This is a genomic window from Pseudomonas putida (assembly GCF_026625125.1).
Taxonomy (GTDB): domain Bacteria; phylum Pseudomonadota; class Gammaproteobacteria; order Pseudomonadales; family Pseudomonadaceae; genus Aquipseudomonas; species Aquipseudomonas putida_X.
The window spans coordinates 3,308,655-3,366,325 of record NZ_CP113097.1; the positions used below are offsets into that span (position 1 = coordinate 3,308,655).

Annotated in this window: 41 protein-coding genes (2 of these 41 cut by a window edge); 20 read left to right on the forward strand and 21 right to left on the reverse strand. The window is 62.7% G+C overall.

Annotation, left to right across the window (positions count from 1 at the left end; all coding sequences use genetic code 11):
• The 3 genes in view from OSW16_RS15225 to OSW16_RS15235 are tightly spaced (at most 26 nt apart) and all read left to right on the forward strand, a layout consistent with a single transcriptional unit that may run on beyond the window.
• Positions 1-2,687: the 3' portion of a phage receptor gene (locus tag OSW16_RS15225; protein WP_267816428.1), read on the forward strand. It extends 316 nt beyond the left edge of the window; only the last 2,687 of its 3,003 coding nucleotides appear in the window; its start codon lies beyond the left edge, outside the window; its stop codon occupies positions 2,685-2,687.
• The gene (locus OSW16_RS15230) at positions 2,687-3,526 is read left to right on the forward strand and encodes a DUF4434 family protein (RefSeq protein ID WP_267816430.1); all 840 of its coding nucleotides are present in this window, start codon (positions 2,687-2,689) and stop codon (positions 3,524-3,526) included. The genes OSW16_RS15225 and OSW16_RS15230 overlap by 1 nt, the downstream gene beginning before the upstream one ends.
• A gap of 26 nt (positions 3,527-3,552) precedes the next feature.
• Positions 3,553-4,665 carry a sensor domain-containing diguanylate cyclase gene (locus OSW16_RS15235; RefSeq protein WP_267816432.1) on the forward strand — a complete coding sequence of 371 codons (1,113 nt, stop codon included), beginning with the start codon at positions 3,553-3,555 and terminating at the stop codon, positions 4,663-4,665.
• Between the two features lie 21 nt (positions 4,666-4,686).
• Here the strand turns inward: OSW16_RS15235 and OSW16_RS15240 are convergent, their stop codons facing one another.
• The 3 genes from OSW16_RS15240 to OSW16_RS15250 form a co-directional block, all read right to left on the reverse strand.
• Entirely contained in the window at positions 4,687-5,934 is a 1,248-nt protein-coding gene (locus OSW16_RS15240) for a delta-60 repeat domain-containing protein (protein ID WP_267816433.1), read from the reverse strand.
• A gap of 197 nt (positions 5,935-6,131) precedes the next feature.
• Positions 6,132-7,433, reverse strand: a complete 1,302-nt coding sequence (locus tag OSW16_RS15245) for an ATP-binding protein (protein WP_267816435.1) — start codon at positions 7,431-7,433, stop codon at positions 6,132-6,134.
• 6 nt (positions 7,434-7,439) lie between these two features.
• A complete protein-coding gene (locus tag OSW16_RS15250) occupies positions 7,440-8,141 on the reverse strand; it encodes a response regulator transcription factor (protein ID WP_267816437.1) in 702 nt (233 codons plus the stop codon).
• Between the two features lie 171 nt (positions 8,142-8,312).
• Here OSW16_RS15250 and OSW16_RS15255 point away from each other — a divergent pair, with 171 nt between their 5' ends.
• Together OSW16_RS15255 and OSW16_RS15260 are read left to right on the forward strand one after the other, a co-directional pair.
• Entirely contained in the window at positions 8,313-9,488 is a 1,176-nt protein-coding gene (locus OSW16_RS15255; RefSeq protein ID WP_267816439.1) for an efflux RND transporter periplasmic adaptor subunit, read from the forward strand.
• Between the two features lie 11 nt (positions 9,489-9,499).
• Positions 9,500-12,628: an efflux RND transporter permease subunit gene (locus OSW16_RS15260; RefSeq protein WP_267816441.1), complete on the forward strand. Its 3,129-nt coding sequence runs from the start codon at positions 9,500-9,502 to the stop codon at positions 12,626-12,628.
• An 81-nt stretch (positions 12,629-12,709) separates the two neighbouring features.
• On the opposite strand, the gene OSW16_RS15265 is transcribed toward OSW16_RS15260, so the two are convergent.
• On the reverse strand, positions 12,710-12,982 hold the full coding sequence (locus OSW16_RS15265) for an HU family DNA-binding protein (protein WP_372490311.1): 273 nt from the start codon (positions 12,980-12,982) through the stop codon (positions 12,710-12,712).
• Between the two features lie 179 nt (positions 12,983-13,161).
• On the opposite strand from OSW16_RS15265, the gene mobA reads away from it, so the two are divergent.
• The 7 genes from mobA to OSW16_RS15300 all read left to right on the forward strand — a co-directional run bounded on the left by mobA (position 13,162) and on the right by OSW16_RS15300 (position 23,649).
• The gene (mobA, locus tag OSW16_RS15270; protein WP_267816443.1) at positions 13,162-13,737 is read left to right on the forward strand and encodes a molybdenum cofactor guanylyltransferase MobA; all 576 of its coding nucleotides are present in this window, start codon (positions 13,162-13,164) and stop codon (positions 13,735-13,737) included.
• Positions 13,738-14,021: 284 nt separating this feature from the next.
• Positions 14,022-15,350 carry a hypothetical protein gene (locus OSW16_RS15275; RefSeq protein ID WP_267816445.1) on the forward strand — a complete coding sequence of 443 codons (1,329 nt, stop codon included), beginning with the start codon at positions 14,022-14,024 and terminating at the stop codon, positions 15,348-15,350.
• 32 nt (positions 15,351-15,382) lie between these two features.
• Positions 15,383-17,614: an Ig-like domain-containing protein gene (locus OSW16_RS15280; protein ID WP_267816447.1), complete on the forward strand. Its 2,232-nt coding sequence runs from the start codon at positions 15,383-15,385 to the stop codon at positions 17,612-17,614.
• A 15-nt stretch (positions 17,615-17,629) separates the two neighbouring features.
• Positions 17,630-18,106, forward strand: coding sequence for a curlin (locus tag OSW16_RS15285; protein ID WP_267816449.1), 477 nt, complete (start codon positions 17,630-17,632; stop codon positions 18,104-18,106).
• Between the two features lie 16 nt (positions 18,107-18,122).
• On the forward strand, positions 18,123-19,568 hold the full coding sequence (locus OSW16_RS15290) for a curlin (protein WP_267816451.1): 1,446 nt from the start codon (positions 18,123-18,125) through the stop codon (positions 19,566-19,568).
• A gap of 283 nt (positions 19,569-19,851) precedes the next feature.
• Positions 19,852-22,269, forward strand: coding sequence for a glucose/quinate/shikimate family membrane-bound PQQ-dependent dehydrogenase (locus tag OSW16_RS15295; protein WP_267816453.1), 2,418 nt, complete (start codon positions 19,852-19,854; stop codon positions 22,267-22,269).
• A 111-nt stretch (positions 22,270-22,380) separates the two neighbouring features.
• The gene (locus OSW16_RS15300; protein WP_267816455.1) at positions 22,381-23,649 is read left to right on the forward strand and encodes a carbohydrate porin; all 1,269 of its coding nucleotides are present in this window, start codon (positions 22,381-22,383) and stop codon (positions 23,647-23,649) included.
• A 31-nt stretch (positions 23,650-23,680) separates the two neighbouring features.
• On the opposite strand, the gene argE is transcribed toward OSW16_RS15300, so the two are convergent.
• Entirely contained in the window at positions 23,681-24,841 is a 1,161-nt protein-coding gene (gene argE / locus OSW16_RS15305; protein ID WP_267816457.1) for an acetylornithine deacetylase, read from the reverse strand.
• Complete coding sequence (locus OSW16_RS15310) at positions 24,834-25,511, reverse strand: DUF1028 domain-containing protein (protein ID WP_267816458.1); 678 nt, start codon at positions 25,509-25,511, stop codon at positions 24,834-24,836. The genes argE and OSW16_RS15310 overlap by 8 nt, the downstream gene beginning before the upstream one ends.
• 303 nt (positions 25,512-25,814) lie before the next feature.
• On the opposite strand from OSW16_RS15310, the gene OSW16_RS15315 reads away from it, so the two are divergent.
• Positions 25,815-27,134 (forward strand): flavin-containing monooxygenase, encoded by a 1,320-nt coding sequence (locus OSW16_RS15315; protein WP_267816460.1) that lies wholly within the window; start codon positions 25,815-25,817, stop codon positions 27,132-27,134.
• Entirely contained in the window at positions 27,134-27,550 is a 417-nt protein-coding gene (locus tag OSW16_RS15320) for a RidA family protein (protein WP_241803728.1), read from the forward strand. The genes OSW16_RS15315 and OSW16_RS15320 overlap by 1 nt, the downstream gene beginning before the upstream one ends.
• Positions 27,551-27,588: 38 nt before the next feature.
• Here OSW16_RS15320 and OSW16_RS15325 read toward each other — a convergent pair whose 3' ends face one another.
• The gene (locus OSW16_RS15325) at positions 27,589-28,494 is read right to left on the reverse strand and encodes a LysR family transcriptional regulator (protein ID WP_267816463.1); all 906 of its coding nucleotides are present in this window, start codon (positions 28,492-28,494) and stop codon (positions 27,589-27,591) included.
• 186 nt (positions 28,495-28,680) lie between these two features.
• On the opposite strand from OSW16_RS15325, the gene OSW16_RS15330 reads away from it, so the two are divergent.
• Positions 28,681-29,067 carry a VOC family protein gene (locus OSW16_RS15330; RefSeq protein ID WP_267816465.1) on the forward strand — a complete coding sequence of 129 codons (387 nt, stop codon included), beginning with the start codon at positions 28,681-28,683 and terminating at the stop codon, positions 29,065-29,067.
• 76 nt (positions 29,068-29,143) lie between these two features.
• Positions 29,144-29,713, forward strand: coding sequence for a hypothetical protein (locus OSW16_RS15335; protein ID WP_267816467.1), 570 nt, complete (start codon positions 29,144-29,146; stop codon positions 29,711-29,713).
• Between the two features lie 65 nt (positions 29,714-29,778).
• On the opposite strand, the gene OSW16_RS15340 is transcribed toward OSW16_RS15335, so the two are convergent.
• The 3 genes from OSW16_RS15340 to OSW16_RS15350 all read right to left on the reverse strand — a co-directional run bounded on the left by OSW16_RS15340 (position 29,779) and on the right by OSW16_RS15350 (position 33,059).
• A complete protein-coding gene (locus OSW16_RS15340) occupies positions 29,779-31,452 on the reverse strand; it encodes an MFS transporter (RefSeq protein ID WP_267816469.1) in 1,674 nt (557 codons plus the stop codon).
• Positions 31,453-31,647: 195 nt separating this feature from the next.
• Complete coding sequence (locus OSW16_RS15345) at positions 31,648-32,067, reverse strand: VOC family protein (RefSeq protein WP_267816470.1); 420 nt, start codon at positions 32,065-32,067, stop codon at positions 31,648-31,650.
• A gap of 65 nt (positions 32,068-32,132) precedes the next feature.
• Positions 32,133-33,059, reverse strand: coding sequence for an alpha/beta fold hydrolase (locus OSW16_RS15350; protein WP_241803734.1), 927 nt, complete (start codon positions 33,057-33,059; stop codon positions 32,133-32,135).
• A gap of 184 nt (positions 33,060-33,243) precedes the next feature.
• Between OSW16_RS15350 and OSW16_RS15355 the strand changes: the two genes are divergently transcribed.
• Complete coding sequence (locus tag OSW16_RS15355) at positions 33,244-38,121, forward strand: NEL-type E3 ubiquitin ligase domain-containing protein (RefSeq protein WP_267816473.1); 4,878 nt, start codon at positions 33,244-33,246, stop codon at positions 38,119-38,121.
• Positions 38,122-38,128: 7 nt separating this feature from the next.
• Here the strand turns inward: OSW16_RS15355 and OSW16_RS15360 are convergent, their stop codons facing one another.
• The gene (locus OSW16_RS15360) at positions 38,129-40,642 is read right to left on the reverse strand and encodes a UvrD-helicase domain-containing protein (RefSeq protein ID WP_267816475.1); all 2,514 of its coding nucleotides are present in this window, start codon (positions 40,640-40,642) and stop codon (positions 38,129-38,131) included.
• Positions 40,643-40,828: 186 nt separating this feature from the next.
• On the opposite strand from OSW16_RS15360, the gene OSW16_RS15365 reads away from it, so the two are divergent.
• Positions 40,829-41,527, forward strand: coding sequence for a pirin family protein (locus tag OSW16_RS15365; RefSeq protein WP_267816477.1), 699 nt, complete (start codon positions 40,829-40,831; stop codon positions 41,525-41,527).
• A 39-nt stretch (positions 41,528-41,566) separates the two neighbouring features.
• Here OSW16_RS15365 and pgm read toward each other — a convergent pair whose 3' ends face one another.
• The 6 genes from pgm to OSW16_RS15395 all read right to left on the reverse strand — a co-directional run bounded on the left by pgm (position 41,567) and on the right by OSW16_RS15395 (position 50,580).
• Complete coding sequence (gene pgm, locus OSW16_RS15370; RefSeq protein ID WP_267816480.1) at positions 41,567-43,204, reverse strand: phosphoglucomutase (alpha-D-glucose-1,6-bisphosphate-dependent); 1,638 nt, start codon at positions 43,202-43,204, stop codon at positions 41,567-41,569.
• 86 nt (positions 43,205-43,290) lie between these two features.
• Positions 43,291-45,552, reverse strand: a complete 2,262-nt coding sequence (locus OSW16_RS15375; RefSeq protein WP_267816482.1) for an ATP-dependent DNA helicase — start codon at positions 45,550-45,552, stop codon at positions 43,291-43,293.
• Complete coding sequence (locus tag OSW16_RS15380; RefSeq protein WP_267816484.1) at positions 45,549-47,198, reverse strand: VRR-NUC domain-containing protein; 1,650 nt, start codon at positions 47,196-47,198, stop codon at positions 45,549-45,551. The genes OSW16_RS15375 and OSW16_RS15380 overlap by 4 nt, the downstream gene beginning before the upstream one ends.
• Before the next feature lie 112 nt (positions 47,199-47,310).
• Positions 47,311-47,802, reverse strand: coding sequence for a GNAT family N-acetyltransferase (locus OSW16_RS15385; RefSeq protein ID WP_267816486.1), 492 nt, complete (start codon positions 47,800-47,802; stop codon positions 47,311-47,313).
• Positions 47,803-47,864: 62 nt separating this feature from the next.
• Positions 47,865-49,211 (reverse strand): aminotransferase class I/II-fold pyridoxal phosphate-dependent enzyme, encoded by a 1,347-nt coding sequence (locus OSW16_RS15390; RefSeq protein ID WP_267816488.1) that lies wholly within the window; start codon positions 49,209-49,211, stop codon positions 47,865-47,867.
• A complete protein-coding gene (locus OSW16_RS15395) occupies positions 49,201-50,580 on the reverse strand; it encodes a hypothetical protein (RefSeq protein ID WP_267816490.1) in 1,380 nt (459 codons plus the stop codon). Before OSW16_RS15395 ends, OSW16_RS15390 begins: the two co-directional genes overlap by 11 nt.
• Positions 50,581-50,633: 53 nt before the next feature.
• On the opposite strand from OSW16_RS15395, the gene OSW16_RS15400 reads away from it, so the two are divergent.
• Positions 50,634-50,849, forward strand: a complete 216-nt coding sequence (locus OSW16_RS15400) for a hypothetical protein (protein WP_267816493.1) — start codon at positions 50,634-50,636, stop codon at positions 50,847-50,849.
• Between the two features lie 331 nt (positions 50,850-51,180).
• On the opposite strand, the gene OSW16_RS15405 is transcribed toward OSW16_RS15400, so the two are convergent.
• The gene (locus tag OSW16_RS15405) at positions 51,181-52,203 is read right to left on the reverse strand and encodes a zinc-dependent alcohol dehydrogenase family protein (protein WP_241803742.1); all 1,023 of its coding nucleotides are present in this window, start codon (positions 52,201-52,203) and stop codon (positions 51,181-51,183) included.
• Between the two features lie 206 nt (positions 52,204-52,409).
• Between OSW16_RS15405 and OSW16_RS15410 the strand changes: the two genes are divergently transcribed.
• Positions 52,410-53,324 carry a LysR family transcriptional regulator gene (locus tag OSW16_RS15410; RefSeq protein ID WP_115274576.1) on the forward strand — a complete coding sequence of 305 codons (915 nt, stop codon included), beginning with the start codon at positions 52,410-52,412 and terminating at the stop codon, positions 53,322-53,324.
• Positions 53,325-53,743: 419 nt separating this feature from the next.
• Here OSW16_RS15410 and OSW16_RS15415 read toward each other — a convergent pair whose 3' ends face one another.
• The 3 genes in view from OSW16_RS15415 to OSW16_RS15425 are tightly spaced (each overlapping or abutting the next) and all read right to left on the reverse strand, a layout consistent with a single transcriptional unit that may run on beyond the window.
• Positions 53,744-56,563, reverse strand: coding sequence for an AAA family ATPase (locus OSW16_RS15415; protein WP_267816497.1), 2,820 nt, complete (start codon positions 56,561-56,563; stop codon positions 53,744-53,746).
• On the reverse strand, positions 56,556-57,122 hold the full coding sequence (locus OSW16_RS15420) for a hypothetical protein (RefSeq protein ID WP_267816499.1): 567 nt from the start codon (positions 57,120-57,122) through the stop codon (positions 56,556-56,558). Before OSW16_RS15420 ends, OSW16_RS15415 begins: the two co-directional genes overlap by 8 nt.
• Positions 57,112-57,671: the 3' end of an ABC-three component system protein gene (locus tag OSW16_RS15425; RefSeq protein ID WP_267816501.1), read on the reverse strand. The gene runs 1,825 nt beyond the window's last position; 560 of the gene's 2,385 nt are visible here — the last part of the coding sequence; its start codon lies beyond the right edge, outside the window; its stop codon occupies positions 57,112-57,114. Before OSW16_RS15425 ends, OSW16_RS15420 begins: the two co-directional genes overlap by 11 nt.

Here is a 57,671-nt window from a genome sequence, read left to right on the forward strand (position 1 = left end):
AACTGCGCCTGACCTGGATCGAACAGGACCCACCGCCCGCCAGCCAGGTGGAAAGCTGGCTGGCCACGGCCGACAGCATGCAGCGGGTACGCCTGTGGCAGGCCTACAGCCTGAGCCTGGCCAAGTTCGGAGGCGCCGGCCGGGCCCTGGACTGGCTCAACCAACTGCCGCCGCGCGACGACGGCCAGGTGCTGCGCCTTGCCCGGGCCAACTTCGCCGAGCAACTGCGCAACTGGAAGCAGACCATCGAACAGCTGCAACCCTTGGCCGACCACGGCCAGTTGCCGGCAGAGGACTGGCAGCGGCTGGCCAATGCGTACGTTCAACAACTCGATGAAAAGGGCCTGAGCAAGCTCCTGCAAAGCGCTCCCTCGCCCGGGATCGCCGACCAGACCCGGCTGGCGATGGCCAGCCGGGCCATTGCCGTGGGCCATAACGAGCAGGCCCAGCGCTGGTTGCAAAGCCTGCCCGCCGAGCAACTGCAGGACCCGGCACTGCGCCAGCAGCTTTGGGAATTGGCCCGTGAAGGCGACGATGCGCCCTTGGTCCGGCGCTTGAGCAACGAACTGCAGCGCCCGTGCCTGGACACCGTCGATTGGCTGTCACGCCACGACCCGGATGTCGCCCGCGCGCAGTTCAAGGGCTGCCAGATCAGCGCGGATCCCCGCGCCTATGCGGTGCTCAAGCAGCGCCTCTATGGCGACCCTGCGCCAGCGCCGCAACCACGTACTGCAGCCGAATGGGAGCAGCGTTACCGTCAAAGCGGTGACCTGGCGGCACTCGAACAGGCCACGTTCCTGCTGTTGCAGCAAGGCCATGGCGACCGAGCCCGAGGCCTGCTGGAGCAGGCCTACGACCGCCGGCAAGGCCGTCTGACGCCTTCGCTGCTGCAGCGCCTGGGCAATCTGTATGCACGCAACGACGGCCCGCTGGACACCCGGCGGATGCTCAGCCTGATGCCCAGGGTCGATGCCAGCACCCGCGCCCAGTTACTCGGCCGCCTGGCCGAGGCCGGCCAGTGCGACACCGTGCGCCAGGCCATTGCTGCCCCCCCCACCGAAGCCGGGCAGTACCGCGCCTTGGGTCGCTGCGCGATGCCTGAGCAACCCGGTGAAGCAGTGGTCTATTACCAGGCTGCCGAAGGATTGGGCGACAGGGGTAGTCGCCTACCGCTGGCCTACGCCCTGGAAGCTGCTGGCGACTCCGAAGCCGCCCTGCCCATCTGGCGCAGCCTGCCGGACAGCGCCTGGACTGACAACGCCCGTCTGACCGCCGCCGCCGGGGCCTTGAACGCCGGCGACATCCAGGCTGCCCGCCGTTACTGGGATGGCGCTGCACACGACAGCGCCGACAACTGGGCGCTCGGCGCCGCGATCGCCCAACGCCAGGGCGAGCTGCAGACGGCGTTGGGTTTCCAGCGCCAAGCGCTGGCGCACAACCCAAGCGCTGAGCACTTCTACGCGGCTGCCAGCACCGCACAGCTGGCAGGCGACCCCGCCCAAAGCACCGCCTGGCTTGCCGAAGCGGTGCGTCTGGCCCCCGACCAGCCACGCTACCGCGCGGACTACGGCATGCGCCTGGCCAGTTCGCCCGACAAAACCCTGCGCCGCCAGTCGATCCCATACCTGGAGCAGGCTACCCGCGACTTCCCTGAGGATTACCGCATTGGCGAAACCCTCGCCCTGCGTTATGACGAAGCCCAAGACAGCGCTTCGGCCCGCCGCGAACTGCGCCGGATCCTCGATGTGGAGCAGCATCTGGTCGATGCCGACGATGAGTTCGGCAGCCTCGAAGCGCGCAAATACCGCCAGCGTCGCGCCCACGAAACCTTGTCGCGCCGTGACAGTGTCTCCCTGGCCAGCACCTGGTCGCCCGCCGGCACCTCGACCAACGACAAATTCCTCGAAAACGGCGAGCGCAGCGGCACTTCCCGCCGGGCGCAATCGCAGAATGTGCAAATGGCCATGTGGGACCACGCCCTGGGCGAAGAACCCAGCCGCGACGGCAGCACCTTGTCGGTGTACGGCCGGGTGCTGTTCGGTGGCCAAAGCCGCACCGATTACGCGCAAAGTATGGGCACCGGGGTTGGCCTGCGCTACAAACCGCTCGGCCAGGCCAACCTCAACCTGTATGCCGAGCTGTACCACCAGCGGCAGATCGACACCGAGCACTACAGCGGCCTGAGCCTGGGCGAGCTGCTGAGCCCGAGCAAGGTCGGCGGCAACTGGAGCGACTTGCGCAACCATGCCGAGTCGAGCAATGACCTGCTATTGCGCGCGACGGCGTCGTTCCTCGACCAGGGCACCTGGCGCAACGACTGGCGGGTCGACGAAGACGACTGGAACGAACGTTTCCTCTACCTGGACGCTGCCTGGTGGACCCGTGCCGGCGACCATGCCTGGCTATCGCGCTACCAACAGGGCCATGCCTGGAAGTTGCCTGGCAGCTCGCCGCAGACCTTGATGCCATACGGATTCGTCGAATTTTCCAGCCAGGACCCGAGCAACGACTGGCGCCAGGATGCCCGCGCCGGTGTCGGCCTGCGCTGGCAGTGGTGGTTCGACGACGATCGCTACAACGCTTACCGCGGCACGCTGAAAGTGCGTGCCGAATATCAGCAGTCGCTGGGAGGCAACCTCTACCAGCGGGCTGACGGTGTGCTGGTTGGCGCGGAGATGACCTTCTGATGCGTACCTTTCTGGCAATCTGCATGCTCGCCCTCTGCCTGCCGGCCCTGGCAGACCAACGCCTGTTCTATCAGCCGCTGAACCGCGATGCCGACATCAGCCCGGCCCAGTGGCAGCGACTGTGGCAGGCCACGGCGGCGCAGGGTGGCAAGAGCCTGATCGTGCAATGGAGCGCCTATGGCGACAGTGATTTTGGCGGCGCCCAGGGCTGGCTGGCCAACAGCCTGCGCCAAGCACGCGCCCAAGGCCTGGAGCTGGTGCTCGGGCTTTACATGGACCCGGATTATTACAAGCGCATCGAGCAGTCCGACAGCGAGGGGCTGAGCAGCTACTGGAAGGCTCAGTTGGGACGCTCCTTGAGTCACTATCAGCAGCTACGCCAGGACTGGAGCCTCGATGTGGTGGGGTGGTACCTGCCGATGGAACTGGACGACCTGCACTTTCATGACGCCCAGCGCCGTGAGGCGCTGTACAGCCAGCTGCAGGCATTTAACCGGCAGCTGGACAAACCGCTGCACCTCAGTGCCTTCAGTGCCGGCAGGCTGGCGCCGCGGGTCAACGCCGCATGGCTGGATCAACTGGCGCAGCTGGGCTTGACTGTGTGGTGGCAGGACGGCGCCGGCACCGGGCGGCTGCCACCACTGGTGCGCCAAGGGTACGAGCAGGCCTTGCCGTGCCGCGTGGGCGTGGTGCGTGAGGCATTTCGCCAGGTGAGTGGCCCGGGGCAGGCTTTTCGGGCGCAGGCGGCTGAGCCTGTGCTGACCGGCGGATGCCATGCCGAAGCGGTATTCGCGCTGCGTTATCGGCCTTGGGCTCGCGGTGTTCTGTCATTGGAGTGAGTGGCCGTTTGAGCAGGAACTCAGGCATGTTCAAGACCATCGAGGACCACGTTCGCCAGCAGGTCGCGCCCGCTGCACTGCGCGCCGAGTTCCGCCAGCATGAATTCGACAACTCGCGGCGCTTCTGCCAGCTGATTTTTTGCGTCAGCATCGCCGTCTGGCTAGTCTTCGACCTGATTGTCAGCTACTTGGGCAACCAGGGCTTCACCTGGCGTTCCGGCCTGTTCATGGCATTGCTGTGCAGCCTCACGGTAGTCCTGGGCTTCACCCGCCGGAGCCACCATTTCGACGTACTCAACCTGCTGTTCATCACCGTCATCACCCTGGGCATGCGCCTGGTCATCGAAGGCCTGCCTATCGCCCTGCGCCCGGTCTGGCTGGTGCTGGGCACATCCACCGTGCTGTACAGCGTCTCGGCTCTGCCAGTCCGGCGCTGGTCGTTCTTCTGCGCCATGGTCATCACCTGGGCCATGCTCAACCCGTTCTACGGTACCAACATCGACCTCGACGAACTTGAAGCCGCCATGCTGCTCAGCTATGCGGTGTTTTTGAGCGGCCTGGTGATCTACAGCTACCTGCGCATCCGCCAGGCCAAGCTGCACAACTTCTACATGTCCAGGTTGCTGCTCGAACAGGCTTATGTAGATGTGCTCACCGAAATCCCCAACCGCCGCTCGTTCATGGTCAAGGCCGAGCGCCAATTGCACCAGGCGCCGCCGGGGCAATACCTGGCGATGATCGATATCGACAATTTCAAGAAGGTCAACGACCGCTTTGGTCATGACGTCGGCGATGACGTGCTCAAGCGCGTGGCCGCGCACATCAAGACCACGATGCAGGGATATGAATTTGCCCGGCTGGGCGGTGAAGAGTTCGTCATTTTATTCGCCGGGCTCGACCAGCAAGACGCCGAGCGGCGCGTCGCGATGTTGTGCCAACGGGTGCGCAAGGACGTGGACGCACAACCGGTGACGATCAGCATTGGCCTGACCCGAATCGTCGCCGGGGACACCTTGAGCATGGCGTTGATGCATGCCGACCAAGCCCTTTACCAGGCCAAGCATGCCGGTAAGGACCGCTACGTACTCTGGCAGCAGGAGGCCGACAAGCAAGCGCTCGACCCGCAAGGCAAGGGCTGATCAGCCCCTGCCCTTATCGCGTCAAACGAAGTAGCACACCAGGTAGGCCTTGCTGTTCTCACCCGGCACGTTCGCAGTGCCGCCCAGGATCAGGCGCTGATCGTCCGGGCTCAATGCACAGTGTGCAACGTCTGCGCCCGCTTCGATGTTGGTGCGCTTCAGGCCGGTACCGTTGCCGAAGCCCGGGTCCAGTTGCCCATCTGCCAACAGGCGCCCTACCAGAAACTCGGTCTCGCGCTCGTTGTAAGGAATACCGGTCAAGCCAGCACAGACCGTGACTCGGCCGTCACGCTGCAGGCTGCGGACCCAACGGGAGCCAAAGCTGCTGGCGGCGGTTACCAGCACATCACCGCTGTTGAAGGACGGATCCAACTGTCCCGTGGACGTGACTCGCCCGACCACTGCCAGATAAGGCCGGCTGTCGGTGGCGCCGGCAACCACCAGGTCGCCGCCCTCACCCTCGACCACGTCGTAGAACTCGATGCTCGCCCGCTGGGTACCACGCGGCGCGGTGAGACGCACGCAGCCGCCCTCGCCAAAGCCAGCGTCGGGCAGGTCATCCAGGCCCAGGCGCAGCAGCAGCCCTGCCGCATCGGTCGAGCCCCAGACCACTACCCGGCCATCCTGTTGCTGCAGGGCCCCCTCGAACCACAGGTTGGACGCATCGTTCAAGGCAAAGACAAACACGCCGTTGTCATGGAACGAGGCGTCAAGGCTGCCATCGGCCAGCAAACGCACCAGCAGGCCCACGCTGTTCGCCTCGTGGTCGAAGCGGGTGATGGCGACCAGCAGCCGCCCATCGGCCAGTTCGGTCAGGCCAAAGGGTTCATCGTTGGATAGCAGCCCTGGCAGCTTGAGCGTTACCACCCCTGCCTCGCCGAAGCTGCGATCCGGCTCGCCATTGGGCTTGTAGCGCCCCAGGATGGGGAAGCCAGCCGACTGCGAACGGTCTTCAGCCAGCACCACGAAGTCACCACCGGCACTGGCGATGACCTCGATCGGCTTGGCCGCATGGTCTTTACCGAACGGCGCCATGACAAAACCCTGCTGGCCGAAGCTTGGGTCCACCTGGCCCTGCTCGGTCAAACCGGCAAAGGCGACCTGGCCCGCAAAGCCGTGGCTGACCCGGGCCACCACGAACAGGCGGCCATTGTTCAACGCCATACCGTGTACGCCGCTGGCGACGTTACCGGGGAAGACAATCTCAACTTTTCCGCTTTGACCGAAAGCGGCATCCGGGATACAGCTCTTGCAGGATAATTCAGACATCTATGGACCTCTCAATCCGTCATTAAGGAAGGCACATAAATCTCATCATCCATTGGAAAAAACTAACCCCGTGAATGATTCTAAAAATTTCGGTCGAGCATTTACGGGGGGCGAGAAAAAAGTTCGTTTATTACTTCAGAAAAGTTACCTTCGCTATTACATTCGCGAAGAAATTATTCGCTATTGAAAGTGTAAGTTTACCAAGCTGCTGGCAGACGAATCCTGAACTGCGCCCCACCCAGCGCCGACTGCGCCACGGTCAATGTCCCACCCTGCCCCTCGATGGCCCGCCGGCTGATCGCCAGCCCCAGGCCGAAGCCGCCGGTATTTCGGTCCCGGCTGCGGTCCAGGCGGTAGAACGGCTGGAAGATCCGTTCGCGCTCTTCGGCCGGGATGCCGATACCGTCGTCCTCGACCGTCAACAGGCAAGCACCGTCCTCTTCCAGGCGCAGGCACAGCAGCAGGCTCTGATCGCAATAGCGCATGCCATTGCGCACCAGGTTCTGCACGGCCCGGGCCGTCAGACGCGGGTCAAGCACAAAACGGGGCAAACCATCATCGGCGCGCACTTCCCAGCGGATGCCCCGGCTATCGAGCTCTTCGGCAAAGCCACCAAGCACACTGTCGACCAATTCCAGCAACGATACCTCGACCCGCTCACGGGCCTGGTCGGCGTTGTACAGCCGGCTGTAGGACAGCAGTTCGAGTACCAGCTCATCCAGCTCGCGTACGTGACCGACCAGCTCCAGCAGGCGCTTGCGACTGGTGGGCGGCACTTCGTCAAACAACAGCACCAGGCCGAAGTCCAGGCGGGTGAGCGGCGTGCGCAGCTCATGGGACACGGCGTTGAGCAGCTCACGCTGCTGATTGACGTGGCGCTCCAAATCGCTGGCCATGGTGTCGAACACACCGGCCAGCTCACCGATGTTCGAATGCGGGGAAATATGCGTGCGCTCGGCCATCTGCCCCTGGCCCAGGCGCCTGGCCGTTTCCTTGAGGCGCTCGAGGTCGCGCCAGTGAGGCCACAGCCACAGCAGCAGGCAGCCGAGCAGTGCGGCGCCGATCAGCACGGTCACACCCCAGGACAGCACGTTGATGTCCAGTGGGTCCGGTGGCGAGTGCAGGCTTACCAGCCAGCCCTCCTCCAGCGGCGCCAGCACCGTTTGGTAGTAACCCCAGTCGCCGATGCGCACCGCATACAAGCCCTGGGCCAGACGCGCCTGCTCTGGCGCGCTCAAGTTGGCCTGATCGGTACGCAACAGGCTCACCTGCAGCGGCGCGAACGCCTCGGCCAGCTCCTGTTCGACCGCCGGCCATTGCTCGCGCGGGGCCTGGCGGAACTGGCGCACGATCAGTGACTGCACGCCTTTGGCCTGGTCCAGGTTGTAGGCCATGAACCGGTCATGGAACAGGCCGACGATGGCGTCTGGAATCAACAACAGAGCACCGGCATAGGCGACGATGATCACCAGGTACAGGCGCACCAGAATCTTCAGCATGCTGCTTCAGCACTCCCATTCGACGCGACTGAACAGGTAACCCTTGCCCCACACGGTCTTGATCTTGCGCGCTTCGCCGGCACTGTCGTCAAACTTGCGCCGCAACTTGGAAATGGCCACGTCCACCGAACGGTCAGTGCCGTTGAACTCGATGCCGCGCAGTTGCTGAAGGATCCGGTCACGGCTGAGCACCTCCCCGGCATTGCGCGCCAGCACCACCAGCAGGTTGTATTCACCGCTGGACAGTTCCACCTCTTCGCCGCGCCAACTGACCAGGCGCTCGGCCAGGTCGATGCGCAAGCCACCGACCAGGATCTGCTCGCTGTCCAGCCGTGGCTCATGGACGCTGCTGCGCCGTAACAAGGTGCGCACCCGTGCCAGCAGCACCCGCGGCTCACACGGTTTGGTCACGTAGTCGTCGGCGCCCATCTCCAGCCCCAAGACCTGGTCGTGGCTGTCGTCGCGGGCCGTCAGCATAAGGATCGGCAGGCTTTGCGATTCGTGGCGCAGCAGGCGGCACACCTGCAGGCCGTCGACACCCGGGAGCATCAGGTCAAGGATGACCAGGTCGGGTTTATCTTGCCGCAGCGCGTCCAGCACATGGTCGCCCCGGGCGATCACCCGCACATGGAAGTCGTTGCGTTGCAGGTAGCTGGCGATCAATTCAGACAGGGCGCTGTCGTCTTCGACCAGAAGAATGTTTGGCATAGGGCTTGGTACGGGCTGAAGGAGGCCAATGAGGCATGTGCGGCAAGAATATAGAATCCCCACGAGTGCAGGATTTTTCTTCACACTTTTTCACACACGTCCTACAGGTATTAACAGGCACCCGCGCCCCGCCTGCCTTAGCATACAGCCGGTCATCATCGGAAGATCCGTATGCCTATCATTCTTGTCCATCGCCTGCGCCCCTTGGCGCTCGCGGCGCTTCTGGCCCTGCTCCTAGCCGGCTGCAACGATACCGAAGAGCAGGCTACCCAGCCCCCGGTACCCCAGGTGCGGGTGGAAACCCTGCAGCTTGAACCTTTGGCCATTAGCACGGAGCTCAGTGGGCGCATGCTTGCCCCGCGTACCGCCGAAGTGCGCGCACGCGTGGCGGGCGTGGTGCTCAAGCGGGTCTACCGCGAAGGCAGCGACGTCAAGCAGGGCGACGTGCTGTTTCTGATCGACCCGGCACCGCTCAAGGCCGACCACGATAGCGCCCGCGCCGCACTGGCCAGGGCCCAGGCCAACCTGTACCAGGCCCGCCTGCAGGAGCAGCGCTACCGCGAACTGGTCGACGACAAGGCCGTCAGCCGCCAGGAGTACGACAACGCCCGCGCGGCCTTCCTTCAGGCCGACGCCGAAGTGGCCGCGGCCAAGGCTGCGCTGGAACGGGCGCGCCTGAACCTGGGTTACGCCACGGTTACCGCACCGATCTCCGGGCGCATCGGCCGCGCCTTGGTTACCGAAGGCGCACTGGTGGGGCAGAACGAGGCCACGCCCCTGGCGACCATCCAGCAGCTGGACCCGATCCACGCCGACGTCACCCAGTCGACCCGCGAGCTCAACGCCCTGCGCCGTGCGCTGCGCGCAGGCGAGTTGCAGCAGGCAGGCAAGGGAGAAGCAAGCGCCACGTTGATCCAGGATGACGGTACTGCCTACCCGCTGCCCGGCAAGCTGCTGTTCTCGGACATCAGCGTCGACCCAAGCACCAACCAGATCACCCTGCGCAGCGAGTTCCCGAATCCAAACCTGGACCTGCTGCCCGGCAGCTACGTGCGCGTGCGCCTGGAGCAGGCCGTGCAGCCCAAAGGCATCAGCGTGCCCCAGCGCGCCATCCTGCGCGATAGCGCGGGAGTGCCGAAAGTGCTGGTGGTCGACGCGCAGGCGCGCATCAGCGAACGCCAAGTGGTACTGGGCAACGCCCAAGGCGACCGCTGGATCATCAGTGAAGGCCTGGCCGCCGGCGAACGAGTGGTGGTCGAGGGCCTGCAACATGTCAAGGCCGGTGACCAGGTCCAGGTCGACACGGCCCAGGGCAGCCAACCCATCGCCCAGCACAACGGCCAGTGAGGGCCTGACCCATGCCGCAATTCTTCATCGACCGCCCGGTATTTGCCTGGGTGGTCGCGCTGTTCATCCTGCTGGCTGGCGCCCTGGCCATCCCGCAACTGCCGGTGGCCCAATACCCCAACGTGGCCCCGCCGCAGGTGGAAATCTATGCCGTGTACCCGGGGGCGTCCGCCGCCACCCTGGACGAGAGCGTGGTCAGCCTGATCGAGCAGGAGCTCAACGGCGCCGACAACCTGTTGTACTTCGAGTCGCAGAGCAGCCTGGGCAGCGCCACCATTACCGCCACCTTCGAGCCAGGGACCAACCCTGACCTGGCCCAGGTCGACGTGCAAAACCGCCTCAAGGTCGTAGAGTCTCGCTTGCCGCGCCCGGTGACCCAGCAAGGCCTGCAGGTGGAGAAGGTGTCCACCGGCTTTCTACTGCTCGGCACCCTGACCTCTGAAGACGGCAGCCTCGATGAAACCGCCCTGTCAGACATCCTTGCGCGCAACGTGATGAACGAAGTTCGCCGCCTCAAGGGCGTCGGCAAAGCTCAGCTGTATGGCTCCGAGCGTGCCATGCGGATCTGGATCGACCCGGGCAAGCTGATCGGTTTCAGCCTCACGCCCAACGATGTGGCCAACGCCATCGCCGCCCAGAACGCCCAGGTGGCGCCCGGCAGCATCGGTGACCTGCCTGCCCGCAGCACCCAGGAGATCACCGCCAATGTGGTGGTCAAGGGCCAGCTGAGCACGCCGGAGGAGTTTGCCGCCATTGTGCTACGCGCCAACCCCGACGGCTCGACGGTGACCATCGGCGATGTGGCGCGGGTCGAGATCGGCGCCCAGGAATACCAGTACGGCACACGCCTGAACGGCAAGCCGGCCAGCGCCTTCAGCGTGCAGCTGGCGCCGGGCGCCAACGCCATGCAAACCGCCACCCTGGTGCGGGCGAAGATGCAGGAGCTGTCGGTGTATTTCCCGGAGGGGGTCAGGTACGACATCCCGTATGACACATCGCCGTTCGTCAAGGTCTCCATCCAGCAGGTCATCAGCACCCTGTTCGAAGCCATGCTGCTGGTGTTCGCCGTGATGTTCCTGTTCCTGCAGAACCTGCGCTGCACGCTGATCCCGACCCTGGTGGTGCCGGTGGCGCTGATGGGGACCTTCGCCGTGATGCTGGCGCTGGGCTTCTCGGTCAACGTGCTGACGCTGTTCGGCATGGTCCTGGCCATTGGCATCCTGGTCGACGATGCCATCGTGGTGGTGGAGAACGTGGAACGCATCATGGCCGAGGAAGGCCTGCCGCCGAAGGCCGCGACGCGCAAGGCGATGGGCCAGATCAGCGGCGCCATCATCGGCATCACCCTGGTGCTGGTGGCGGTGTTCCTGCCCATGGCCTTCATGAAAGGCTCTGTCGGGGTGATCTACCAGCAGTTCTCGCTGTCGATGGCGGTGTCGATCCTGTTCTCGGCGTTTCTGGCCCTGAGCCTGACCCCTGCCCTGTGCGCCACACTGCTCAAACCGGTGGCCCAGGGCGGCCACCATCAACGCAAGGGCTTCTTCGGCTGGTTCAACCGCAGTTTCGACCGCGTGAGCGACGGCTACCAGCGCTGGGTTGTGCAGGCCCTCAAGCGCAGCGGCCGCTACCTGCTGGTGTATGGCCTGCTGCTGGCGGTGCTCGGCTACGGCTTCAGCCAGTTGCCCACGGCGTTTTTGCCCACTGAAGACCAGGGCTACACCATCACCGACATCCAACTGCCACCAGGCGCCAGCCGCATGCGTACCGAGCAGGTAGCCGCGCAGATCGAGGCGCACAACGCCCAGGAGCCGGGCGTGGGCAACACCACGGTGATTCTCGGTTTCAGCTTCTCCGGCAGCGGGCAGAACGCGGCGCTGACCTTCACCACCCTGAAGGACTGGGCAGAACGCGGCGCCGACGACAGTGCCCAGGCGATTGCCGAGCGCGCCAGCGCTGCATTTTCCCGGATCCGCGACGCGGTCGCTTTCTCCGTGCTGCCGCCGCCTATCGACGGGCTGGGTGAGTCCACCGGTTTCGAGTTCCGCCTGCAGGACCGTGGGGGCATGGGCCATGCCGCACTCATGGCGGCACGTGACGAACTGCTGGCCGGCGCCGCGAGCAGCAAGATACTGGTGAACGTACGCGAGGCTTCGCTGGCCGAAAGCCCGCAGGTACAGCTGGAAATCGACCGCCGCCAGGCCAATGCATTGGGCATATCGTTCGCCGACATCGGCGCGGTGCTGGACACCGCCGTGGGCTCCAACTACGTCAACGACTTCCCTAACCAGGGCCGCATGCAGCGGGTGGTGGTGCAGGCCGCAGGCGACCAGCGCAGCCAGGTCGAGGACCTGCTGAAGATCCACGTACGCAACAGCAGCGGCAAGATGGTGCCCTTAGGCGCCTTCGTCCAGGCCAAATGGGTCAGTGGCCCGGTGCAGCTGACCCGTTACAACGGCTACCCGGCGGTGTCGATTTCCGGTGAGCCGGCAGCCGGCTATAGCTCGGGCGAGGCCATGGCCGAAGTCGAGCGCCTGGTCGCGCAGTTGCCGGCCGGTGCCGGCCTGGAATGGACCGGCCTGTCCTTGCAGGAGCGCCTGTCCGGCAGCCAGGCACCGCTGCTGATGGCGCTGTCACTGCTGGTGGTGTTCCTGTGCCTGGCGGCGCTGTACGAAAGCTGGTCGATCCCTACCGCCGTGCTGCTGGTGGTACCGCTCGGCGTGCTCGGCGCAGTCCTGGCGGTGACCCTGCGCGGCATGCCCAACGATGTGTTCTTCAAGGTCGGTTTGATCACCCTGATCGGCTTGTCGGCGAAGAACGCCATCCTCATCATCGAGTTCGCCAAAGGCCTGGTGGACCAAGGCGTGGAACCCTTTGACGCCGCTGTGCAGGCCGCGCGCCTGCGCCTGCGGCCGATCGTGATGACCTCGCTGGCGTTCATCCTCGGCGTGGTGCCACTGGCCATCGCCACTGGCGCCAGCTCGGCGAGCCAGCAGGCGATTGGCACCGGGGTGATCGGCGGGATGCTCAGCGCCACATTGGCCGTGGTGTTCGTGCCGGTGTTCTTCGTGGTGGTGATGCGCCTGGCTCCCACCCGTCATGAAACGCCCGGGGCTAAGGTGGCAAGGGGCGACAATACGTGAGACCAGTGGGGCTGCATCGCCAGCCCCCTTGGTCACCGCTCTACTGGGCGGCGCGAGCAGCTAATGACGGTTCGGATCCTGTTACGCCACGGCGTCTTTCAACTTTTTCCCAGCCTTGAATTTGACAACGGGGGCCGCCTTGATGTTGATCTCTTCACCCGTCCTAGGGTCACGCCCCTTGCGCCCTGCACGTACATCGCGTTTGAAAGTGCCAAACCCAACTAGCTTGATCTCCCCGTCTTTTTTCAATGACTTATTAAAGGCTTCGATCATGGCGTCGACAACTTTGCTAGCTTGGGCCTTGGTAAGGTCAGCTTTATCTGCTACCTGGGCAATCAATTCAGTTTTATTCATGTCCTTGCTCCTTGGCGTAACGGAATGGGCCTGTGCATTGCCTGCCTCTGACTACCATTGAATGAAGATCGCCCTGTCAGCACAACTGGCAAATATGTCAGGTGGCGCTTACCGGTCAGCCTGGACAATTGCACTGCAGCGTGGGAGGGTGCGCTGGCCTATCTTCAGGAACCAGACCGATGACCGAATCCCTGCCGCCCTTCACCACGTTGATCCTTGCCGGTGGCCGTGGTCAGCGCATGGGTGGCCGTGACAAGGGGCTGGTGCGTTGGCGTGGCGAGCCGCTGGTGGCGCATGTGCAGCGGGTGGTGCGCCCCCTTTGCGACGATGTGGTGATCTCCTGCAATCGCAATCACCAACTTTATCGCCCGTTCGCCGACCAGCTGGTGTGCGATGCACAAGCAGACTTCCCCGGCCCGTTGGCCGGGGTGATTGCCGGCCTGACGGCGGCCAGGCATGCATGGGTGGTGGTGCTGGCGTGCGATGCACCGCTGATCGACCGCCGCCTGATCGAAGACCTGGTGCAGGTGGCAGTGGCCAATGACAGTGCGGCGATGGTGCGTCAGGGCGGGTATTGGCAACCGATGTTCAGCGTGCTGCCGCGCAGCGTGCTGCCGCTGCTGGAGCAGGCCTGGGCGGCGGGTGAGCGGAGTTTGCAGAAGGCCCTGTTGCTGGCGCCGCTGCAGGCCCTGGAATGCCCCGAGGGCGACCCGCGCTTGAACAATTTCAACAGCCCTGACCTGTTGCAGGGGTGAGCCATTAGCCGACTGCACCAGCCCTGTCACCGGCAGCCGGCTAGTGCAGCATTGTTGATCCGGGCGTCGATTGCTTTGACGGAGCTGCCCTGCAAATGATCATCCCCAATCCCCCAACCCTGGGGAACACAACCCACCGAAAACACCTCACCAAACCGCCACGTCCAAGCTGGAAGCCAGAGAATACGTGGCCTTGAGCTTGTTTCAAACTTTTGGCACGGCTGTTGCCGATCTCCTGTCAGACGCCCCAAGTCCATGGGCCCGTTTGCAGGAGAAAATGACTCATGCACCGACCGATACCCACTCCGCTGGCAGTGGCGATTTTCGCCAGCATGCTCCAGCTCCCGGCTCAAGCAGCGCTGTACGCTGTCGACCCCGGGCCCTATGACCCCGCCAATGGCAATTTCGCCGCCTGGTATCAGGATACCCACGGGCGAACCCTTGACCTGTGCCTGACCAAGACCGTCAGCTCACGTGCTGCCGGCGCCCCTGGTGCACCGGCATACATGTGTACGCTGCTGCCGACGCCGGGTGTATTCGACGACACCCAGCCCATCGTGTTTCCCAGCAACTTCCCCGACGAAGCCTTCTGGTTCACCGCCGACGCCGCCATCGTCGATGCCGCCCGCGGCATCGACCTGAGTTACGGCACGGCGATCGAAGCGGCGTTCGCCGCCGAGGAGCCGGTCGAGGGCGACCAGGTCAGCTTCGCCCGGGTGCGTATCCGCGTCGATGTGCCGACCGCCGGCACCTACATCGTCACGCACCCCTACGGCGTGGACGTGTTCGACGTGCCCGCCGCCGGCGATCGGGCGATCAATATGACCCGCGATATCGGCATCGCCGGTGCTGGTGATTTCAGCGGCGCGCTAAAAGGTGACGTGGGGCCGTTCCTGCGCAGCGTCAACGGCCCCTACACCGAAGGCAGCGAGCGCTTCATCGGCGACCCGAACCTGGAGGAGCCCGTCACCGGCAGCCCGTACAACACCAACTACGTACGTATCGAGGGCCCCGGCGGCATAGACCTGCGCACCGAGCTGTTCTCGATCTCCGGCAAGCTCTCCGACGTTGCCCGGCCAACCCCGCTGATGCCACTGCGCAGTACCTACTCGCGGCATACCGAGGACGGCGACCTGCGTGCCCAGCAGGATGTGTTCGTCATGGCCCCGCCGCCACCGGCCACCGTGACCCTGACCAGCCAGACGCCAAACCTGAGCCTGACCGAAGCCAACAGTACCGGCGCCTGGTATGCCCAGTCCGTCCTCAACCCGCTGTTGCCGACTTCGCTGACACTGACCGCTGACAACAGTGTGGCGATCCCCACCAGCAGCCTGGCCACCGTCAATCTGCCGCTGACCGATCTGGTGACCATCACCCGTGCCGAATTCAGCCTGGCCAGCGGCCAGCTGACCCTGGTGGCCAGCTCCAGTGACGAGACCAGCCCCCCAGTCCTCACCGCCCACACCGGCAACGGCGCGCTGATCGGCGACCTGGCGGGCAGTGGTGCAGTGAAAACGCTGAGCACCTCGCTCTCCCCCATCCCTCCGGCCACGGTGCAGGTCACCAGTGCCAACGGCGGTAGCGACAGCGAAGACGTGGTGCTGGTGCCATGAACAGACAAAGGCTCCGCCTTCAAGGAGGCAGCATGAACACTTGGCAACGCCGTGCGCTGTTGGCCGCCGGTTTCTCCCTCACTGTGACCAGCGCGGCGTGGGCCGCACTGTCGGAGGTAGACCCGGGCCCCTACACCTTTGCCACCGGTGGTTACCCGATGTGGTACAAGGACGCCGACAACCTGTCCCTGGAGCTGTGCCAGTCGCGCGCTACCAGCACGCGGGCCCCGGGTGCGCCGGGCGCACCCGCTTACATGTGTACCCTGTTGCCTGAACCGGGTGTCTACGACGACGCGTTGCCCCTGGTGTTCCCCGACAACTGGCCCCCAGAGATGTTCTGGTTCCTGGCTGAAACCTCGATCCCGCAGGTTGGCAACAGTGGCTATGAGCTGGAAGTCTACGTCGCAGGCCTGGAAGCGGCTTTCGCGGCGGAAAACCCGGTAGACGGTGACCAGCAAAGCTTTGCCCGTATCCGCATCCGCGCCTCGGTCCCGACTACCGGCACCTATGTCATCACCCACCCATACGGTGTAGAGACGGTCAACGTGACCGCCGCCGGTCGGCGGGCGATCAACATTACCCGCGACATCGGTATCGGCGCCCCGGGGGTCTTCAGCGGAGCGCTCAATGGCAACCTCGGGCCGTGGCTGCGCGGCGTCGGTGGCCCTTATACCGAAGTCAACCCGGACACCGGGGCCAGCGAAACCTTCATCGGCGACCCGAACCTCACCGAGGCCGTCACCGGTAGCCCGTTCAACACCAACTTCGTACGCATCCAAGGGCCGGCCGGGACCATCCAGACCAACGTGTTCACCGTATCGGGCAAGGTACTTGACCAGCGTGCGCAAACGCCGGTCACCCTGGAGCGCGCCACCTACTCGCGCAACGGTGCCGGCACCCGGATCGAAGTCTTCGCCAAGGCGCCGAACGACGCTGATGTGTGCATGCGCAACGGCCTGGCCTTGGTCGGAACGCCGCCCTCGCCCTGCCAGTTCAGCCTGCTTGCGGATAACAACGGGCTGTTCTTCACCCAGCAATTGAGCCAGATCGCGCCGCCGCCAGTGGTGGTGGTGACCGGCAGCACGGCTACCGGTGGCACACGCCCCACTTCGCTGTCGAGCAAGCTGACAGACGTGGTGAAAGTGGACACTGCGCGCTACGACTGGACCAACAAGCGCCTGGTGATCGAAGCGCGCTCCAGCGACGAGGTCGTAGTCCCGGATCTGGTTGCCCAAGGCTATGGCCGCCTGTCCAAATCCGGCACCCTGCAGAGCCTGACCGTCAACGACCTCAGCCAGCCGCCAGCCACTGTCACCATCAAGTCCGCCCATGGCGGCAGCGATGTGGAACCGGTGATCGTGGTCGGCAATGCGCCCGTCGAAGCCGAAAACCAGGCGCCGCTGGCCCAGGCCGATACCGGCAGTACCAGCGTCGGTGTGCCGCTGACCCTCAACCTGTTGCAGAACGACAGCGACCCGGACGGTGACGTGCCGCTGACCATCAGCGACCTGACCCAACCAGGTAACGGCCTTGGCGGTGTCGTGCTCAACGGCACGACGTCGGTCACCTACACCCCGCCGGCCGGCGCCACGCAACCCCTGGTCGCCACCTTCAGCTATCAGGCGATGGACGCCAAGGGCCTGAAGTCCACCCCGGCCACCGTGACCGTGAACGTGGCGCCGAACCAGCCGCCAACCGTGGCCGCCCAGACCGTCGCGACACTGGGCGTGCCCCTGAGCATCAACGTACTGGCAGGCGCCGCCGACGCGGAAGGCAACGCGCCACTGGTGGTGGACAACGTCACGCAACCCGCTGCCGGCCGCGGAACGGTCAGTACCGACGGCAGCACGGTGACCTACACGCCACCGGCGACGGTCACCGCGGCGTTCACCACCACCTTCACCTACCAGGTGCGTGACTCGATCGGTGCGCTGTCCAACCCCGGCACCGTCACCGTCAACGTGTCGCCACGCCCGGCTGCTGAAACCTTCGCGGTCACCGCGGCGACGGTCACCGCGCGCTCCAATAACCGCTTCAACTGGGACATCAGCGGTACCTCGTCGGTGACCACCGGCAACACCGTCACCGTGCGCGTGAGCACCACCACGGGTGAGCAGGTCCTCGGCACCGTCACGGTACCGGTGACCGGACGCTGGCGCCTGGCAGTGGGCAACAGCACCACGCTGATCCCGACTGCCGCGCCTACGGCAACCGTAACCAGCAGCCAAGGCACCACACGCACAGTCAACGTCGCGGTGCGCTAAGGCCAGGAGAACGTCATGAAACGCGTGCACCCACTGCTGCTGTGCCTCGCCCTCGCCCTCGCCGGCCAGGTTCAGGCCGATGATCTGATGGACAACGCCGACCTCGCTGCCGGCAGCGACCTCGGTGACCCGGTGATCATCCGCCTGTTACCGGTAGGTGCCGGGCAAATGGCAGTGATCGAGCAGCTGGGTTCAGGCAACCGCGCCGCCCTCGACCAGAACGGCCAGGCGCTGCTGGGTCGCATCGTTCAGGCCGGGGGCGCGCAGGAAGCCTACATCCTGCAAGAAGGTAGTGACCTGATGGCCAGCATCAGCCAACAGGGAAATGGCAACAGCGCGTCGATCCGCCAGAGCGGCACCAGCAACAACGCCAGCATCGAGCAGATCGGTAACGACAACAGCGCCAGCATCGTACAAGCCGGCTCGGGGCTGAGCAGTTCCGTGACCCAAGCCGGCGATGGCCAGCATGTTCAGATCACTCAATACCGATAGACCTGGAGGCACCACCATGTTCAAGCTCGCTCCCCTAAGTGCCGCTATCCTCCTGGCCGTGGCTGGCCAGGTCATGGCGGAGGACAGCACCTCGACCCAGTCGCAGACCGGCAACCAGAACATCGCCGAAGTCAGCCAGACCGTCGCGCCTTTCGCCTCAGCCACCCAGACCCAGACCGGCAAGGGTCACAACCACCTGGCGGTGCAGGACACCAGCACCAGCCACATCGACCAGACCGCCAGTGGCTCGTACAACGCCGCCTACGGCGAGCAATTGTTCGAAAATGGCAGCCAGATCACCCAGCAAGCCGAGGGCACCTACAACGACGCCTTCGCCAGCCAGTCGTTGGGTGAAAACAACCAGGCGCTGCAGATGCAACAAGGCGCCGAGAACCGCTCGACCGTGTGGCAGGACACCCAGCTGGGCAGCCAGGCAACCACCCAGCAAAGCGGCCAACGCAACGAAGCTTTCGTCGAACAGCTGTTCGGCGGCAGCAACAACAAAAGCCTGGTGAACCAGGACGGCCAGGACAACTATGCCGCTGCCGAACACCTGACGCACAACGACGGCAATATCGAGATCTACCAGCAAGGCAAGCAGAACTGGGCCTATGGCGACCAGCGCGACGGCACTGGCGGCTTCATCGGCATCGACCAGAACGGCACCGGCAACTCGGTGGAAGTCTGGCAGGACACTCAAGTCGGCAGCCAGGCCACCGTCAACCAGAATGGCCAGCTCAACGAAGGCTATATCGACCAGAGCCTGGGCCAGGACAACACTGCCAGCCTCTATCAACAAGGCAAGTCCAACGCCAGCTGGTCCGATCAGTTCGAGACCACCAACTCGACCACCAGCATTTCCCAGTCCGGCACCAGCAACCTGCACTACACCTACCAGACCGGTGACAACCAGAGCCTGACCGTGACCACTCAAGGCACCGGTAACAAGGTCATGGCCAGCAACTGGAAAGGCGAGAAACTGGGTGGGCAGTTCGGCAGCGACCAGACCGCCGTGATCAACCAGAAAGGCACGGAAAACACCGTCAACCTGACCCAGAACGGTAGCCTGCAACTGGCCACCCTGGGCCAGAAAGGCACCAACAACTCGATGGAAACCAAGCAGGCCGACAGTAACAACGAGCTGTACTTCGAGCAGAACGGGGCCGACAACATTCTGATCGCTGACCAGCGCGGTATGGACAACTATGCCACCGGCGACACCACCGGCACCGCCAACACCATCAACCTGGACCAGTCCGGCTACGCCAACCAGAGCTTCACCACCCAGCTCTACGGCAGTGGCAACAGCGCAACCATCAAGCAGGCCGACACCGCCAACGTCGCCTACGTGACACAGGGCGGCGCCGGCAACACGGCGTTGGTCGACCAAAGCGGCGCCAACCAGGCCGCCACCATCACCCAGATGGGCAACGGCAACACAGCCACCGCTACTCAGCGCTAAGCAGCTCCCCCTTGAACCGCAACGCTTCTCTCCCTGGCGTTGCGGTTCCTTTTTTTTTGTGCTGCACACCCCTGTCGAAACGCGTGGCACTCGCGCGGCAGATCCTTTTGAATGCCGATTAGCTGAACCTTTTATGCACTTTTCACTGCCTGATCTAGACTTTTCGCAACAAAACAGCAAGTTCAAGCCTGCGACAATCAGACTCAGAACATAATGTACCAACTTGTTAATTAGCTTGCTAAGGGCTTAAACTGCGCTCATTCCACCTGCTGAGATCCCTGGCATGAACGAAACACCGCGCGCCTCTGGCGTCACAAACATCATCCTGGTCGGCTTGGGCGTGATCATCGCCCTGCTCGGCCTCCTCCTGGCTGCCGGCGGCGTCAAGCTCGCGGGCCTTGGCGGCTCCTGGTACTTCCTGATCGGCGGCCTGGCCATGGCCATCGCCGGTGTACTCATTGCCCGGCGCAAGAAAGCCGGTGCCTGGCTGTACGCCGTCTTCCTGGTCGGCACCGCACTGTGGGCGCTGATTGATGCCGGCCTGGTGTTCTGGCCGCTGTTCTCGCGCCTGTTCATGTTCGGTGCGATCGGCTTGGTGGTGGCGCTCGTCTACCCACAGCTGGTACGTGCCAATGGCGGTAGCACCGGCCGTGGTGCCTACGGCATCGCCGGCGTGCTGGCCGTGGTGCTGGTGATCGCTGTGGGCAACATGTTCGTTGCCCATCCAAGCGTCGCACCCACCGGCAAAGGCCCGGGCATGACCCCGGTCGAAGCCGGCAAGGAGCAAAAGGACTGGGCTCACTATGGCAATACCGAAGGTGGCAGCCGCTTCGCTGCACTGGACCAGATCAACCGCGACAACGTCGACAAGCTCAAGGTCGCCTGGACCTACCGCACCGGTGACGTCGCCGTCAGCGACGGCAACGGTGCCGAAGACCAGCTGACCCTCTTGCAGGTTGGCAACAAGGTGTTCATCTGCACCCCGCACAACAACCTGATCGCCCTGGATGCCGACACCGGCAAAGAGCTGTGGAAGAATGAGATCAACGCCCAGTCCAAGGTCTGGCAACGTTGCCGTGGCATGGCCTACTTCGACGCCACCGCGCCGCTCGCCCAGCCGACCCAGCCAAACAGCTCGCCGATCACCGTCGGTAGCGTCCCGGCTGGCGCCAACTGCCAGCGCCGCCTGCTGACCAACACCATCGACGGCCGACTGATCGCGGTCGACGCCGACACCGGTGAGTTCTGCCAAGGCTTCGGCAACAACGGCCAGGTCAACCTCATGGCTGGCCTGGGTGACGTGCCGGACTCCTACTACCAGCTGTCGTCCGCACCGCTGATGGCCGGTACCACTGTGGTGGTAGGCGGCCGTGTCGCCGACAACGTCCAGACCGACATGCCAGGTGGCGTGATCCGTGGTTTCGACGTGTTCACCGGCGCCATGCGCTGGGCGTTCGACCCGGGCAACCCGCAAGACCGCAACGCGCCGGCTGACGGCAGCACCTATGTGCGCAGCACTCCGAACAGCTGGGCACCGATGTCCTACGACCCGGCGATGAACACCGTGTTCCTGCCGATGGGCTCGTCGTCCACCGACATCTACGGTGTCGAACGCAGCAAGCTGGACCACACCTACGGCGCTTCGGTGCTGGCCCTGGACGCCACCACCGGTAACGAGAAGTGGGTGTTCCAGACCGTGCACAACGACCTGTGGGACTTCGACCTGCCGATGCAGCCAAGCCTGATCGACTTCACCAAGGACGACGGCAAGTCGGTGCCTGCGGTGGTGATCGGCACCAAGGCCGGCCAGATCTACGTGCTCGACCGCGCCACCGGCAAGCCGCTGACCCAGGTTGACGAAGTTCCGGTCAAGCCGAGCAACATCCCGAACGAGCCTTACTCCCCAACCCAGCCAAAATCGGTTGGCATGCCGCAGATCGGCGCGCAGACCCTGACCGAGTCGGACATGTGGGGCGCGACGCCCTATGACCAGCTGCTGTGCCGCATCGACTTCAAGAAGATGCGTTATGACGGCCTGTACACCGCGCCGGGCACCGACCTGTCGCTGAGCTTCCCCGGTTCGCTGGGTGGCATGAACTGGGGCAGCATTTCCACCGACCCGGTGCATGGTTTCATCTTCGTCAACGACATGCGCCTGGGCCTGTGGATCCAGATGATCCCGTCGCAGAACAAAGGCGCGGCCGCTGGTGGTGGTGAAGCGCTGAACACCGGCATGGGCGCCGTACCGCTCAAGGGCACCCCTTATGCGGTGAACAAGAACCGCTTCCTGTCGGTCGCCGGTATCCCTTGCCAGGCGCCACCGTTCGGCACCCTGACCGCCATCGACATGAAGACCCGCCAGGTGGCCTGGCAGGTACCGGTAGGCACCGTTGAAGATACCGGCCCGCTGGGTATCCGCATGCACCTGCCGATCAAGATCGGCCTGCCGACCCTGGGCGGCACCCTGTCGACCCAAGGCGGCCTGGTATTCATCGCCGGCACCCAGGACTTCTACCTGCGCGCCTATGACAGCAGCAACGGTAACGAGATCTGGAAGGCCCGCCTGCCAGTCGGCAGCCAGGGTGGCCCGATGACCTATGTCTCGCCCAAGACTGGCAAGCAGTACGTGGTGGTCACTGCCGGTGGCGCCCGTCAGTCGACTGACCGTGGCGACTACGTGATTTCTTACGCCCTGCCGTAATCCGCGTCGCCTTCATCGCCGGCAAGCCGGCTGCCCCAGGTTCGTAGCAAGCGCCTGGGCCAGCCGGCTTGCGGGTGATGAGCCCCTGAAAGATCAAATCGAGACCCAGCAATGCCATCCGCTATTCGCATCACCGCCCCCCTTCTGCTGGCCCTGGCCAGCACCGCCGCCCTGGCCGACGGCGACCTGCTGACCCGCAGCACCATGACCGGAGACTGGGGCGGCCTGCGCCACCAGCTTGAAGAAGACGGCATCAAGGTCACTGGCGACTACAGCGGTGAGACCGCCTACAACGCCCACGGTGGCCTGCACCGCTCGGCGCGCTATTCGCAGAACCTCAAGTTCGGCGTGCAGTTCGACCTGTCGAAACTGTATGGCCTGGACAACGGCGGCAAGGTCCAGCTGACCATCAACGACCGTCGCGGCAACAGCGCCTCGGAAGACCTGGTGGGCAACCGTCTGCCGATCCAGGAAAACTACGGTGGCCTGTACACCCGCCTGACCGAGCTGAGCTACGAGCGCACCCTGTTCACCCCGGCGCTCAACGTCAAGCTCGGCTACATGGCCATGGGCAACGACCTCGGCGGCCTGGACAGTGGCATCCTGTGCAACTTCATGAACGCCGGCTTCTGCGGCCACCCGCTGAACATGTCCGGTGGCAGCGGCTGGGCCAACTACCCCAACGCCCACCTGGGCGTGCGTGTGAAGTACGACCTGTCGCCGGCGTGGCAGTTGCGCGTGGCGGCGTTCAACGTCGACCCCGAAAGCAATGGCAACTCCAGCCGCGCCTGGCACCTGGGGCCCAAGCACACCACAGGCACCGTGGTGCCGGTCGAGCTGATCTACAAGCTGCAGGGTGAACTGCCGGGTGAATACAAGCTGGGCTACTACTACGACAGCTCTGACGTCAAACGCATTGGCAGCGACGACGAGGTGTCCGGCCGTGGTGGCCATTACCTGCTGATCGACCAGGCAGTGTGGAACGATGCCGGTTCGCCGGGCCGCAGCCTGCATGCCTTCGGCCAGTACTCGGCGTCGAGCAAGGCAGCCTCGCCATTCACCAAGTGGTATGGCGCCGGTGTGGTGCTGTACAAACCGTTCGAAGGCCGCCCGCGTGACACTGTGGCGCTGGGTTATGGCCGCGCCGTGCCGAACCCGCGCAGCCGTGACGTACTGGAAGATGCCGCCTTCGATGCCGGGCAACAGTTCCCCGACATCGACAGCGCCGAGCAGTTGATCGAACTGAGCTATGGCTACCAGGCGACGCCGTGGCTGAACCTGCGTCCGGATGTGCAATACATCATCGAACCGGGTGCTTTCTCCGGTCAGGACATCGACAACGCGCTGGTGGTGGGCCTGCAGGTCAAAGCGACCTTCTGACCCCCCCGGGGGCCGCTGTGCGGCCCCTTTTTCAATCCTGCCTGAGGTAATCCACCAGCCTCGACAGCATCGCATCACACCCCTGCAACTGTTCGACACTGACGAACTCGTCCGGTTTGTGCCCCTGTTCCATGCTCCCCGGGCCACACACCACGGTGGGGATGCCTGCCTGATCGAACAACCCGCCTTCGGTCCCGAACGCCACCGTGCCGAACTCATCCGAGCCACTGAGCAAGGCGACCAACCGCGCCGCCTCACTGTCGGCAGGCGTGGCCAGCCCCGGGTACGCACTCAACGGCTCCAGGCGAATGGCACTGGCGGCGCTCACGGTGCGCATGCGTGGCAACAGTTCGGCCTCGGCATAGGCCTGCAACTGATCGGCCACCGTCTGCGCTTCGAAGCCTGGCAAGGCGCGCACCTCGAAGTCGAAGGCACATTCCTCGGGCACGATATTCAGCGCCCTACCGCCCTTGATGGTGCCTGTCTGTACCGTCGAAAACGGCGGGTCGAAGCGCTTGTCGTGCTGGTCGGGCAGCGCCAGCGCGTCACCGATCTCGCCCAGTTTGCCGATCAACCTGGCGGCATACTCGATGGCATTCACCCCATAGGGTGCATAGGCCGAATGGCACGCCGCGCCGTGCACCTGGCAGCGCATGGCCAGCTTGCCTTTGTGGCCGAGCACCGGTTTGAGCTCGGTCGGCTCGCCAATCAGGCAAAGCCGCGGCTTGTCAGGCCGCTGTTCGAGCGCCGCGAGCATCGAGCGCACCCCCAGGCAACCCACTTCCTCGTCATGGGAAAACGCCAGGTGCACCGGCATGCGCAGCGGCTTTGCAACGAATGCGGGCACCGCCGCCAACACCGAGGCAATGAAACCCTTCATGTCCGCGGTACCACGGCCATACAGGCGCCCATCGCGCTCACTCAAGGCAAACGGTTCGACCGTCCAGGCCTGGCCATCCACCGGCACGACATCGGTATGCCCGGACAGCACCACGCCGCCAACATCAGCCGGGCCGATGGTGGCGAACAGGTTGGCCTTGGTGCCTTCAGGGTTATGGAACAGTTCGCTGGCCACGCCCTGTTCGGCCAGGTAATCGCGGATGAAACCGATCAACTGCAGGTTGGAATCGCGGCTGACCGTGGCATAGCCGATCAGCCGGGCCAATAGCGCGCGGCTGCTGAACTCACTCATCACCCGGCACCCCATAGCTCGGTGCAGTGGTGGGGTTCAGCGCGCGGGTAACGTAGTCCTGCATCTGCGGGCGGTACGCCTGCCACAAACCCTCGAGCACACCGATCGGGTCTTCATCGGCCCAGTCCACGCGCAGGTCCACCAGCGGCCAGGTCAGCTCGCCGGCGATCTTCAGCGCCGCCGAGTGCACCGGGCCTGCCTCGCCCCCTGCCGCCATTGCCGCATGCATGGCCGCCAGCAGGCGATCGGCCAAGTGCCCGCCGGCCTGTTCGAAGGCTTGCACCATGGCTTCGATCACCTGTACCGAAGACAACAGGTTGCCAGCCGCCGCGCATTGCTCACCGGCCACCGCATTGTGCACACCCAACGCCTGCTTGCCGGTAAACAGCGCCACCTGGCCATTACTGTCGATCACCGTGACCTGGCGGTACTCGCTCCAGCCATTGGCGCTGAGCACCTGGTCCAGCGCTGCAGCAGGCGGCAGCTGGCCCTGCTCCAAGGCATCGAGGATCTGCGGACCAAGCGCCGGCAAGGTGATGTTCTGGGTGGCAACGGCACCGACGCCTGCACGCACCCAAGGGCAACGCGCGCCGACGGCGATGCTCGACGAACTGATGGCGATACCGACCTGGCCGGTTTCCTGGCAGCGTCCGATGATGGAGAAGGTCATGAAGTGGCTCCTGTTGTTCTGGGCGATTGCAGGCATTCTGGGCAGAACCTTTTAGTGAGCGAAACCACCTTTTTCCTGTGCCTTGAGCAGGAAAAAACTAAGGCCGTGCCCAGCCCTGCAAACCCGCCTGAAAACCCTCGCCAACTCCGCTGTAGCCCTTACGCATCAAGGCCTTCGCCGTTTTATCGGCAAGTACTCGTTAAATACTAATTTCGCGATTTTCCGTGCATCCCTAGTCTGGCCCCAGGTAACGGCGGTCCTCCAAACCGACCTGACAAAAACCGCCTGAACAAGGGCTCGGACATGACAATGAACACAATCGAAATCGACACCCTCGTCGTCGGCGCCGGCCAGGCCGGCGTGGCCATGAGCGAACATTTGAGCAAGCTCGGCGTGCCGCACCTGGTGCTGGAGCGCAAGCGTATCGCCGAGGCCTGGCGCACTGGCCGCTGGGATTCGCTGGTCGCCAATGGCCCGGTCTGGCACGACCGCTTCCCTGGCCTTGAATTCAACCTGGACCCCGACGCCTTCGCCGGCAAGGACCAGGTTGCCGACTACTTCGAGCAATACGTGCGCAAATACAACCTGCCGGTGCGCACCGGCATCGAAGTGAAGAAGGTGGTGCGCAATGCCGACCGCCCAGGCTTCACCGTCGAGACCAATGAGGGGGTGATTCGCGCCAACCGTGTGGTGGCCGCCACCGGCCCGTTCCAGCGCCCGGTCATCCCGGCCATCGCGCCCAAGGACGAGCAGCTGCACCAGATCCACTCCGCCGCCTATTTCAACCCCGAGCAACTGCCTGAAGGCGCCGTGCTGGTGGTAGGTGCCGGCTCTTCCGGCGTGCAGATCGCCGAAGAGCTGATGCGCGCCGGGCGCCAGGTGTACCTGTCGGTCGGCGCCCACGATCGCCCGCCACGGGCGTATCGCAACCGTGACTTCTGCTGGTGGCTGGGCGTGCTGGGCGAATGGGATGCGGAAATCGCCAAGCCGGGCCGCGAGCACGTGACCATCGCCGTCAGCGGCGCCCGGGGCGGCCACACCGTAGACTTCCGCGCCCTCGCACATCAGGGCATGACCCTGGTCGGCCTGACCCAATCGTTCGACAACGGTGTGGCACGCTTCCAGGAAAACCTGGCCGACAACATCCGCCGAGGCGACGAAAACTACCTGGCCCTGCTGGACGCTGCCGATGCCTATATCGAACGCAACGGCCTGGACCTGCCGCCAGAGCCTGAAGCACGCAAGCGCCTGCCGGACCCGGATTGCATCAGCAACCCGCTGCTGGCGTTGGACCTGGCCAAAGCCAATGTCACCAGCATCATCTGGGCCACCGGCTACGGCGTGGACTTCAGCTGGCTGCAGGTCGACACCTTCGACGCCAACGGCAAGCCCCAGCACCAGCGCGGCGTTTCCCGTGAACCGGGCGTGTACTTCCTCGGCCTGCCGTGGCTGTCGCGCCGTGGTTCCTCGTTCATCTGGGGCGTCTGGCACGATGCCAAGCACGTCGCCGGGCACATCGCCACCCAGCGAACTTACCTGGCCTACCGCGACCGCGAACAGCGTGAAGCGGATGAGCAGCAACCTACCTCGATCAGCAACGTCAGCACCTTCGGAGCCCACTGATGCCTACCCATACCCGCATCCGCATGTTCAACACCAAGGCCACTTACCCTAACCAGACCCTGGACAACGACTTGTGCCAAGCCGTGCGCGCCGGCAACACCATCTATGTGCGCGGCCAGGTCGGTACCGATTTCGAGGGCCGCCTGGTAGGCCTGGGCGACCCTCGGGCGCAGGCTGAACAAGCGATGAAAAACGTCAAGCAACTGCTTGAAGAAGCAGGCTCCGACCTGTCGCACATCGTCAAGACCACCACCTACATCACCGACCCGCGCTTCCGTGAGCCGGTGTACAAAGAAGTGGGCAAGTGGCTCAAGGGCGTGTTCCCGATTTCCACCGGGCTGGTCGTGGCGGGCTTGGCGCAGCCTGAATGGCTGATGGAAATCGATGTGATCGCGGTAGTGCCGGATCAGGCTTGACCGAGTGAGGTGGCTGGGGCGCGCCGCGCCCCGGTCAGCTACATCCTGCCCAGTTCCTCGCGGCAGAACTCCACGAACAATTGCGCCGGTTTGGTCAGCTGCACCCGCTTCAACCGCGCCGCTGCCAGCCCCGACAGCGCCACCGGCTCGACGATGTCCACCGTCACCAGCTTCTGCCCGTCATAGGTGCATTCAGAATGCGGCCGGGTCACCAGCAGCGAAAATCCGAACCCCTGCCCCACCATTCCCCGCACCATCTCGATCGACGGCGAACTGAAGACAATGTTCGGCGTCAGGCCCATCTTGTTGAACAGGCTGACGAAGTAGGTTCGGCTCGGTGCCACATCCAGCAGGATCATCGGCTCCGGGCACAAGTCACGCAGTGACACCTGCGACTGGCCGGCAAAGCGGTGTTTTTCCGGCAGTAGCACGTAGGGCTTCTGAGGGGGCATCAGCGGCTCAGCCTCGATGGTGCCATCCAGGTCATGATCGTAGAGGAACGCCAGGTCGAAGGTACCCGCCGTCAGGCCTTGGATCAGTTCCTGCTGCTCGCCGTCGCGCAGGCGGATATCGACCCCCGGGTAGCGTTCGCGAAACCCGGCGATCAGGCGTGGCAGGTACAACGGGGCCACGGTTTCGAAGCAGCCGATGTCGATCTGCCCGGCCACCGTATCGTTGTCGGCCAGCGCGTTCTGCTCGAACTCATGGGCCATCTGCAGCAATGATTTGGTCTTGGCGTAGAAGCGTTTGCCACTGGGGGTGAGCGAAACGCCCTGGGCGTGGTGGCGGATGAACAGCTGTACACCAAAGCTTTCCTCCAGGCTCTTGATCGCTGTGGAGATGGACGGCTGGGCGATGTACAGCTGGCGCGAGGCCTCGGCGACGCTGCCGGCCTCGACAGTGGTGACGAAGTATTTGAGTTGTCGCAGGGTATAGGAAGCCACAGGCACCTCTCTGGCGCCGGTGGGGGCGCCTTTGGAATTATCCTGCCACTTTACCGCGCCGCCGCAGCCAAGGGCGCCCCGAGGGTGAAGGATTTGCCTATGCCTTGAACATATTCTCGCTCTGCCACGCCCGGCTGCAAAACGTCTTTACTGAAGGGTGAACAGCCACAGGAACGGTGTGAGCCTATGAAAATCGTTGTCACCAGCATCCTCGTCGACGACCAGGCCAAGGCATTGGCGTTCTACCATTACGTACTGGGGTTCGAGCCCAAGGACGACATCCCCATGGGCCAGCACCGCTGGCTCACCCTCACTTCACCCAACGAGCCCAACGGTGTTCAGCTGGTCCTGGAACCCGATGCCCACCCTGCGGCCAAGTCCTACAAGGCTGCGCTGCGCCAGGACGGTATTCCGGCAGCCTCGTTCGGCGTGCGCGACATTCAGGCCGAGTACACGCGCCTGTGCAAGGCCGGGGTGAGGTTCACCAAACAACCCACCGACCTGGGCCCGGTCACCGTCGCGGTGTTCGACGATACCTGCGGCAACCTGATCCAGATCGCTCAAAAGCATTGACCGTGGGCAATGGCAGCCCAAGCTGCCATTGGCTAAAGTTGCCGCTATTCCCGGTGCGCCAGAACAAGGAAAACCCATGCGCCACGAATTCAGCGAAGTCCTCAACGACCTGGTCGATTATTTCCTGGTCGGGGACATTCAGTTGCTTGACCGCTTCAAGCATGACAACCACCTGCCCGATGACCTGGCCAGCGAATTCACCCACACCGACAGCGGCGACAGGGCGGTGAGCGAAGGCATCGTCATACCCATGGCCGGGATCGACAACCTGCCCTACCACATCATCTTCACCCTGGAGGGTGATACCCCCGCCTTGCTCGAACCCGGCAGCCGACTGAAACACCGGCGTGGCGGTTATGTGCTGCAGGTCGAAAACCGTGCGGTGATGGTGTACACCTGGCGCATCCTCCAGCACTTCACCAACAAGACCCTCGGCGACCTGCTGGCCCGCTACCAAGTGCCGGGGCGGCCGATCATCGAGCTGGACAATGGCTGGTACGACGTCGAGGTACTGGGCGGCGCCGTAGTACGCGACGGGCTGTACGAACCGGCATTCGAGTTCGTGCTGAGCAAACGCCTGAGCCGTGGCCAGGCCCAGAACGTGGATCTGGGCTATGCCTTCAGCCTGCGTGGGTATTTCGACTGATTGTGTTCAGTGACCGCCCCATCACCGGCCAGCCGGCGGTGGGGCTTGAAAGCGCTGCAGCAGGTTCACGTGATATCCCGGTCCTTGGTCTCTGGCAGGAAGAAGATCCCCAGTACCGCTGTCATCACCGCAATCACGATCGGGTACCACAGCCCGTAGTAGATATCACCGGTGGCTGCCACCATGGCAAATGCCACGGTAGGAAGGAAACCACCGAACCAGCCGTTGCCGATGTGGTACGGCAGCGACATCGAGGTGTAGCGGATACGCGCCGGGAACAGCTCGACCAGCCATGCCGCGATCGGCCCATAGACCATGGTCACGTAAATCACCAGAATGGTCAGGAGCAACAGCACCATCGGGTAGTGGATCTTCGCAGGGTCGGCCTTCTCGGGGTAACCCGCCTGCTTCAAGGCGCCCGTCAGGGTTGCGGTAAAGGCGTCGCTTTGGGCCTTCAAGTCAGCCGCCGCCAGGCTGCTGCCATCGAAGCTCGGGATCACCCGCTCACCGATACGGATCTGCGCCACGCTGCCCGGCTCGGCCGCTTCGTTCGTGTACGGGATCGCTCGCTTGGCCAGCAGGCTCTTGGCGATGTCGCAGGAGCTGGTGAATTTGGCCTTGCCCACCGGGTCGAACTGGAACGCGCATTGATTCGGGTCGGCCATGACGACCACGGGGTTCTGCTCTTGGGCGACGAACACGTCAGGGTTGCCGTATTCGGTCAACGCTTTGAAGATCGGGAAGTAGGTCAAGGCGGCAATGATGCAGCCTGCCATGATGATCTTCTTGCGCCCGATGCGGTCGGACAGGCTGCCGAAGAAAATGAAGAACGGCGTACCGATCAGCAACGAGCCTGCGATCAGCAGGTTGGCGGTCTGCGGGTCGATCTTCAGCGTCTGCAGGAGGAAGAACAGCGCATAGAACTGCCCCGTGTACCACACCACGGCCTGGCCGGCAGTGCCGCCGAGCAGTGACATGAGCACCACCTTGAGGTTGTCCCAGCGGGCGAAGGATTCGGTCAGCGGCGCTTTCGAAGCTTTGCCTTCGGCCTTCATCTTCATGAACACCGGCGACTCATTGAGCTGCATGCGGATATAGACCGAAATCGCCAGCAGCAGGATCGACAGCAAAAACGGGATGCGCCAGCCCCAGGCTTCGAAGGCCTCAGTGCCCAAGGCCGTGCGGCAGGCGAGGATCACCAGCAACGACAGGAACAGGCCCAGCGTCGCAGTGGTCTGGATCCACGAGGTGAAGAAGCCACGCCGGCCTTTGGGCGCGTGCTCGGCCACATACGTGGCCGCCCCACCGTACTCGCCACCCAACGCCAGGCCCTGCAACAAGCGCAGGGCGATCAGAATGATCGGCGCTGCCACACCGATCGTGGCGTAGCTGGGCAACAGCCCGACGATCGCAGTGGACAGGCCCATGATGACGATGGTGATCAGGAACGTGTGCTTGCGCCCGATCATGTCCCCCAGACGGCCGAACACAATGGCACCGAACGGTCGCACCGCAAAGCCGGCGGCAAAGGCAAGCAAGGCGAAAATGAAGGAGGTGGTTTCATTGACCCCGGCAAAGAAGTGCTTGGCGATGATCGCCGCCAGTGAGCCGTAGAGGTAGAAGTCGTACCATTCGAACACGGTACCCAAGGAAGACGCGAAGATGACCTTGCGCTCTTCCTTGGTGATGCCGCGTTGGGGCGCGCTACTGCCCGTGGATGCGCTGTCGAGAACCGCCATTTGTTGCCTCCGGATTGTGGTTGTCGCAGGCCGGAGTACCTCACACCCATTTCACCGTCGCACCCAGGCCTCAGGGGCTTGCTTTGGTTGCGAAGCACGACGAGGCTGACCGCCTCGGATCGCAGCAAGGTATTTCAAGCATAATCGGCTTTGCCGGGATATCCACTTTGCCAGTATTGGCGAATTCCGTTTACTTCAAACCCGACCCGACACCGGGCCTTTGAGCTCGACCTGGTTGCCATCGGGATCGTAGCAATACAGCGATAACCCTTCGCCTTCAGCGCCATAGCGCACCTGGGCAGGCTCGACTGCAACGCCTGCCGCTTGCAGGTAAGCGGTCAGCGCTTTTTCATTGAATGGCGCTATACGCAAACAGAAATGGTGCAGGTTACGCCCTTCTGCTCCCGGTGCAGCGCCACCAGGGCGGCCAAGCGGGCCATCGAGGGTGACCAGATCGATCATGGCCGTACCGGTTGCCAAATGGACCATCCCCAGGTCTTCGCGCTCCCGGCTGACCGTGCAGCCCAACAGGTCACGGTAGAAGGCCACGCTACGCTGCAGGTCGCTGACGCGCAGCACCAGGTGGTCGATGTGCTGGATGGCGAAGGGTCTCATGCCGGCGCTCCTTGAGGCGATTGCACAGAGGTCCCGGCCACCATAGCCCAGCAAGGCCCGCTCCGCTACTCGTTCACCAGGCGCTGAAGCAGGCCGGCATCATGCCGGGCCAAGGTCCGTAGCAGCTGCTCGACCACCGTTCGGTCCGGCGCGTCCAAGTGGAAGTGATGCCCACCGGGGTGCCATGACACCCTGGCTTGGCTGGGCAATGCTGCCTGGCGCTGCGCGAAAGCACCGCCCGCAAATGCCCCCTGCCTGCCCAGCATCAGGTACAGCGGGCAGCGGATCTCCCTGAGCAGGTCACACGCCTCGCGCTCGGTCAGTGGCATCGGTTCGGGCAGCACCAGCCGGGGGTCATGACGCCAGCAGTAGCCATCGGCCAATTGCAGCAGGTCACGCATGGCCAGCAACCGTGCGGCGTCCTCGGCCAGTTCGGCATCGATGCGCTTGCGCCGCTGCTGCAAGGCGGTTTCCAGATCGTCGAAGCGGTTCCCGGCGCTGTCGGCAAAGCCGTGCAACCGGCTGCGTTGCACCATGCGCTTGAGCCGATAGGCACGGGCCAGGTGCTGCACGCGATCATCCTCGGCAACCGTGAACGGCGCCCCCATGCCGTCGAGGAAGGTCATGCTGGCGATGCCACTGGTCATGGCGGCCAGCAGCGAGGCGATGCCGGTACCCATCCCGTGGGCAAGCACATGAAACCGCGCCAGCCCCAGGCTGTCGGCCACCGCCAGCATATCCTCGGCATGCTCCCACACGTAGTAACCGCTGTCGTGACGCCGGTGATCGGAGCGGCCGTGACCGACCAGGTCGGGGGCGACCACGAAGCAACCCTCAAGCAACGGGCCCAGCCGCTCGAACGAGGCGGCATTGTCCAACCAGCCGTGCAACGCCAGCACCGGTATCCCGTCTTCGGCGCCCCACGTGCGTACCGCTATTTCAATACCGTCGAGGTCAAGCAGGTGATCCTTGGGACTGCATAGCGAACGCATCGCACTCTCCTTCGCTGAACACTGGCGCCATGCCTTCACCCCACCATCTCGCAGCGTGGCCTGCCTTGCTGGCCTCTTACCGACCCATGCATGCACGAGACCGACCCTTGCGGGCAACTATCTACCGCACGGCCGTTTCGCCAGCGGTGTCGACTACCGCCTCCACAGATACGAGGCTCATGCCATGCACAACGCGATTGCCCTGCACCACGACCTGATCACCGAGGCCCTGCCCCCATGGGCCCGCACCCTGCATCCCACGCACGCCAGAGGCATCGTGCAACGCGCACGCGCGCCCTACGTGGACGAGAATGGCGCGCCTTACAGCTGGTATGCGACCGCGCTGCCAGCGCATCGTGAGCAGTTGCGCACGCTCATCACGCAACGTGACACCTGCGTTACCCAACTGAGCAACGCACTTGTCGGCTTCAAGGACATCACTGCGTTCTGCAGCCCGCTGCTGAGCCGCCGGCTGGGGCTCAATGTGGCCGTGGACAAGGCCCAGTACAACTTTCAGCCCTTCGAGACGGTCATCAATTACGGGCCGGGCCCCGGCAGCCTGGACGTACCCGGGGATGGGCAACTGCAGGTAGAGGCCTTCGTCACCCGCCCCGTAGGCCCTCGCCAACCCCGCAGCTTGCTCGAAGCCGCCCTGCACAACTTCGAAAGCGCCCAACAAGTCGGGCCTTACAGCGATCTGACCCGCGCGCCCGATGACGACACGCCGCTGGCCAGTTTGTCCGCGGTGCAATTCGCGGGGCACTGCCGGGATCTTAACCTTGGGCAGCAATATCAGGACCACCTGCAGGCCATCTATGAGGGCCCGCTCAAGGCGCAGATCAGCCAGCTGTCGATGCGGGCCAGCCAGGAAGAACTGCGCGTGCAGGCCTACATCGCCTGGCTCAAAGGCCTGCTGAGCGCAGGAGGCCTTGCCGCGATCAGCGAGCTGTGCAATGGCGTACCTCACCCCGTTTACGACGGCCATCCCCTGCACAGCTGGCGTTTGAGCCTGCTCGACGTTCCGTTGCACGAGATGCTGTTCATCGGCGCCGATACGCCAGGTGCAATCACCCCCTGCATCGTCTACCTCCCAGGCGACAGCGAACACCCGGTGCGCGAATACCCCTCCCGTCAGGCTGCTGCCACGTATTTCCGACAGCGCCTGGTGCACAGCACCTTCCGCCAAACCGTGATCGGGCTCGCCTATAGGCGCGATCAGCCCAGGCTGGCGGGCAGGCTGCGGGACGCACTGTTCGAGACCGATGAGCAAGGCAGGCAACGGCCACGCACCTCGCCCAACCTCCACGTCGTGCCAGCGCAAACACGAACCGAGTTGTGGCCCACCCTTTACCGTGCCCACCTCGACCGCCTCAAGGCCGACGCCAGGGTCCTGGCGGTCCCCACAGCCGATGTCGACGCCGAGGTTCATCAGAGACACCTGCGGTACTGGCTGGAGATGGGCATGAACGTGCTGAACATCGCCGCGTTCTTCGTGCCCGGCCTGAACGCGGTAATGACCGGCGTGTTCGCTTATCAACTGATGGATTCGGTATTCACCGGTTTTGAGGCCTGGGAAGAAGGTGATACCGCGCAAGCACTGGCCCAGGTTGAATCGTTGGCCATCAATGCTGCCGCGATCGCAGGTTTTGCCGGCGCCGCCAAGGCCATCAAAGCGTCAGGTTTCGTCGATGCCATGCAAGCGGTATGGCATGAAGACCGTCTGCAACTGTGGCACCCGGACATGGGACCCTATGCCAGTCCGGTCACGCTGCCAACAGAAGGCCAGCCCGATGCGATCGGGCATTACGAGCTCGAGGGCAAACGCTACGTCGTGCTGGAAGGCACGGCCTACGAGACGTTCCAGGGCCCCGACCAGCAATGGCGCGTCCGCCACCCCAGCGCCCCAACCGCCTACGCGCCACTGCTACACCACCAGGGTGACGGGCGCTGGCTACTGGCCCACGAGCAGCCTGTGCAGTGGGACGATACGCAGGTGCTGCAGCGCCTTGGCCTCACCAGCCGGGGGCTCGACAGCGGCGAGCTGATCACGGCGATGCGCAGTACCGGTGCAGACGCCAGTGTGCTGCGCCGCATGCATGCCAAAGGGCTGCGCCCACCGGCCTTGCTGGAAGACATGCTGCTGCGCCTACGCCTGGACAACGAGGTGCAGAGCCTGATCCACCGTGTGCGCAACGGCCTTTCAATGGCTGCCCACAAAAACTTCGCGCTGCCGGAACTGCTGCGCTTGCCAGGTTGGCCGCAAGATCACGTGCTGAAGGTATTCACCGGCCCCGAACCTTGGGGCGATGCGCTGCGCTATGGCGCGCCCGACACCCCTGGCCAGGTGGAAATCAGCTTGACCCGCACGGACCTGGAGAATGGTCAATTGGGCCACGCCGTCGTCGCACAGCTGGACGAGCGACACGTGCGTGCCATGCTCGGCGACCTGCCCTCGCAGCAGTGGGCCTCGGCCTTGAACGCCAGGCTGGGCGAACAGCTGCAAAGCCAGCGCGAGGCGATTTACCACAGTATGCTGAACTACCATGCCCAGCCGGCCAGTGAAGCGGCACAACCATTGCGCAAGCAATTCCCCGGTGTGCCACCCAGCGCTCTGGAAGAGATCGTCCAGGCGGCCAGCCATACCGAACGTGCACGCCTGGCAACCGGACGTGTGCCGTTACGCTTAGCCGAAGAAGCGCGGCAGTTGCAAGCCCGCACCCGGCTGGACCGCGCCATCATCGGTCTGTACCGCCCGCACCTGGCCAACAGCGATAGCCAGCGGTTGATCGAAGGCCTGCTTAGCCAGCATCCGCAGGCAAGCGCCACGCAACTGCTTGAACTTGCCCTCGCCAACCGCGAACACTGCGCTGCGCTGATTGGCCAGCAGCCAATCAAGCCTGGCTATCGTTCACCTTTGCGCCTTGCCGCCGGCCGTATTGGCTACCCGCTCAGTGGCCGCGGCGCCGGGCGCGCAGTGCAACGCCTGGGCGCGCTCTTTCCTGAACTCGACCAAAGAGCGCTCAGGGCGCTGCAGTCCGAACTGGCAGAGGCGGGCAACCTGGGTACACAGATCAGCCGGCTGGAAGCCGAGCAACGGACCTTGCGCCAAGATCTGAGCAGATGGGTCGGTGACGCGTCTGGCCTGGACGATCGCTTCGACCGTTCCCACTTCGCCGAGAAGCTGCTCGCCGCCTGGAGCCGCGAAGGTGGCGCCAGCCGGGACACCTTAAGGCTGGACCGCATGCGGTTGCGCATCCTCCCGGCACTGGTGGCACGACTGCCCCATGTCCGCACCCTGGTGCTGGATGGGCTGGAGCTCGAGCGCCTGGAAGGCGGCTTCCTGTCATGCTTCCCTGGCCTGCGCGCACTGGAGGTGAGCGGTAACCCGGACATAGACGCCGAGGGGTTGTTCCAGGCGCTGAAGTCGGCCCCTGGCCTAGAATCGCTCCAGCTCACCGAAAATGCTTTGCCAGGCCTCTCGCCCCTGGCCCATGAGGCGTTGGCCGCCATGCCCGGCCTGCGCGAGCTCAACCTGCGCAGGAACCGTCTGCAACTGGACGCTGCCAGCATCGCCTCGCTGGCTGGCCTTCGCCTGGATGTGCTGGACCTTGGAAATAATGCCATTACCCTCGACCAAACCCTGGCCTCGGCGTTCCAGGCCATGGTTCATCCCCAGCAACTGATGCTGGATTTCAACACCCTGGATCTTGCCCCCGACGTCAGCTACATGGGCCGCCTGCGCACCCTGAGCCTGAACAATTGCGGCTTGCAGCAATGGCCCGAGGGGTTGACCCAGCTGATGAGCCAGCATCAGTACCAACTGCGTCACCTGGACCTGTCCATGAACCGTATTCGCACCCTGCCCAACCTCGCAGACATTCTACGCACCCCATTCGCCCGGGATGTCGCTGCGCAATTACCCGAACGGCGCTGGCACCTCAATTTCAACACGCTTGATGCGCAAACCCGTGCGCAACTGCGTGCCAGTGGCGTCGGGGTTTTCGAGCACGCACCCGACATGCCTGAATGGCAATCCCTGTGGCGCAGTACCGCCTCCACACATCAGGACCAGCTTTGGAGCGATCTGTTCGACCAAGGCGAAAACGGTGAGCTGCTAGGGATTCTCGAACGCCTGGTACAGTCAGCCGAGGCGCGGCACGAGCCAGATCACCTACGCCGCAGGCTCTGGGCCCTGCTGGAGAAAGCCGGCCGGGACACGGCGCTGCGCGAACGCCTTGCCGACGTTGCCCGTGCGTACCCGCCGACCTGCGGTGATGCCGGTGCCGATGCCTTCAGTGCACTGGAGATCGAAGTGCTGGCCCACGAGGCCGCAGGCCACAGCAGTGACCAGGCCAAGACCTTGCTCGCGCTCTACCGCAAGCTTTACCGCCGGGAGCTGGTCAATGAACTGGCCGACCGCATCAGCCTGAGAAGGACATTACGCAAGCAGGCGCTGCAAAATGGCGTGTTCGATACGGATCTGCCCCGCTACGATTCACTGGATGATCCGGCGGCCTTTCCTGACGTCGACCTGGAACGGGGGCTGGTCGACGATATCGAAGTCCGCCTTGCTTTGCGCCAATCCCTCGCAACGCGGCTGGGCTTCCCTGAACCCAGCCGCGGCATGCTCTACCGGGATACGGCCAGGATCAACAGCACCATCATCGACAGGGTGCACAGCGCAGTGCTTGCCCAGGACGCCGCAACCGACAGGCGCCTGGTATGGATAGTCGGGCAGGCAGGCTGGGTGCAATACCTCAAGCGTCACAATGGCGAAGCCTTCAGCCTGCTCACCGATTTCTGGAGGGTAGGCCATGACTACCTGTTCCATTGCCTGAATGACAGCGAGGAGCCAGTCACCCGTCTGGACGCCTCGGTGCTGCAAGCCCTGGTGCCTGTGCTGCCGCACAACCCGCTGGATGAAAACGGCCTGCTGCGGCGTGTGCCGATCAATGAGGGCCAATTCGACCGAGCCATGCGCGCCTTGAACGAGGAGCAGCAAAAGGTCGAGCATGGCCTGTTGCTCAGCCTCACCCGGCAGGCCGAAACCCTCGCGGGCTAAGCCGTGCTCATCGGCCGCGCAGGTCTTCGAAGAACGCCTGCCGGCCATCCACCTGGCTCGAAGCACGTGGCGCCGCGGCCGCTTCGCCGCTGGCCGCCTCGACGTGCCAATAGCAGTGCTTGGCGGCGCGCGTGACCGCCACATAGGCCAAGCGCTGTACCTCTTCCTTTTGCGCGGTGTCGAACGGTTGGGCATCACCGGCACGGCCAAGGCCAGCATGGCGATACACCTGGTTCTTGTATGGCGAGCTGGTCAGGTACTGGCAATCGCCGAGCATGAACACGGCATCGGCCTGCAGCCCCTTGGCGCTGTGGTAGGTCAGCTGGCGAAGACGCCGCTGTTCGGGCGGCAATGCCGCTTCGTCTTGCAGCACCCCGGCCAGGTGCTCGCTCATCAAGGCTTTGTCGGCGCCCTTGCGGTACAGCATCATCACCGATTCGCCACGCTGGTAATGTTCGATCAGCGTCTGGCCAAGCACCGCTTCGTCACGTTCGCATACCTTCACTGGCGATACCGGCAACTCGGCGGCAGGGCCCGCGGCCCGGGCCTTCTTGCCGGTGATCGATGGCGCGCCCTTGACCAGATGCTCGGCAGCCTCGATGACCAGTTGCTGAGAGCGGTAATTGTCGACCAGCATCACCCGCGTGTTGGCCGGCGACGGGAAGGTCTTGGTGAACTCCATGAAGTATTTTGGCGAACTGCCACGCCAGCCATAGATGGACTGCCAATCGTCACCCACGCATAGCAGAGAAGAATACTGGGCGTTGCGCCCGGTGTGCATGCCCGGTCCGCGGCGGCGGATCTCCGCGAGGCTGGCACGCAGCCAGCTGACGATCTGCGGCGAAACGTCCTGGAACTCGTCGATCATCAGATGCGCCAAGGGCCTGAGCAACGGGTCGGGCAACAGGTGCAGGTTTTCCGGATTGTTCTCACCGAACAGGGCGAACATGCGGTTGTAGCTCATCACCGGCGGCGACTGGTCGAGCAGATGCGACTCGAGGGCCTTCCAGTACAGTGCCAGCGCCTCGAAGAACAATGCGTCGCTGTCGCCGGAGGGGAAACGCATCGCCGCCACCGCAGTGTTGACCTCAAGGCCGAGGTTTTCGATGAAGTTGGCAGCACCGACGAAGGCATCGAGCAACGGCGCCGGGGCCAGTTCGCCCTTGACCTTGTACTCGAACCCGGGGCCCGCGACCGCGTCGCCGGCCAGCGAGGCGGCCAGGCGCCGGGCCATCGCATAGTTGTCCAGCCAGATCAGCGGCCTGTCGCAGAACGCCTGCAGCAACGTGCGCTTGACCGCCCATTCGGCACGTACGCCAAGCTTGGCACCCGGGCGCTGGTACTGTGCGCTTTCCGACGGGTCGAACCCAAGCACCACCCAGGCATCCAGGCCTTCCAGGCCTTCCAGGCGGCCATGCACATGGAAGCGGCTGCCCCGGATATCGACCGTTTCACGGCACGGCTCGATACCCTTGATCGGCCACACGCCCGCCGCGAACCACAGGTCCTCGATCACGTCGCACAGCTCTTCGTCACGCTGGGCAGCCAGCTGCGTCACCTGCACGCGTTTCTGCACGTCGGGGTGGTCCGGGTCCAGCGGCTTGAGCTGCAGGGCATCACGCCGCAGGGTCGCGATGATTTCTGCAAAGCGCGGGCTTTCGGCGAGCAGGTCGCGATAGCACAGATTGAGCTGCTGGCGCTGGGCGTCGTTCAGGCGCAGGTCGAACAGGTTGCTTTCGGCGTCCGCCTCACGCCCCGCTGGCATGTCGTTGCCCAGGGTCTCGAATGCACGCACCTGGCCAAAGCCCGGCAGGCTGCGGACCAGCGGCAGGATGCGGGAGTGGAAGGTACGTACCAGCTCGCGGGCACGCGCCGGCGGCAGGTCCAGCTGCCACAGCGAGAACACCTGCACCAGGCGCTTGATGAAATCCTTGCGAGACTCACGGGTGAAGGTGACGACCGTCATCGCGTCCAGCTCGTAGCCCAGGTAATGGCGCAGCAGCAGGATGCGCAACACCAGCGACGTGGACTTGCCGGCCCCTGCCCCAGCCACCACGCAGGTGGAGGGCGTGTCGCTGAATATCAGCTTCCATTGAGCGGCACTGGGCTGCGCCTGAGCGGGCAACCGCTGGGCTACATCGGCCTTGAAGCGCTTTTTCAGCTCGGTGGTCAGCGGCAGGCGCCAGTCGTCGAACAACAGGTCATCCCGGCCAGGTACTGCCGCGCTCTCAGGGCGCGAATCGCGAATCACCAGGACCTGGCGGCCCGCCTCATAACCTTCCACCCGCCCACGCTCGAAACCTTCGCGTACGCCATCAGCGTGGCCGCTGCGCTGGCCGGTGGCATGGCCCAGAAACCAGGAGTCACGGTGTTGCGCCTGCAAGCGGCTCAGGCCACGGCCCAAAAGCCGTGCGGCCAAGCGGCGCAGCCAAGGCAATTGTGCGGGCGGGGTCAGGTCGGCAGGGGCCTGGGGTTGCTCGTGGGCCACGGTCACTCCGTTGAAAATCGAAACGACGTGCATGTTCGCCGCATCGGCAAAAAATCGCCAGCGAATGCTTGCAGATCAGTGGATTAGGCGATGAACCGCACAAATCACTTCGGCCAAATATATCCAATTAAACGATCATAATCAGCCGATATTTACGCTTATTTTCGATCTTTCTTTCAAGCATCATGGCCCCATTCCACCCATTCAAGGAGCACGATCATGCTGCAACTGCGACCTTTCGAAGGCCTTGGCCATGCCAACCACGGCTGGCTCGATGCCCGTCACCACTTCTCGTTCGCCGAGTACCACGACCCGGCGCGCATGCACTGGGGCAACCTGCGAGTCTGGAACGATGACCTGATCGCCGCCGGCAGCGGGTTCCCACCGCACCCACACCGCGACATGGAAATCATCACCTATGTGCGTGAAGGCGCCATCACTCACCAGGACAGCCTGGGCAACAAAGGCCGCACCGAAGCCGGCGATGTCCAGGTCATGAGCGCCGGTACAGGCATCGTGCACAGCGAGTACAACCTGGAAGACATCGATACCCGTATTTTCCAGATCTGGATCGTGCCGGAACGCGTCGGCGAGGCGCCGTCATGGGGCACTCGGCCGTTCCCCAAAGGCGAGCGCGCCGAAGGCTTCGTGACCCTGGCCAGCGGCCGTGCGGGGGATGAAGAAAGCCTGCAGATCCGCACCGATGCGCGCCTGGTGGCGGCGACCCTGCGGGCAGGCGAAACGGCCGAGTATCGCTTTGACACCGGGCGCAGAGGGTATCTGGTGCCGGCCAAGGGCCTGGTCGAGGTCAATGGGCTGCGGGCCAAGGGCCGCGATGGCGTTGCGATCGAGCAGGAAGAAGTGCTGCGAGTGACCGCCATCGAGGACAGTGAGATCGTGCTGGTCGATGTGGCTTGAACAAGCAGGGCCGCGCTGCGGCCCTGCTTCACAGGTCAATCAGGCGATCGCGGCATCAACCAGTTGCTGCGCCTCGGCCACCAGGCGTTGCAGGTGCGCCTGATCGATGAAGCTCTCAGCGTAGATCTTGTAGATGTCCTCGGTGCCGGATGGCCGCGCGGCAAACCAGCCGTTGGCGGTCATCACCTTCAGGCCACCGATGGCCTGGCCATTGCCTGGCGCGTGGCTGAGGATCTGCTCGATAGGTTCCCCGGCCAGTTCGGTCGACTTGACCTGCTCCGGCGCCAACTTGCTCAGCAACGCCTTCTGCCGAGCGTCGGCCTTGGCTTCCACGCGGGTAGCGAACGGGGTGCCCAGCGCCGCGGTAAGGTCGGCATAGGCCTGGCTCGGGTTACGCCCGGTACGTGCCGTCATCTCGGCGGCCAACAGCGCCGGAATCAAGCCATCCTTGTCGGTAGCCCAGACCGTGCCGTCCATGCGCAGGAAGGAAGCGCCGGCGCTTTCTTCGCCACCAAAGCCCAACGAGCCGTCGAACAGCCCCTGGGCAAAGTACTTGAAGCCCACCGGCACTTCATACAACTCACGGCCCAGGCGCGCGGTAACGCGGTCGATCAGGCCGCTGGACACGACGGTCTTGCCGACGGCAGCATCGCTGCGCCATTGCGGGCGGTGGCGGTACAGGTAGTCGATGGCCACGGCCAGGTAGTTGTTCGGCTGCAACAGGCCATCGGCGGTGACGATGCCATGGCGGTCGTGGTCCGGGTCGCAGGCGAAGGCCACATCGAAGCGCTCGCGCAGGCCGATCAGCCCTTGCATGGCGTGCGGCGAGGAAGGGTCCATGCGGATCTGCCCGTCCCAGTCCACGGTCATGAAGCGGAAGGTCGGATCGACCTCGGTATTGACCACTTCCAGGTTGAGTTTGTAGTGCTCGGCGATCGCCGACCAGTAGCGCACCCCTGCCCCACCCAGCGGGTCAACGCCCAGGCGTAGATTGGCGCTGCGGATGACGTCGAAGTCGATGACGTTCGCCAGGTCGGCCACGTAATGGCTGACATAGTCGTGGCGCTGGGTGGTCGGGGCCTGAAGGGCCTGCCCATGGTCCATACGCTTGACGCCGGCCAGGCCTGCGGCCAGCAATTCGTTGGCCTTGGCCTCGACCCACTTGGTCACATCGCTGTCAGCCGGGCCACCGTTGGGCGGGTTGTATTTGAAGCCGCCGCTTTGCGGGGGGTTGTGCGAGGGGGTGATGACGATACCATCGGCCAGCCCGCCATCGCGGCCGCGGTTGTAGCACAGGATGGCGTGGGACACCGCTGGCGTCGGGGTGTATTCATCGTCCTTGGACAGCATCACCTGCACGCCGTTGGCGGCCAGCACTTCCAGGGCACTGGCGGCTGCCGGCGCGGACAATGCGTGGGTATCGGCACCGATGAACAATGGGCCGTCGATGCCCTTTTCCTGGCGGTACAGGCAGATGGCCTGGGTGATGGTCAGGACGTGGTCTTCATTGAAGCTCAGGTCGAACGAGCTGCCCCGGTGGCCCGAGGTGCCGAAGGCCACGCGCTGGGCCGCTACGGCAGCGTCGGGGCGGCCGGTGTAATAAGCGGTGAGCAGGCGGGGGATATCGACCAGCACGCTGGCCGGAGCCGGCTTGCCTGCCAAAGGACTGAGCGTCATGCAGAAACCTCGAGTTCAACGGATGTTGGAGTTGGAACACGCAGTGTACTGGGAGTTGCAACGAGGTGCGAAGGCCTTGCCGAGGATTATTCGCGGGTTATCTGCCACCAGCCAGGGAACATCTGCTGCACGCGCGGCTCGACGAAGCGCTGGTCGATCAACACCAGTACACCGCGGTCCTGATCGCCGCGAATGACCCGGCCCGCAGCCTGGATCACCTTGCGCACCCCGGGGTACAGGTAGACGTAGTCGAAGCCAGCGCCGAACTGACGCCCCAGACGCTGCTTGAACTGTTCGTTGACCGGGTTGACCTGGGGTAAACCGAGGGTGGCGACGAAGGCACCGATCAGCCGGCTACCCGGCAGGTCGACACCTTCGCCAAAGGCACCGCCCAGCACGGCAAAGCCGACACCCTGGCCGTCTGCGGCAAAGCGCGCGAGGAAGTCCTGGCGTGCGGCTTCGTCCATGCCTGGTGCCTGAGCCCAGGCCGAAATCGCCGGGTGTCGCTCGGCCAGCAGCGCATGCACTTGCTGCAGGTATTCGAAACTGCTGAAGAACGCCAGGTAGTTGCCGGGCTGGCGCTGGTACTGCTCGGCGATCAGCGCAACGATCGGTGCCAGCGAGGCCTGACGCTCGTGGTAACGGGTAGAGACCTGACTGGCGATGCGCACTTCGAGCTGCTCGGCGCGAAACGGCGCGGCCACTTCAAGCCATGCTGTATCCGCTGGCATGCCGAGCAGGTCAGTGTAGAAATGCCGCGGGCTGAGCGTAGCCGAGAACAACGTCACGCTGCGCGCAACCTGCATGCGCGGGCCGAGCAGTTTGGCGGGCGTTACGTTGCGCAGGCACAAGGTGGCCAGGCGTCGCTGGCGCGGGCCAGCGCGCAGACTCACGTCGAACAAAAAATGCTCATCGAACAGCTCGGCGACCCGGCTGAACTGCAGCGCCTGGAAATAGAACTGCAGGATGTGTGCATCCACGTCCACGGGCGACTCGTTCAACCGCTCCTGGATCAGCCCGATGCACTGCTGCAGCGAACGCATAAAGGCGTCCGGCAACTGCTCGGTGGCCAGATAAGGCGCTCGCTGCGCCTTGTACACGGCATTCCATTGGCGGTTCAAGCGGTCCAGCGCGCTGGCCAGCCCTGGCGGTTTGCGCTGACGCAACGCCAGCAACTGCCCCTGATCGAGGCTGGCGCTGTACATGCCACGGCCACGCTCCACCAGGTTATGCGCCTCGTCGACCAGCACCGCTACGCGCCATTGGTTGGCCTGGGTCAGGCCGAACAACAGGGCGTGAGCGTCGAAATAATAGTTGTAGTCGGCCACCAGGACATCGACCCAGCGCGCCATTTCCTGCCCTAGATAGTAAGGGCAAACCTGATGTTCCAGGGCCACTTCGCGCAGGTTTGCGCGGTCCAGCAACGGCAACCGGGCTGCAGCCTCCCGCGCCGCCGGCAGGCGGTCGTAGAAGCCTCTGGCCAATGGGCAGGCCTCGCCATGGCAGGCCTTGTCGGGGTTCTCGCAGGCCTTGTCCCGGGCGATCAGCTCCAGTGTACGCAGCGCGGGCTGCGGCGTAGCCTGGGTGATCTGTTGCAGGGCATCCAGCGCCAGGGCGCGGCCAGGGGTCTTGGCGGTGAGGAAAAACACTTTGTCGAGTTGTTGCGGCACCATGGCCTTGAGCAACGGGAACAGCGTGCCGAGGGTCTTGCCGATACCCGTGCTGGCCTGGGCCATCAGGCAGCGCCCGGTGCTGACCGCCTTGTACAGGGTTTCGGCCAGTTGCCGCTGGCCTTGGCGAAACTGCGGGTAAGGAAAGCCCAGGCTCTGCAGGCCGCGGTCACGCTCGGCCAGGCGCTGCGTTTGCGCCTGGGCCCAGGCGAGAAAGCACTGGCATTGGGTTTCGAAAAAAGCATGCAGCTCGGCGGCGCGGTAATGCTCGCTGATCAAGGTCTGGCCGTCGTTGTCCACGTTCAGGTAAACCAGCGCCACCTCGATGGCGGGCAACTGCCGTGCCTGGCACAGCAACCAGGCGTAGACCTTGGCCTGGGCCCAGTGCAGTTGGCGATGATTGGCCGGTTGCCGGGCCAGGTCACCACGGTAGGTCTTGATCTCTTCAAGCCGGTTTGCGGCGGGGTCATAACCGTCGGCGCGACCGCGCACCTGCAAGCCCTGATACGCACCTTCGAGTGCGACCTCCGCCTCATAGCCGGCGGCCCGCCTGGCCACGACACGGCGATGGCCCTCCATACCCTCCTGGGCAGTGGGCGACGGTGTGAAGCGCAGGTCGAGATCACCGGCCTTGGCAGTGAACTCACACAAAGCCCGCACCGCCACGCGGTAGTTCATGGCTCTTCGCTCCAGCGCACATGGCAGACCGCGACCGGCAGGCCGTGCTCGGCGCAGAATTCCAGCCACCGCAACTGGTTGTCCTGCAGGCGGTCGCCAGGTCCTTTGACCTCGACCATGCGGTAACGCCCCTGCTCCGGCCAGAACTGGATCAGGTCAGGCATGCCGGTACGGTTGTTGCGGATGTCCTGCAGCAAGCGCAGGAAACACTGCTTGAGGTGCTCCGCCGGGAGGCAAGCCAATGCCTGTACGAGCAAAGCATGGCTGAGCATCTGCCAGAACACGAACGGCGATTGCAGCCCTTGCTTGGCGGCATAGCAGTCGAGGATGGCCTGCTGATGCGAGCCGTCGTCGAGCCGGCCCAGGCACGCATCGAACTGAGCGGCGCGGCGCAGTTGGAAGTCGCAGTCATGCAGGTCTTGCGGTGCAGCCTGAAAGGGGTTGAAGAACGCGCCGGGAATCGGGGCAAAGATCGCCTCCCAGCACAACAATCCGAACAGGCTGGTGAGCAGCGTGTTCTCGACGTAGTGAACCTGCCCGCCTGCTTGCGCCAGGTGCTGGCGAACCGCCTCCTCGACACCCAACGCAGCCTGTTCGCGCGGCAGTTCGAGCTCGATCACCGGCGCGGGTGTGACAGGTCGACGGCGCTGCGCCGGCCCGCCCAGCTTGCGCACCAGGCGCGGCACCATGCGCTGCAGCGCCTGCACTTCCAGGGCATTGGCAGGCGCTTGAGCCAGCTGCAATGCCAGGGCATGCGCGTCTTGCCAGCGCTCGCTGCGCTCCAGCACGCGCACCTGGCGGATGCGCGCTTGGGCATGGCTGCTCTGGGCATACACCGTCAGTGCCAGTTCCCAGTCGCCAAGGCGCTCGCACTGCTGCCCCAAGGCAAACAGCAAGCGCGCGTGACGCCGGGCCAGCCACGGGTTGTCGCTGCGCCAGCCCACCAATGACTCAAGGATCGACGCAGGCGCCTCGCCCAGCTCCAAGCGCTCGGCGCACTGGTGCAAGGCCATGGCCAGGTCGACGTCGCTGCGCTGCTGCAAGGCCCGCGAGCCGGGGCTGAATGGCACGTGCTCGAAACGCAGCACGCCCAGGTCGGCCAGGACAAAATCAGACCAGTCCTGGTACAGGTTGCCGAAGAACAGCAGACGCATGCGATCGCACAGGGGCTGCAGGCACCACTGCACGATACGCACCGGTGCACTGGCGAACCAGTCGGACAGTGGCCTGGGCGCCAGCGCCAAGGCTTGCAGTTGCGCCAGCAGATCGCTTTTTGCCGCACGCGGTCGGCTCAGCAGGCCGGCAAAACCGCTGGCCAGCTCTTCCTTGCGCAGCAAGGCGAACAATTGCTCCAGGCTCAACTGTTCGGGTTCGCGCACCCAGCCCAGCGCCTGCAGGGGCTGCAAGGCCACAGACGAATCGCCAATCTCGGCATAATCCAGCCGGTCGCTGCGAAACAGCTCGCCCTTGCGCATCACCATGCGCACAAGCAGAGCCTGGGCTGGCTCCTCGATCCTGGCAAAAGCCTGGATGAACGCCAGCTCCTGGGTATCGAGCAGGTCGGCATAACGGTGTTCGACCCACAGCAGTACCTGGCGGAAGTTATGCAGGTAATAGAGCGGGTCGTCGACGGAATGGGCGATCACAGGGCGGGGTCGGGCAGCAGGAACGGACACTGTTTATACATACAGATAACGCTTGCTGGCAAGCCCCGTGGGTCAGGTCGGCCAGCGCCCGACGAATGGTGCGTGGGCCACCTCAGAGCGTCATGACCATCTCATGCCAGGCCATGCCGCCGTGGTCCGAGGGCGATGGCTTCACGTAGTGATACCCCATCTTGCGGTACAGCTCGACATGCTGCTGCTTGCACATCAGGTGGATGGTGCGCTTGTGCAGCGCGGTCATCCGCTGCACGAAGGTGTCCATCAGCAGCTTCGCGTAGCCTTTGCCCTGATGAGCCGGATCCACCACAACGGACATGATCACCACGTTGGCGGCCGCCGGGTCGTGGCCTACCAGCTCCTTGAAGGCCTCATCGGACATCACCACGTCGTGGGCGCAGCCACTGTTGATGAAGCCTACGACACGGCCGTCGACCTCAAGCAGGAGAAAACCCTCTGGGTACTGCGCGATGCGGGTGCGGATCTTCTCGAGGGTCGCGGCCTCATCGCCCTCGTACGCGCCGATTTCGATCTCGTAGCAGCGTTCGGCATCCTGTGGAACAGGTTGACGGAAATGTGGGGTGCCCATGCAGATGCTCCTGAGTGTGAACGAACAGGGCGCCATGATACGTGACCTGCCAGGGCAGGCGATCAGCTTTTGCTGTCAGCCTGGCGCCCGCGACGCGGTAGCAACAGCTGCTTCAACCGGCGAAGCTCCTCGCTAAGCGCTTCTGGCCGGTCGCCTGCCCAGGTGAAAGCCAGGTAGTGCTGATAACGCCCCTGCGAACTGAACCGCGCACCTGCCAGGACTTGCAAGGCCGGGCCAGACAATGCTGCCGCGATGCGCTCGAGGGCGATTGGCTCAAGCATGCGCACCCACAGGACATACCCCCCGTCAGGCATGTCGAAGGCCACTTGCCCGCCCAGGCAAACAGTGAGTTGATGGCATAAATGCTCCATACGCTTGCGCAGCTCCAGCCGACGCCGGCTCAACTGTCCGTCGACCTCGCCATTGCCGAGCATCTGCGCCAATGCCTGCTGACGCACGGGCGGCAGCTGGAACGCCCGCCGGGAAAACCGTTCGGCAAGGGTGCCATGCAGGCCCAGCACATACGCATAGGGCGCCTCGGCACCGACCAACGCCTGCAGCGACCCCAGCACCAACAGCCAACGTTGGTCGACCCAGTCACGCAAACGTGCCACAGGCGGTGTATCGAAGCAGTACTCGCTGTCCAGATCGTTCTCCAGCAGCCACACGGGATGCGCGGCCAGCAAGTGGGCAATCTGCCGCTGGACCTGCTGTGACATCAACCGCCCCGTGGGCATGCCAAGGCAAGACGGTATGACCATCATGCGTACCGACTCACGCCCCAGCAGGCGCGCCAGGCTGCCGAGGTCGGGGCTGCCGTGGTTGTCCACGGGCATCTCCAGCACGTGCAGACCAAAGCGCTGCAAAACCCTCAGCAAACGCCAGCAACACGGCGATGCGACCAGCACCGTGCTGCCATGCAACGCCAATGCCTCCAGCAGCGTTTCCAGCAAAGCCTGCACGTCGGGCCCCAGGTGCACATCCTCAGCACGCCAGGATTGCCGGGACGCTCGGGTATAACGTTCGGCCAGTATGTGCCGCAGGCGAACTTCTCCCGAACTCTGGGCGCCGGAGGATGAACAGGCCCGCTGTCGCGCCAGCCGTCGTTCGTGAGCGAACAAGACACGCTCCATCGCCGGATGCGCCAGCACGGCCTGGTCCGACTCGGCAGTGGCCGCTACGCCAGTAATGACTCCCGCGGGCACGAAGTACCCGGACTTAGGTACCGACAGCACCCGCCCTTCATGTTCCAGCAACCCGTAGGCCGTTTGCACAGTGGCCAATGAAACGCGCAGGTGCCGCGACAGGGCGCGCAGTGAGGGCAAACGGCGCTGCCCTCCCCGCGCGGCCTCATCGATCAGCGCTTCCAGATATCGATACACCGTCTGGTAGGCGAATTCACGCCCCATCAGGCAAGCCCCCGCAGGCAATCGAAGCAGCAGCGGGCCGGCAGGCCAGTAGCCCCAGATGCACATCACGTCGCGCCAGGTTGGCCAGCAAGGCCCAGGTGCTGTGATTCAAACGCCCTTCGTAGATGGCCCGCAATTGGGCGAGGGACAAACCACTGGTGTTCACCAACCAATCCTTGACAGGGTCGGGACACGGCTTGCCCTGCATGACGCGGTGCAGATAAGGCAGGGCCACCAACATATCGGCGTGGCAGCATTGCAGAAAGCGCTCCAGCCTCCGCCCCTTGTTGGCGAACGGGCTGTGCAGCATGCAAACGAGCTGAGTTCGCTCAAGGCCATAAGCCTTGGCAAAACGGCTGTGCTGCGATGCTGGCGCCCTTTCGCAATGCAGACGCTGCGCCAGGCTTGCCTGCGCAGGCGCATTGCAGCGCGACAGCAATTCGTGCAACTGGGCCAAGGCCAGCGGGTCAAGAAAACTCGCCAGGGGCATGGCCGTGTGCACCGGCTCGAAGCGGCACTCCATCATCGAGTCCAGCTCATCGCCACTGAGCAGCTGGGGCATCAGGTCGTCGATGGTAATCAGCCTGATCGGAAACGCCGAGCAACGCTCGGTGCCCGGTTTTTCGGGCTCGCCCAGTGAAGTGCCGGCAGTGTTGTGCAACTGGCTCAGCCGCTCGGCAAGCGTCGCCATGCATTGATGCAGGTTTGCCCTGCCCCCGTCACCCGCCTGGCGCAGGCCCCTGCGCGCCCATGCCAGGTAACGCAGCCGCTGCCGCGCAGGCATGGCGGTTACCATTGCATCGACTGCCGGCTGGCCGTCAAGCGCCAGCCACAGCGCTGCGCCGAGCTCCAGGTGCGTGCGGCTGCCCAAAAGTGCTTCAGGCCGCGCATCGACAAGATGGCCGAACACAAGCAAAGCATCGCGCGCCAACGCCCAGGGTTCGACCTCCAGATAGGGCCTTCGGGTGAACGACACCAACTGCCCGGCTTCGAGCATCTGCAACTGCACACGAGGATCGTCATGCAGAAACAAGGCACTGAACACACGCTCATGTTGCTCGAGAAGCGCGCCGCTGGCCGCAGGCAGGCATACAGCCACCACCTGCAACTGAAAGGTGACAGGTGCACGCTGGGCGATGCTCAACTGGGCCGCACGCAAGACCGCCAGCAGCCGGGCGCTATGGCAGTCTGCGCCTAGCAGCACGAGCAACTTGAAGGTACCGATGTATTCCGGGCCACCTGCGGCTACCAGCAGGCGCTGAATGAACAGCTGTAAAGAGGCGCGCTGGACCTGGGACATATGGCCCAGCACGCGATCCAGCACCTGCTGGTAGATATGGTGCATAGCTTGGTCGTGGATATTGCTCACATGTCACCTCACTACTTCATTCTTTCCACCGCCAACGATGCACTTTTGCATGAATGAATAAGCGGCGAATCAAGCCTGAAGAAACTTCCTACAAGTCTTTAAGAGAAACTGAAGTGACGAATTACTGTCGCCATGACATTGATAAAAATGAAACCCCGCGTGTGCCCGGCGCTGCGCCAGAATACCAAAAGCCAGGGGTGTTCTTCTCCATTGCACGCTCCTTGCGTAAAGCATCATTACGCCATTATCAAGCGTTGCTCAACGATTAAAAGATACAGATGCCGGTAAAAAAACCATTCAGCCGAATGACAAGTCACTGTGCGCCAGAGGCCGGGGAATTTCAAAGACAATGAATTTTCAAAGGATGTGCGGGCACGCGAAGTGGCAATGACTGTTTATGTAGGATGGGGACTAGTTAGTTGTAGGAATAGTCCCAAGCAATAGACTATTCACGGAAAGTTGGAGGTAAGGTACTGGAACTACACGCACTGGGTTTAGCGTTGCGGTCAAGGCATTCGCCCGGTGGCATCATGAAGGAGCGGTGAACCTGCAAAAAAAAACCCGAGCCAAGCCCGGGTTTTCTTGTACATCCAACGCCTGTCACGCCACGCCCAGGTCCAGCACCACTCTGCCGCCACAAGGACACTCATCCATGTACCGGTGCGCTTCAACCACCTGATCAAACGGATATACCTTGATGATCTGCGGTGTCAGCAACTGGTCAGCCGTGAACTGGTTGATATCACGCAGGGCGCGCTGCAACGCAACCTGGTCCTGGCTAATGCCCAGTTCCGGCTTGCCGGTGAAGTTACCGATACAGTGAACGTAGAACTGAATGTTCTTCTGGAACGCCGCACAGGCCGGGAACGGTGTCTGGTTACCCCCCTGCAGGCCATACAGCACCAGGCTGCCGCGTGGCGCGAGCACGTCGCCAAGGAGCGACATCTGTGGGCCGCCCATGCCATCGAGGACCATATCCACGCCGCGCCCATCGGTGTACTTGCCAACCTGCATGAGCAAATCCTGCTCTTCGGTGACGATCACCTTGTCAGCACCCAGGCCCAGCAGGTACTCGCGCTGCTCCGGCTCCTTGGTGGCAGCGAACACCTTGAGGCCCAGGGCCTTGCCCAACTGCACGAAGGCGGGCCCTGCGCAGTGGCTGGCATCGGTGACCAGCGCGGTCTGCCCGGCCTTGGCCCTGGCCAGGTCGACGTAGGCGAAGTAGGCGATCAGCAGCGGCGTGTAATGCACGCTGGCCTCGATCGGTGTGAGGATATCCGGGTACCGGGTAATCGCCGTGCGCGGCAGGACGATCACATCCCCATACACCGGGTGGTCATTGGCGCTGGTCGCCGGGAAGCTGGCCACCCGGTCGCCCACTGCAATGTCATCGACACCTTCACCCACCGCAGTCACCACGCCGGCCATCTCGTGGCCGATCCCCGCAGGCAGACGGGCCTGGGATGGCGCCAGGTTCTGCCGCCAGAGCACGTCGTACCAGCTCACGCCAATGGCCTCGACGCGGATCTGCACCTCGCCGACAGCAGCTGACGGTTCGGCCTGCTCCTCGCAGCGGAGCACTTCGGCAGCGCCGAACTTGTGGAACCGGATCATGCGGGACATCGCATACCTCGCCTTTGTGAATCTCGTATTACCACGGACTTTATCCGGGCTTTTGCCGTTAGACCATCAGTGGCTATTAATAGTCGACATGCTTGTCATCGATTGGGCACCTCACATTTCTGTGCATTGGCCCCCACAAATCGGTGCAGGTTAACAGCCTTTGGCCTTAAGATTCACCCCTGCCCCACTTTAGGCGAAGCGCACCGATGAATCGAAACGACCTGCGTCGTGTAGACCTCAACCTGCTGATCGTGTTCGAAACGCTGATGCACGAGCGTAGCGTGACCCGTGCCGCCGAAAAGCTGTTCCTCGGCCAGCCGGCGATCAGCGCGGCGCTGTCGCGCCTGCGCAACCTGTTCGACGATCCGCTATTCGTGCGCACCGGCCGCAGCATGGAGCCTTCAGCGCGGGCACATGAAATCTTTGCCCTGCTGTCGCCAGCGCTGGATTCCATCTCCACCGCAGTCAGCCGCGCCGCCGAATTCGACCCGGCCACCAGCAACGCGGTGTTCCGCATCGGCCTGTCGGACGACGCCGAATTCGCCCTGCTGCCGCAGTTGCTCAAGCGCATCCGCGCCGAGGCGCCCGGTATCGTGCTGGTGGTGCGCCGGGTCAATTACCTGCTCATGCCTACCCTGCTGGCCTCCGGTGAAATCTCGGTGGGGGTGAGCTACACCAGCGAACTGCCCGCCAACGCCAAGCGCAAGGTGCTGCGCCGCAGCATGCCCAAGCTGCTGCGCGCCGACAGCGTACCCGGCAGCATCACCCTCGATGACTTCTGCGCACGGCCCCATGCACTGGTGTCGTTCGCAGGCGACCTGTCCGGCTTCATCGACGAAGCGCTGGAAGAGATCGGCCGCAAGCGCCATGTGGTCCTGGCCGTGCCGCAATTCAACGGCCTGGGCAGCCTGCTGGCCGGGACCGATATCGTTGCCACGGTGCCCGATTACACCGCTGATGCACTCACGGCTGCGGGCGGGTTGCGGGCTGAAGACCTGCCGATAGCGGTGCGCAGCTTCGAGTTGCACATGGCTTGGCGAGGGGCGCAGGACAATGACCCGGCGGAGCGCTGGTTGAGGTCGCGGATTCAGATGTTCTTTGGCGACCCTGAGAGTCTTTAGGGCCGTCGGGCAGGCTGTTCAACTGATCACTTCTGTCTTTTCATAGACCGTGAAGCTCCATTCACTTCCAGTGGATTGCTACATTAGGGGCACATCTGAGGGTATGCTTTGGATGGTTTGAAAATGATACCCCCAATGCCTGATTCATTCTCAGTGAGGGCCTCACCGGCTGCTTGTGCGTTAGCTTGCGGCGAACTCACCTCTCGAACACTAGCTTTAACGCCTTCTGAAAAAAGGCTATCAACCAGTTGAGAGTATCCCTCTGAACCGTCCCGAGCCTGGAGCCGGGTACCAGCCGACCAACTAGGGCGGCAGTCCAACGAGTCCTCCCCTCCTCAAAGCGCGGTGATAGCTCCTAACCAGGGCAACGCTGTCAATCCTCACCAGGATCGACAGCAGGCGAGTCACCTTTTCAGAGTTTAGTTTTCTGCCGGGCCAAAGCCTTCGGTTGGAGTTTGTCTTGGCACACTTAGAGCCGGCGGTACTTTAGTGCCCGAAATATTTCGATCCACGGACATTGTCACTCCAGTTCGGGGATTCCCCTCTAACCTGACCATATTAAGCAAGTGCTGATCTGTGATGCTCGAAAATTTCTGGGCCATATGTCGCGCTAAGGACTCACTTGCAGTCGTCAAGACCACACTCATTGTCGGCATTGAGGTGGCCACGAGACGGAAAATATCCAACATAGCAACCCTATTGAGGTCATCCAGGTGCGCAATCGGCTCATCAAGTAAGAAACTACCACCTGTGTTTCGAGCCCGTGCAAGGTACAGCGAAAGCGCTAGATCTTGGCGTTGGCCTTGGCTGAATTTACTCTCGGCATCCAACCCTTCGTCATGCCCTTCCGCGAAAGCCGTCCACTGGAAGTATTTCTGATTTTCAGTGACCCCTAAACCTTTATAAACCTCATTGGCATGCATCCGGGAGAACAACTCGGTTGCAGGGCTGAGCAGCACTCCGAGACTGGCGGATGTCAGCTCTTTGACGTGCAACTCATATTGCTCGATAGCGCTATCCGCCTCAATGATATACTTAGATCCAACATTAAGCTTTTCTTGATAGCCCTTGCGCTCCGCTAGAAGTCTCTCAAGCGAGCTAGCATCAACATCAATTTTCGCTATAGCCGCACATTCGTCATACAAAGCCTTGAACTCAGCAACTTTTTCACGATCACTATTAATCTCAACGACTGCCGCCAATCGTGTCTCCGGGGAGATGATAGATCCCTGAACGACATCTTTCCAGAGGGTTATAAACCTATCGACGGCAGTAGTCATCGCGGAAATACTGCTAGCAGTAAATTTATTTTGTGAGTTTCGCTCATCAATTGCTGCCAGCAATGACTTTACAGCTTGATCAAGTCTGGTACGTTCAGGACTGTAGTCATCCATCTGTTTTTTATAATAGCTACGATACTCTTCGAGCGCGATAATCGCCCCCTCAACACGCTCAACAAAATTCAAGATTGGAGGACGCGAGAATAGCTTCTCAAGATCTGGCAGCTCAGAAAAAATCAAATCCAGCTCAATTGCAGCCAAAACTCGCTCCTTGAGATATTCTACCTGCTGAATATTGAGCCTCGAAAAATCTTTTACGCCCATTATCGTCAGATAATTTGTTCTCGCATCAAAAGCCGAAAGCTTGCCCTTAACCGTATTAAGCTGCCTGACGAACTGTTCATGAAGAGCTTGAGCGGATTGAGCCTGAGCCAACGCTTGGGCTGTAGCCTGAGCACTTGTACGTGCCGCATCCAGCTTAAGAGAGGCCTCCCGTATCGTGGGCGACAAGATTTTTTGAGAAAGAACCTTGCTTTTTAGCTGCCCCGAATCTTCCCACGCGTGTGTACAGAGTGGACAGACATGACTATCACTTGAGTTGAGAAGCTCCGCACCCAAAGACCGTAAACGTTCAGATGTATCCGCTAATGTTTCAAACCTTGCCGCTTGGCGAATTACATCGTCTTGAGCCAACTTATCCGCATCAATTGCCGCTTGCAAGTTTCCAGGTGGATGGACATAGTTAGCCTCCATCCGTGACTGCTCGCGAACTAGGCCGCTGATTTCTGGAAGTCTTGACTCCAGAGTATCCAAAGCGTCACGCCAAGAACCTTTCTTCTCTTTTGACCATCCGAACTCTACAAAGCTGGTGCTCAGGGATGAGTGAGTAACAGTATCGGCCTCAAAGTAATCTGCCACACTCGGCAACTTCGTAATGGCGCGACTGTTTTGCAGGATAGAGAGCTTCGAATCAGCCCAACTGACACTGCGCTCCCCATCGCCATATTTGATATTCGCCAGACTTAGCTCTTCCGAAGTGTTTTTCTGCTGCTCAGCCAGCGCAAGAACTTCTTCAGATACAGTTGCGACCGATCGCCGCAAGACTTCAATTTGCTGTTGAGAAGAGTGGAAGTAATCCCATTGCGACTCAAGCTCTATCAGCCCCTTAAGCCGTGACTCAGTTCGCTGGTCAAATATGCGCAGGCGTAGGTCAACCTCGCGTAAGTCGCTAACGAAATTTCCTTGGGTAGAAGACAGGCCAAAGCTTTCCTTCAGAATTCTGAGATTGGATAAACCTTTCTCCCTGCTAGGAGCACTTCCTTCCAGTCTAAGCTGAGTCTCCTCAATCTCCGTGGTAAGCCTGAAGATATTATCATGCAATCCCCTGGTGCTAGGCAAAGCGCCTCTGTAATCTTTCAGGTCACGTAGCGTGCCTGCCAGGTGCCCAAAACCAAGAATATCGGCGAATATTTGTTGCCGCTCTTCGGCATGCTTGTTATCAATCAACAGCGAAAGCGAATTTGAATACAACCAGCGGCTATTACGAAGCCAGCCTCGCTTGGCCTTCTTGGTTGCTTGTGGTGTCTTTCCAGAAATTGCAGCAGGAGTAAGTAATGTAAGCAACTTTTCATCAGTGAGTTTTTTGCGTTTACCGCCTTCTTTCGACAACCAAAAATTATCTGTTTGTCGCCACATCTCATGATGCACACCGTCGATTAGGCACTTCGCTGAGACGTAGGTTTCGCCCTCCCCCCACTGGCAGGCTAACTTATCGTCATTTACATCCTTGATCTCATTTGTCAGCAACCACTCTAATGCATAACAGATGGTGCTCTTGCCTGTACCGTTCGCAGCGTAAATTACCGTCAAAGGTGCATCCAGCGGGACCTTGAGTACGCCTGGAACCCCTCTAAAATTACTAATTTCAACGGATAGGAATTTGATTGGAAAATTACTCATTCAGGTTCCACTCCTTCCCGTGAAGCTTAGCAAGCTCGGTGCTTTTGATAGTCGCCAACGCCTCCAAAAGGCCCACGGCCCCTGCGTCATTGGGTGTGAATGCCGGGGGTGTAGAGAGAGATGAAGATCGGCTAAGCCCAATGGGCGTAATACGCTCGCATCGCTCCCATTCCCCATTCGCCATGACCACTACATGTTTACGCACAAATAGGGTATTTTTTTCGACAGCCAGAATAAAATCCTTCATTTCTTCACTGGCTTGCACAGCCATTACGAGATAGCCATCGATGACCGGCTTTGTTTTTTCCCGCTGAAGAATTCGAGCGTCAAGGTAGTTAACCGCTCTATCAGCATAGCGCTTGACATCAGTGGACTTTTTGTCTGTGAAGTCAACCAAAAGTAGCGAGGCGAATTCAGACTCCCAATAACCCAATTGCCCTGGCGCTTTTCCTTCTGGCCATTTTTGATCATCGTTCAGCATCAACGCTTCGATGGACACTAGCTCGAACTGTGCGTCGACAGCCCTTTGGTCAATTATTTCTAGCAATTTAGTAAGCATCGAGGTCAGCCCTGCGCTTCATGATTTCACCCATGAACTCATCTGGTGTTTGATCTGCATCATCAAGGCACTGATCCTCGACTTTCCGCAGATCAAACAAATAAACACTACGAGGCACGACTGCATCAGTGATGGAGTCCCTCACTGACGGGACAGCAGTAATATCGTATCTTCCGTGACTTGGCTTGTTCACTTTAATGGTGCCCCTGCCCTCTGCGAACACGAGTAAACTCGGGTGCGCGCTAGGTTGCCTGGCCCATTCAAAAAGTTGCGCTTCCATATCACGCACTGAGTAATCCTTACTACTCCACGCCATGATACTCACCTCGCCAACTTCTGCATCCGTATAGTTAATATGCCCCTCATAATGTGGGGTGACTGACCATTGACTAGATGGCGAGACCTTGATAAAACTCAGGGCATTAATCGAGCGCATGATATTAGCCCCAGCGGCACCCAGATCTTCAGGAGAAAACTCTCTATCCCTGCTAGTGCCATAACAAGCGCGATAGCTAAAATTTTTGCAATCAGCGATTACGCCATTCTGGA

Excerpts from the sequence above, each read along its gene's own strand:
- OSW16_RS15345 (WP_267816470.1), bottom strand. The coding sequence starts at position 32,067 with ATGAGACCCTTCGCCATCCAGCACATCGACCACCTGGTGCTGCGCGTC.
- OSW16_RS15300 (WP_267816455.1), top strand. The coding sequence starts at position 22,381 with ATGCCATCCGCTATTCGCATCACCGCCCCCCTTCTGCTGGCCCTGGCC.
- OSW16_RS15295 (WP_267816453.1), top strand. The coding sequence starts at position 19,852 with ATGAACGAAACACCGCGCGCCTCTGGCGTCACAAACATCATCCTGGTC.
- OSW16_RS15375 (WP_267816482.1), bottom strand. The coding sequence starts at position 45,552 with ATGAACTACCGCGTGGCGGTGCGGGCTTTGTGTGAGTTCACTGCCAAG.
- OSW16_RS15230 (WP_267816430.1), top strand. The coding sequence starts at position 2,687 with ATGCGTACCTTTCTGGCAATCTGCATGCTCGCCCTCTGCCTGCCGGCC.
- OSW16_RS15275 (WP_267816445.1), top strand. The coding sequence starts at position 14,022 with ATGCACCGACCGATACCCACTCCGCTGGCAGTGGCGATTTTCGCCAGC.
- OSW16_RS15355 (WP_267816473.1), top strand. The coding sequence starts at position 33,244 with ATGCACAACGCGATTGCCCTGCACCACGACCTGATCACCGAGGCCCTG.
- OSW16_RS15330 (WP_267816465.1), top strand. The coding sequence starts at position 28,681 with ATGAAAATCGTTGTCACCAGCATCCTCGTCGACGACCAGGCCAAGGCA.
- OSW16_RS15250 (WP_267816437.1), bottom strand. The coding sequence starts at position 8,141 with ATGCCAAACATTCTTCTGGTCGAAGACGACAGCGCCCTGTCTGAATTG.
- OSW16_RS15420 (WP_267816499.1), bottom strand. The coding sequence starts at position 57,122 with ATGCTTACTAAATTGCTAGAAATAATTGACCAAAGGGCTGTCGACGCA.
- OSW16_RS15390 (WP_267816488.1), bottom strand. The coding sequence starts at position 49,211 with ATGGGGCGTGAATTCGCCTACCAGACGGTGTATCGATATCTGGAAGCG.
- OSW16_RS15335 (WP_267816467.1), top strand. The coding sequence starts at position 29,144 with ATGCGCCACGAATTCAGCGAAGTCCTCAACGACCTGGTCGATTATTTC.
- OSW16_RS15315 (WP_267816460.1), top strand. The coding sequence starts at position 25,815 with ATGACAATGAACACAATCGAAATCGACACCCTCGTCGTCGGCGCCGGC.
- OSW16_RS15280 (WP_267816447.1), top strand. The coding sequence starts at position 15,383 with ATGAACACTTGGCAACGCCGTGCGCTGTTGGCCGCCGGTTTCTCCCTC.
- OSW16_RS15340 (WP_267816469.1), bottom strand. The coding sequence starts at position 31,452 with ATGGCGGTTCTCGACAGCGCATCCACGGGCAGTAGCGCGCCCCAACGC.
- mobA (WP_267816443.1), top strand. The coding sequence starts at position 13,162 with ATGACCGAATCCCTGCCGCCCTTCACCACGTTGATCCTTGCCGGTGGC.
- OSW16_RS15415 (WP_267816497.1), bottom strand. The coding sequence starts at position 56,563 with ATGAGTAATTTTCCAATCAAATTCCTATCCGTTGAAATTAGTAATTTT.
- OSW16_RS15235 (WP_267816432.1), top strand. The coding sequence starts at position 3,553 with ATGTTCAAGACCATCGAGGACCACGTTCGCCAGCAGGTCGCGCCCGCT.
- OSW16_RS15410 (WP_115274576.1), top strand. The coding sequence starts at position 52,410 with ATGAATCGAAACGACCTGCGTCGTGTAGACCTCAACCTGCTGATCGTG.
- OSW16_RS15385 (WP_267816486.1), bottom strand. The coding sequence starts at position 47,802 with ATGGGCACCCCACATTTCCGTCAACCTGTTCCACAGGATGCCGAACGC.
- OSW16_RS15255 (WP_267816439.1), top strand. The coding sequence starts at position 8,313 with ATGCCTATCATTCTTGTCCATCGCCTGCGCCCCTTGGCGCTCGCGGCG.
- OSW16_RS15350 (WP_241803734.1), bottom strand. The coding sequence starts at position 33,059 with ATGCGTTCGCTATGCAGTCCCAAGGATCACCTGCTTGACCTCGACGGT.
- OSW16_RS15285 (WP_267816449.1), top strand. The coding sequence starts at position 17,630 with ATGAAACGCGTGCACCCACTGCTGCTGTGCCTCGCCCTCGCCCTCGCC.
- OSW16_RS15260 (WP_267816441.1), top strand. The coding sequence starts at position 9,500 with ATGCCGCAATTCTTCATCGACCGCCCGGTATTTGCCTGGGTGGTCGCG.
- OSW16_RS15365 (WP_267816477.1), top strand. The coding sequence starts at position 40,829 with ATGCTGCAACTGCGACCTTTCGAAGGCCTTGGCCATGCCAACCACGGC.
- OSW16_RS15400 (WP_267816493.1), top strand. The coding sequence starts at position 50,634 with ATGAATAAGCGGCGAATCAAGCCTGAAGAAACTTCCTACAAGTCTTTA.
- OSW16_RS15320 (WP_241803728.1), top strand. The coding sequence starts at position 27,134 with ATGCCTACCCATACCCGCATCCGCATGTTCAACACCAAGGCCACTTAC.
- OSW16_RS15245 (WP_267816435.1), bottom strand. The coding sequence starts at position 7,433 with ATGCTGAAGATTCTGGTGCGCCTGTACCTGGTGATCATCGTCGCCTAT.
- OSW16_RS15310 (WP_267816458.1), bottom strand. The coding sequence starts at position 25,511 with ATGACCTTCTCCATCATCGGACGCTGCCAGGAAACCGGCCAGGTCGGT.
- OSW16_RS15290 (WP_267816451.1), top strand. The coding sequence starts at position 18,123 with ATGTTCAAGCTCGCTCCCCTAAGTGCCGCTATCCTCCTGGCCGTGGCT.
- OSW16_RS15405 (WP_241803742.1), bottom strand. The coding sequence starts at position 52,203 with ATGTCCCGCATGATCCGGTTCCACAAGTTCGGCGCTGCCGAAGTGCTC.
- pgm (WP_267816480.1), bottom strand. The coding sequence starts at position 43,204 with ATGACGCTCAGTCCTTTGGCAGGCAAGCCGGCTCCGGCCAGCGTGCTG.
- OSW16_RS15240 (WP_267816433.1), bottom strand. The coding sequence starts at position 5,934 with ATGTCTGAATTATCCTGCAAGAGCTGTATCCCGGATGCCGCTTTCGGT.
- OSW16_RS15265 (WP_372490311.1), bottom strand. The coding sequence starts at position 12,982 with ATGAATAAAACTGAATTGATTGCCCAGGTAGCAGATAAAGCTGACCTT.
- OSW16_RS15360 (WP_267816475.1), bottom strand. The coding sequence starts at position 40,642 with ATGCACGTCGTTTCGATTTTCAACGGAGTGACCGTGGCCCACGAGCAA.
- argE (WP_267816457.1), bottom strand. The coding sequence starts at position 24,841 with ATGAGTGAGTTCAGCAGCCGCGCGCTATTGGCCCGGCTGATCGGCTAT.